Here is a 56,013-nt window from a genome sequence, read left to right on the forward strand (position 1 = left end):
AAGATTTCGGGTGCTCAGTGGAATCAGCAAAATGTTGCTCAAGTTTTGAAACATCGGTGCGCTTATCTCAATGGCTATTTCTATTCCCCTAAGTATTTTTGCTCAGTGCCTAATTGAGATGCTCCCTGTAGCGGGATGAAACATTTTTTATCTGCTAGGGCTTTAGGCTTTGTGATGTCTCTTGAATTTTTGCAGATTTGCACAAGCGATTGTTATATCCTAAAACATCTAACGTTAGTAATTGATGATGACGAAAAACTATAAAATCACCCTCCTGCCTGGTGACGGAATCGGTCCTGAAATCATGAAGGTGGCGGTTGCCGTATTACAAGCGATCGCTCCCAAATATGATATTACCTTTGCTTTCGAGACGGCTCTGGTCGGTGGGGCAGCGATCGATGCGACGGGGCATCCTCTACCCGATGCGACTTTGCAACTTTGCAAAAATAGTGATGCCGTACTGCTAGCCGCAGTCGGTGGCGAGAAATGGGATACGATGCCATCAAATTTACGCCCCGAACAAGCCTTATTAGGTTTGCGGGGAGGCATGGGCTTATTTGCAAATTTACGACCTGCTCAGATATTGCCGCAATTGATTGATGCTTCAACTTTGAAGCGTGAAGTGGTTGAGGGTGTAGATATTTTGGTCGTCCGCGAGCTCACGGGTGGTATTTATTTTGGTAAGCCTAAAGGCATTGTTGCCGATGAAAATGGCGTGCGCCGTGGATTTAATACCATGGTGTATACGGGGCCTGAAATCGATCGCATTGCGCGAGTAGGCTTTGAAGCAGCTCAAAAGCGTCGTGGCTCGGTTTGCTCCGTTGATAAGTCCAATGTATTGGAAGTGTCCCAACTATGGCGCGAACGGGTGACTAGTATTGCTGGCGATTATGCAGATGTGAAACTCTCACATATGTATGTGGATAATGCCGCCATGCAGATCATTCGCAATCCCAAACAGTTTGATGTCATTCTCACCAGCAATCTATTTGGCGATATCCTTTCTGATGCCGCAGCCATGTTGACGGGTAGTATTGGGATGTTACCATCGGCAAGCCTTGGTGAAGCAGGGAAGCCAGGATTATTTGAACCCGTGCATGGTTCGGCTCCTGATATTGCGGGCAAGGATTTGGCGAATCCTTTGGCGCAGGTCTTAAGTGCTGCCATGATGCTGCGCTATGCCTTTAATGAAGGGGAAGCAGCCAATGCGATCGAGTCCGCAGTAAATAAAGTTCTGGATGCAGGCAAGCGGACGGGAGACATCATGGCGGATGGCTGTGAAAGATTGGGATGTATTGCCATGGGAGAAGCTTTGCTAGCCGCAATCTAAAATCAGTAAGTAATACCAAAACTAAAAATGGCGTAGCCATTTTTAGTTTTGGTATTACTTAGCCTTTTGGCGCTAGATTGATCGCGATCGCGTCTTTAATACGCTGGATTACGAATTCCTTATCCAGATAGGAAAGCAAGCTGCCAGCTTTAGGTCCACGCTCCTTATTTAAGAAAGTGTAATAGATAGCAGCAAAAGCACTCTTTTGAGAGACTTCAATCTGTCTAGAGGTGCTGAATAGGAGAGTCTGCAATTCTTCTCCTTCCCAATTAACATCACCTGTCAGATTTACTGCCAGAGTCTCAAGGTACTTTACCTGTTCAGCATTAAGGTGGCTGGCTTTTTCTGGCATGGAGTCAAGATAAAGTACGAGCTTTTCCTCTTCATCGGCATAGTCTTGCAACCATTTCTTGCCAACTCTAATGCGATCGCGGACTACTTCCCAGTCGCGATCGCTGAGGGGATTTGTGCTTCTAGCGGCAATTTCTGCTTCGAGATCAAGGTGGGGAATTTGGAGGAGCGAGATTAAGGTGCTAAAGTCAAAGGCTTGATATCCATCAACCTTTTCTTCCTCATTCAATTGGGAATAGATTAGAGGGACTAGATCCTCTTGAGTCTTTTCATCCTTGACGGTATCGGACTGATATTTATCAATCAAATTGTCGTAGTCGCGGAAGAGTCGCGTCACCGTGTCATAGTTGGGCATGAAGTTAATGACGCTGCGAGGTTGTGTCCGCAACATCAAAAACCTTAGCAATTCTGGTGGTAAAAGATTGGCGATCTCCTTAGCACTGGAACCTACTCCCTTAGAGGAACTCATCTTGGTTCCATTGACTAAAATAAATTCGTAGGGTGCATGGGTGGGCGGATTCTTTTTCAGAACTTTGCGGCAAATTGAATTGGCGACATCGCGAGATCCGCCTTTTTGGGAATGGTCTTTACCTGCGAGTTCGATCGATACGCCAACAACTTCCCATTTTGCGACCCACTCTACTTTCCAAGGCAGCTTCCCATTACCATCAAAGGGAGATACCCAGCCTGTATGACCGCAGCCCTTGACATATTCCATGGCGTTGGGCTGACAGGTATAAAACACCTTGCCATCTTGGTAGTCCGTGACAACTGTGGTGGCAATTTTGCCGCAGTTTTCGCAAATAGTTTGGAAAGGATACCAATTAGAGGGGCGATCGGCTTTACTGACTTCCTTGTAGGCTTCGCGCACGAGATGGGCATTTTGGAGAAACAAGTCGATGTATGGATTCATCCTGCCCGAACGGTAAAGATCGCGCAGGTAATAAATTTCAGGACGCACACCTAGATGCTCAAATACTTCGAGAAATTCGCCCATGAAATATTTAGCATAGTCGGTAGCGCTATCTTCAGGGGAAGGGACATTGCAGAGAGGCTGTCCGAGATAGGGCGCAAACCTATCTTGATCTAAATAATGCGGTACGGTGTCAAGGGCATCGTAGTCGTCAACGCCATAGGTAAAGGTGACGGGTTTACCTGCGTGTTTGAGGGCGCGATAAATGGCATCGTGAATCACAACCCCGCGCAGTGAGCCGACATGCACGCGCCCAGAGGGGGTTTTGGAATCGTTAACTATAATGCGATCGCCGCTTGCATCTGCTGCAAATTTATCCGCCCAAAACATAGTGGTAATTATCCGAAGGTCTTTCAAAAGTTAAGTTTAGCGTGCGAATGTCCTATTTCAAGTAATTTCACGCCTTGTCTAGTTTAACAGGTATAAACTAAACCATCTTTATACCAAAGCTAAAAATGACTACACCATTTTTAGTTTTTCAAACCCTTACTAGGTTTGGTGTTTAATTCACGCAAGTGTTGTCACACTTTTGTGAATTGGTATTAAGTAGCTAAAGCAGAGCATATGGCAAGGCGATCGCCAAAAGTGTCTATTCCCGTATTCATAAAAAAAGACATTCTTTTTGATTGTAACAAAAATTAAAATGTAATCGTTAGCTTGAGTTATGTTGCGATCAAGCGATCAATTGCTGATATCCCTATGGCTGCAAGCAAAAAAGTCGAATTCGCTATCTCACATCTATGCAAAATTGGATCACAGAGTTTTATACTCCCCAAGCAAGTAATGAAAATATGCTGGCGCAGGTTGTCTCAGGAGCGATCAATGAGCTGTTTGTGCATCTTCCCTATAATCTGGTTGCGGCACGTAGGGCGATCGCTAATTTAGAACTTCCACTTACTGCTTAAATCTACTTTCCCAAATATCTTAGAGTCGCTAATTTCGTCGCCATAGTTTTGACCAGATGCGTCTCAACCAAATAAAAATAATCTGAAAGAGATTTTTGCGACGTTTGAGTGGTTCTGGCAATTCAAATCGCTTGGGTTCTTTGGCGACAGTTTCTAGCGGTGCAAAGGATTTACTTGAATTCTTAATCTTATGATAAAGCCCTAATTCTTCATATATTTTTCTTGAATCATTGAGAGCCTCTATGGATTCACCTCTGCGACCTAATGCTTTGAGGGCAAGTCCCAAGTTTTTTAGAGAAGTTGCTTCGCCATGTTGATCGCCAATTTCTTTTCTGATTTCCAAAGACTGTTTCTGAAACTGAATCGCCTGCTGGTACTGTTCTAGTGAATAGTAAATAACGCCTAGATTGCAAAGAGAAATTGCTTCACCATTGCGATCGCCAATTTCTTTGAAAATTTCCAGAGACTGCTGCTGAAACTGAATCGCTTGCTGGTACTGTCCTAGTGAACCATAAGCATTGCCTAGATTGCAAAGAGAAATTGCTTCACCATTGCGATCGCCAATTTCTTTTGTAATTTCTAGCTGTTGCTGAAGAAACTGAATCGCTTGCTGGTACTGTCCTAACGAACGATAAGCACAACCTAGACTGCCAAGAGAATTTGCTTCACCATTGCGAACTCCAATTTCTTTGAAAATTTCCAAAGACAGCTGATAAAAATGAATTGCTTGCTGGTATTGTCCTAGTGCATCGTAAGCATTGCCTAAATTATTGAGAGAAATTGCTTCACCATTGTGATCGCCAATTTCTTTGAAAATTTCCAAAGACAGCTGATAAAACTGAATCGCTTGCTGATACTGTCCTAGTGCATCGTAAGTACTTCCTAGATTGCAAAGAGAACTTGCTTCACCATTGCGATCGCCTAGCTTTCTGGCTACCGACAAGGCTTGATCGTAAAAATTAATTGCTTGATTAAATTCACTCAAACGATGGTAAGTCGATCCCAATTGAATCAAAATATTCATCTGACTGGCTGCATTGCGATTAGATTCTGGATCAGAGCCAGAGGGATTAACTTCCATTAATAACCGATGCAAAAGATCGATGCGTTCTTGCTTTTCGGGCTTGAGATAATTACCAAGAATGCGATTTGAGCCAATTGTTTTTGCTTCAGCAAAATCCCTAGTTTCCTTTGCGGTCTTAAACTTAAACACCCCAGATTTCCAAGCCCAAAAATCAGGTGCAAAATTTGCCACACGGGTAATTGCATAGTCTGGCAACACAAACACCACAGGATGAGGAACCATTTGCGCATAAGCATCGCGCACAAAATTCAAATCCACTAAAAACGGCGGATAGTCTCCCACCACACCGATCGCATTCTCTAAACCACGCAACAACAGCACCAACTTTTTATCATTTTGTCGCGGTAAAGCCGCTAAACGCTTTTCCAACTCTTGCAATAACTGTAACTCAGGCTCATTAAACTGCCATACCTCTAGCTGCATCGGTTCTAGCTCAGGATCATTCGCTAAAATATCCGCAATTGCGGATATTAAACTCTCACCATCCTGCCAAAAATTACATTCTGCAAAAGCAATTGTGAAACCCGATGCCAAATCTAAAAGTGAAGTTATGCTTTGTAACACATCATGATTGAGCGCCATAAATTCACTCGTATCCAGACTATGCTCTGGGCTATAACTTTGGAGATCAGTTGGATTCATAGGGATTTATCTAAACAATTAGGGATTTTGTTGGCGATAATCTTCAAGCGCTCTTTGGAAAATATGACTTCTAATCACCACAGGATTAGGATAATTCCAGCGACTAGAACCGTTATATTCCAATACAGAAATATTACTCAGCATCAATTGCCCAATCTCATTCTTTGGCGCATTCTTATTCAAATACACCTGTACCAAGGTTGGATAATGCTCCGTTGGAATAATTCGCTCAAAATTAAACTGCTCCTGATTAATCGCATAGATCGCATCTTCCGCCGTTACCTTTGCCCTACGACCAGATCGCGCATTTTCGATCGCCTTTCGCACCATTTGCATCATCTGACGTACATGACCACCACTCGCCTTCGCTAACTCGATCAAGCCGTCACGAGACTCAAATACTGCATTCACATCAACCCTTTTTTCTACTAAACTCGCGATCGCATCCAACCCTTTATCATCATAATCAGGTTCCTTACCACTACGATCCCTCACATCATATCGATAGATATTAATCATTGGAATAATATGGTAGTTCTCAAACGTATTATTCACATTTTGAGGAGAATAGACCACCGAAATAGGCACTGTGTAAATAATTGGGCAATGTAGCTCCTTTAGCTGTGAAGCATAGTCAAAGAACAAATGATTAGCAACATCCACAGGGCTACGGTCTAAATTATCAAAAACAAACAAAAATCCTTTGCATTGAGGGAATTTCTTTTTCCATTTACTAAAAGCATCAGCCAACAATAAATTTATATCTGACTGCAACCGCGAAATATCCTTTGATAAGGTTTGCCGAATCGTTGTCTTTTCCTTTGCCGAGCCTTTGATTTGGGCAAGTAGTTTAACAACCAATTTTGCTAAAAATGTTGGTAAGAGTGGTAATCCTTTGTCAGAAATTTCTGCATTGAGTGTTATCTCCCCTTGCAAAGAAACTGACTGCTCCACCGACTCTTCCGTTTCATTGGTCACTTCCTTAAACCAATCCTCCACATTTTTTAACAACCCTGTATCAAACTGTAATCTCTCCTGTCGCAATACATAGCCCACCCACTTAAGCACAATTAAATAGATGTCAGTATATGCAGCATCATTGACATCCGTATCAAGGGTTGCGTCAATATAAATTACCTTATATTCCTGTTCCCACTGTCTTTGGATCTGTACCAGTTCCGTACTCTTGCCACAGCCTCGATGCCCCGTAAATAGAATAGTGCAATGGTCGCCCGATTCCAGATCTTCTAGAATCAAGCTAATACTGCTAATTGCATTAGTTTTCCGTGATGCCGACAAATCCACATAATATTGTCGTAACTCCTCACTCTGCATCACCGACGGTGCAATATTGCATACACGATAGGCATCTTTGAGGTTTGTCGCCAATAGTTTAGATGGTATTGTCATAGGTTTAGTAGTCAGAATTTTAAGCTCAAGATTACCAGCAATCTGTAACATCAATCATAACATTGCGATAAACTACCACCATAATCCAATTAGGGCTAGATTAGCTTCCCTATAGCTTTCAATCTCTGTCGGTTGACCTTGGTACTGACTGGCGAGACGTTCCCTGAGAAATTCCAATTCGATATTATTTTGCGCGATCGCCTTCGCCAGCTTGTCCTTAATTGGTTTGAGAACTAGGCGGATCTGCATCGCCCGAATCGAGTCGGGGGCGCGATCTTCGACAAGGACGTGGCTTTGTAATAGATCGATGGATTTGAGATTTTGTTGAGTGGCGATCGCAATGATTTCTTTACTCACTTCATCGACAAATTGCCGATTGACATATTTGAGAACCACAGGCTCTAGGAGAAACATCACTTCGCCCTGCTCCGAGACCTTTTCGATCAGCGATCGCCAACGCAGGGACTCTAAAGCATCGATCAATTCAGAACCAGAGGCGCGTAAATTCATTTCCGATCGCAACGATGAAAGCGATACTGGACGATGCTTGATGGCTAACCAATACAGCACATCTTTTTCCAACTGAGAGAGCCGTTCAAACTGTTGATAGAGAAGAGTACGCAATACATCCCCAAGGGCTAGCGCCGTTTGTTTGAGAAACTCTGAAACATTCCCATTAAATAATTCTTGAATCGTGCCCGAAACAATCCGTAAGGCAGATGGATTGCCGCGATACTGCTGCACTAGCGCCTCTAGCCCATTTTCCGTCCCCGTAAATCCCCTCGCTCGGAGCAATTCAAAAGCACCTTGCCTCTGCAATCCATTCACCTTGTAATAGCGAATCGGCTGATCTTCCCCTTGATGCATCGAGATTTCCTTAGGCTGTTCGCGTCCGATGAGGATTAAGGAACTTTGATGGCGTTCTGAACCCACCCGCTGTAAGAGCTCCGCATGGTCTTCGCAACCTTGACGATAGGCTCCCACTAGCTCGCCATCCTGTAATGTCGCTTCAAAGTCATCTAACACAACTAAACAACGTTTCTGACGCAAAACCTCTAATAGATCGGAAGTACTACAACCAGTATGCTGAGAATGATTGAGAAATTGCAAGAGATCAGCGATTAATTGTGCCGTAGGCTGGGCGCTCCGTAGCGATCGCCAAATAAAACAATCAAACTGCGATTGAATATTCTCAACTAACTTTACGGCTAGGGCTGTTTTACCAATACCACCCATCCCACAAATGGCAAGCAAGTGGCAGCGATCGCGGACGATCCACTTCTCTAGCTTGGCGAGTTCATCTACTCGTCCGTAAAAGGTCTGAATATTAGGAGCCTCTCCCCAATCGGCTAAATTTGCCGCAGGAATAGTTTGGGTGTTGCTGGGACTATGTAAGCGGCGATCGCTCTGACGCTGCGCAGTTTTATAACCCTTAGCTTCCAACCATTCAGGAACCTTTTCCCACCGCAAAGTATTAACTGGCTGATCGGCGATCGCCTCTAGCGATCGATATAGCCCCTTATTTAATTCCACCCGCAAAGCCCCCGAAGTCCAAGTCAGCTTAAAAGCAAGCTGTCCTGGACGATAACGACAAAGCAACCCCCGTAGACAAGCTTTTTCCACAGGCTTGATCTCTTTGCCACTAGCAGTTTGTAAATCGGCATATAGGCGATTTAAGTCCCAACTTTGTGCCGCTTCTGGGAACAGCCCTTCAATGTGCTCATTGTCAGATAACATGACAGAATATGGCAGCGATCGATCGCATAGATGTGTGTCTTGGCTATCGATTGTTTATCGATTTATCTGAATCGTAACAAAAAAAAGGTAATCCCTAGACATAATGCTTAAAGTGGCGGATAGTTTCCAGCTAAGATCCGTATAAAATCGTAGATATAGCATTTTCAAAAGAGTACCTACTCCCCTAAAAACTAAAAACTTAAAAACAATCCCCGCCAGTCCCAGCTAGTCCCAGCTAGTCCCAGCTAGTTTTCATTTTGTCTACAGTAAAATGAAAACGACCAAGTAGCGAGGCACAATTAAATACAAAAAGCCAAAACCTAAAGTGCAGGCTACGCGCCTATGCTATAGATTTCAACTCTGTTTTTTAATTAGGTCTAGCCACTTATATCAATATACGTAAATGTTATTTACAAGTGTAGTTTTAATATGTTAAGTAAGCTGCAACAACTAGGAACAGTCGTTGATGGACGCTATGCCAGCGATACTGAATTAGAGTTCATGGATTCCTATATTTCTTCTTTCGATACGAGGGTTGAGGCTTATCGTTCGATCAAAGCCGCAGAATTTGAGATTGTCAATTTAGTGTTGGCAAAGCTGCAAACCTCCTATCCTAAATTGCTATTTCCAAAAGGGGAAGATCTTCAAAATAAATGGAAACAGGACACATTACGGGTACTGCGCCATTCCGCAATGACGGTTTTACTGGACGATCCAGAGCTGTTGCGACAACAGTTTTTATACTGGTTTCAAACGATCATGCAGGCTTTCGGCGCACAGGAAGCCTGTAATATCACCTATCTGGTCATGCAGGACGTGGTTAGGGATCTCTTACCCAAAGATGTTGCCGCGCTCCTCTGTCCTATTTTGGAGATAAATCGCAATTTACTGGGATCTCAGTTAAAAACTAATTAAAAAATGTTAATAGCATCATCGATCATGTCTTTGATGTTTTTTTCAGTTGTTATACAATAAGTTTGCAAAAATTGAAGCCTGAATGTGAGGAGTGAGAGCTTAACTAGCTCGTTTGTTATGGGGAAAATTAATTTTGGGTCTTGGCAAATACGCCTTCGCCTCCTCGTCTTAACATTCTTAGGGCTAGCGATCGCATTAACGATTAATTTCCCTTTTTGGGTCGCTGCGCAGACTCCTTCGGGTAATACTGCGAGCAACAGCATCGAGCAATCAACGCAGTCCCCCACGCAAATAAACGTACCGCCACCCATTAGACCTGTTAATGGTAATGAATTACGCGGGATCTGGTTAACTAACGTTGATAGCGATGTTTTGTTGTCCAAGCAAAGTCTTCATAAAGCTATCAAAAGATTAAAGCGGCTCAATTTTAATACTCTCTATCCCACGGTTTGGAACGGTGGATATACCCTTTACCCCAGTCAAGTTGCCAAAAATAGTTTTGGAGTAGAAATAGAGCCTTTACCTGAGTTGCAAAGTCGAGATATGCTCGCCGAGGCGATTGAATTCGGACATGAACAGAATTTTGCTGTAATTCCTTGGTTTGAATATGGCTTAATGACCGAAGAGGGGTCAGAGTTGATGCGCCAACATCCTGAATGGGCAACCCGTCGTCGAGATGGCTCTCAGGTTTTTGTGCATGGCGAAAAAGAGCAGCATCGTTTAGTTTGGCTTAATCCCACCCGACCCGAAGTTCAAAAACTCCTGATTGATTTGATTGTGGAAGTAGTTAGTAAGTACGATATAGATGGCATTCAACTGGACGATCATTTTGGAATGCCTGCGGAACTTGGCTATGATGACTACACGATCGCTTTATATAAAAAAGATCATTTCGGCAGGCTACCGCCAGAGGATTTCAAAGATCCTGAATGGATGAGTTGGCGATCGAGATTTTTAACCACCCTAATGCGGAAGATCTCGAAGGCCGTGAGGGCGATTAAACCCAACTGTCTCATTTCCCTATCCCCCAATCCTAAAGACTTTTCCTATATTAAATATCTCCAAGATTGGTATAGCTGGGTTTATTTAGGATATGTCGATGAGTTGATCGTGCAGGTATATCGCGATGATATTGACAACTTTAAAAGGGAATTAGAACGTCCAGAATTACAAGAGATTCGCCATAAGATCCCTGTAGCAGTGGGTATTTTAACTGGTTTAAGAATCCAAAATGTCGATATGCGCCAAATCAAAGGACAGGTAAAGCTAGCGCGTGAACTAACCCTTGATGGTTTCTCCTTCTTCTTTTACGAAACCCTAGGCAATCGCGATGCCTCCTTTGAGACTCTCTTTTTAACCCCCGCCCCCCGTCCAGACTTAAGAAATATTGCGTCTGTTGGCAGCTAAAGCATAGCTCTCAAATCAACAATTAGTGGTGAGCGGCTAAGCCGCTCATCTTTTGGTCTTTGAGAAAGGGTTTGCTACGCAAACCCTTTCTCAAAGCTCGTTTCAAATTATTCCGAACTCACGTTATTTAAAAAAATTTGTACTTTCTCTGCGAATAACTGCGGAAACTCCCAATGAATATTATGGCCGCAGCTAGCGATAACTTCTAACTGGGCAAGCTTGGTGCTTTGTGTCATTTGTCGAGCAATCTGCACGAACTTAGCATCTAGTTCGCCAACTAGCAGCAGTAACGGGATCTGATTGGTCGGCAGCTTTTCCCACAATGAGGGTTGCATCCCCGTGCTGAGATTGCGTAGAGATTTGGCGAGTTGTGTGGGCGAATTATGCAATCGTTGCTCAAGCATCCGCTCAAAATTGGGATGCGATCGCAGATGCGCAAAAATAGGTTGTTGATACCATTTTTCTAGAAATGCTTTAAAATCATCAGTTTCCAGTTTGGTGGCAAGTTGCCGATCCCTATCTAGGCGATCGCTCCTTTCCGCGATCGCACTCAAGCCAGCGGATGCGGATTCGAGGACAACTCTAGAGAAATACTTTGGAAAATGGAGCGCAAGATATAGAGCTACTCTTCCTCCCATGGAATAACCCACCAAGAAGCAGCGATCTATACGAAGTAAATCCAAAAATTTGATGACAAAATTAGCGGTGGATTGTATTGTGTAGTTGTCATCTCGATCCTTTTGGCGATCGATAACTTCTGTATTACCATGCCCTAACAAATCGATCGCCACACAATAATATCGTTTTGATAAGACTGACATCGTTTGCGTAAATTCAAAGCGATCGCCCATAAATCCATGCAAAAACAAAATTGGTGGATTGTGGGAAGCCCCTTCTGCATAGTAGCTAAAAAAATAATTATCGATTTGTATTTTTAATTCCATCCTTTAAAGCCCAGTACTTGAAACCCGTTACTTAAAGCCCATTACTTAAAGCCCATCACCAAAATATTTAAGCGAGATTATGAAAGATCAGGAAATTTTGAAAGAGATTGAGAATGCCCTAGCTTTTAAAGCCACATCTCTTTATCTTAGCGACCTCCAAATGACCACAGTTCCTGAAGAGATTGGCAAATTGACCAATTTAGTTTGGCTCTACCTCAGCGAGAATGAATTAACATCTCTGCCCGATGCGATCGCCAATTTGCGACAATTAACTTGGCTCTATCTAGAATCTAACCACCTGAGCACAATTCCCAATGCAGTTTTGTATCTCAAAAATCTCACGGTTCTCAACTTAGCCGAAAACCGCATTACGCAACTACCGACGAATCTGGGGAAATTGTCGCAACTCGCCAGATTTAGCCTAAATAACAATTGTTTAAAAAGTCTACCTGCGGAGATTGGCTCGCTCAAGTTTTTAACATGGTTAGATGTTAGCGAAAATGAACTTGAAAGCCTACCTTTAGAAATTGCCTATCTAAACAATTTGCTTGAATTGGATTTACGGAAAAATAATTTAACATCTTTACCAAGTGAAATTGGCTACTTGACGCATCTTACCGATCTTTACCTCGGTCATAATAAATTGACCTCTCTTCCCCCTGCGATCGGTAAGCTCGAAAATATTACCGAATTGGATTTATCCCACAATCAGCTCACATCTTTGCCTCCCGAAATTATGAATCTTAAAAAGCTGGAAAGGCTTGATTTAAGGGGTAATGCGATCGATGTATCTTCCCTGAGCGACTTGAAAAACGGCATGATCTTAATCTAAAACTAAAAATGGCAACGCCATTTATTCACTTATAGCTGTCGCCAAGTGTATTAGGACATAAACCCCAAGAATTGACTGGCGGCGCTTCGCGCCACCAGTCAATTCTTGGGGTTTGATTTGTCCTCATTCAAGTGACTGTAGCTATACTTAATAAAAAGCAGCGTATTACGCTGCTTTTTATGATTAATTATTAACGATCGCTATATCTGAAAAGAACAAAGAAATACTCGTTTATATCAATGTATTGTCAATAGCTTCCATAAGTCTTTCAGATTGCGATCGATGGTTCCCTAGAATTACTTTTCAATGTTTCGGAATAGTGTTTCAGAATATTTTTAGCCAATATCCTTGACTGGGGCGATCGATATCAATCAATGATGGATAGATAAATTAACGGTCAACTTAATGATCAAATTAATGATCAAATTAACGGTCAAGAACAACTTCTAGACATTTGCTAGAAACTTGCTAGACATTTGTTAGGCATTTACAGTTTCACGGACAGGAATTACAGTTACTGACTTAACATCTTTACTCTTATCACGAGTATCGTTAATACTGACAACCGTATAGGTTTTGGTGTTGTCGGCTCGGAATACGTCACCCACAGCAAGGGGCTTGTTGTAGTTCAATGCACCAATAAAGCGTTGGTGAAGATCGGTCATTAAATACTGCATAAACTCCTCGTTCAATATAGAAAGGCTGAGAAACAATTTGCGCCCCATACCCAAAGTGTATGTTGCTACTGCCATCTGTATACCACTGTTTTGCCAATTGGTATATAAAATTTCTTATATTTTTTTGTCACTTAGTCACTTTTTGACAAACACTTAGAGGAGTGCTGCATATTTTGTTGCATATTTTTAAGTAGTGCCCATATCCCAAAATGTAACTTCATCTATGACCTCATCGCCTGCTGAACTTGCGCCTGATTTCGCGTTAAGTGCCTATGATTATGAATTGCCAAGCGATCGCATTGCTCAAGATCCAGTTACACCGAGGGATTCATCGCGACTACTGGTGGTTGAGCGCGATCGCAATTTACGACATCAGCACTTTTACGATCTGCCAGATTTTTTGCAGGCCGGGGATTTGCTAGTTTTTAATAACACCAAGGTTATTCCCGCCCGTATGTATGGACAGAAGCTATCGGGGGTTCCTGTGGAGATTTTGTTAATGGAGCCCTTGGGGCACAATCGTTGGTTGGCGTTGGTCAAACCAGGAAAGCGACTGCCAGTCGGTAGCACGATCGTTTTTGCCGAGCGGGTTAAAGCGACGGTCGAAGGGATCGAGACCACGACAAGGGCAAGGGAATTGCAATTTCACATCCCTGAGGATGCTGACCTCGACAAAATTATCGATCAATTAGGTAAGGTTCCTTTGCCTCCCTATGTCACCGATTCCCATACCGATGCAGAGCGCTATCAAACGATCTATGCTGAGGTGTCTGGAGCGATCGCTGCACCAACGGCGGGGTTGCATTTTACGGAGTCCTTGTTTCAAACACTGTCCGATCGCGGTATTGATAAATCCTTTGTGACTTTGCATGTGGGGATTGGCACTTTTCGCCCCGTGGAGACAGAGGACATCACCCAGCATGTGATGCATAACGAGTGGTGCGAAGTGCCAGAGGAAACGATCGCCAAAATCAAGGAAACCAAGGCAAAAGGCGGGCGCGTAATCGGTGTGGGCAGTACGGTGGCGCGATCGCTGGAAAATGCTAATTATCAAGCTTTTCGGGGTAAAACGAATCTCATGATTTATCCAGGTTATGAATGGAAAGTTTTAGATGGCATGATCACTAATTTTCATTTGCCCAAGTCCACGTTATTAATGATGGTGGCTTCTTTTTTGGGAGAGTCGGGACGGGAATTTTTAATGTCGGTATACCAAGAAGCGATCGCTAAAGACTATCGTTTTTATTCCTTTGGCGATGCCATGTTAATTCTCCGATAAGCTCAAAAGGATTGGCGAAACACTGCGCCAATCCTTTTGACTCTAAAAGATGCGGGGCAATCTTCTCGGTTTGGGTTCTTAGAAACCATTTAAGAATTACTTTCTGCGGTCAAAAGTGCTAAGAGATCCCCCTCAATCCCCCTTAAAAAGGGGGAAGAATTTAATTCTCCCCCCTTTTTAAGGACTTGCGATTTAATGAAGTACCAAATATAAAGCCAGAATCGTTGGCGCGGCGGAGCCGCGCCAACGATTCTGGCAAATCTGGATTGGTATCTTATTCTCTCGCAAGTCCCTTAAGGGGGGCTGGGGGGGATCTATCCAATTCTTAAATGGTTTCTTAATTACATCCATCCGAAAAATAGGACTTTAACTTATTGAGGAGCGCTATCAAAGCGCTATAAATACATTGCGTAATTAATTTCAGGTGGAGCGATCGCGACCAAAAACTTTTGGGTAATTCTCAGTAGTAATGCTCGCCTCTGCAATGCATAGCGATCCACGCCAAAAATTCGACAGCGATCGTAAAACTGTAAAAAAGCTTCGGCTAGCGATCGGGATAATTTCTCTCTATCAAAAGGCAAAATATTTCCATTTTCTAAATAATCGGCGATCGCCATATTTCGCAATAACAAACTAACTTCCTCAGGTTCTATCGGTTCTATTTTGTGGATTTTGTTAATAGTTGCGGCGCGGGCTGAATATTGGGAATCTTGATTGGTTCTATCGATTAATCGGATTAGGGCACAGCAGCGAGCATGGGCATATTGCTGCATTGGTTCGGGCGTTAGTTGAGAAGGATTCAGAGAAGGATTTAGGGAAATATTACGCTTTTGCCACAATAGATGATCGCCACTTATCTCAAAAGATGCTGCGTCAAGTCGCCAACTCATCAAAGTATGGAGGCTGTCCCCTAGATATCGCTCGCTTAGACAAATATTTAACAAACCCTTATGGCAGGATTTGATATTCCATTCTGCAAATAGTTGGGGGTTTTGCGAACGGTTTTCTGCGATCGCCTCAGTAACTTTTTTCGCTATTTTTTCCGCGATCTCGATCGCTTCTATCCCTACTTGATGGGAAATTGCTAAGGCGATCGCCAATGTGTAATGCGCTCCATATTTGGGATAGCAAATCTTCAGGGCAATTTCTCTAGGGGCTAGCAAAATCTGAAATTCGGAATTAATCGCTAAGGCGATCGCCATTTGAATGGGGCGAGATGGCGAAATAAACTTCATGATAATTTAGGTTTAGTTTTTAATTCCCAAAAGTGTGACAACACTAATTGGCATAAACCCAGAAGTAGCGGCGCTTTGCGCCGCTACTTCTGGGTTTTATTATTATTTTATGCGGGGTAATCGTAACAAATTTGTTTTTTTAGAAAGCGGACTCAGGATTTGATTCAGCGCTCGCAATTGTTCGGGGGTTCCCATGGAGATTAAAACATCGCCTTGTAAAATTTCTGTATTGCCGTCGGGACCAGCAATCACATTGCCATCTTCTCTCCGAATCGCTAATACAAGAACTCCCGTCTGCGATCGCAAACTCGCTTGCTTTAGGGAAATGCCGATAAAACTAGGTTCATCAATGCGATATTCCTCGATATAAAAGGAACGATTTTTGCCCGCAATAATGCCATCCACAAAATCCATCACCTGTGGGCGCAGGGCAACTGCTGCCATACGCTTACCACCTGTGATATAGGGTGAAATTACTTCATCGGCTCCACCTCGGCGCAGCTTTTGCATGGCTTCTTCCGTACTCGCCCTAGCGATCGCCCGAATTTCTGTATTTAAGGTTTTGGCGGATAAAACCGTATAGAGATTTTCTGCATCCGAAGGTAAGGCAGCCACGATGCACACCGCTCGTTCGATTCCCGCAAAAAGTAGGGTTTGATCAAGGGCGGCATCGCCTTGCACTGCTAGATATCCCGCCTGTTCGGCCTGTGCGATCATGACAGGATCGCTATCAATGACCACAAAGGAAATACTGCCCTCGGCGGTAAATTCGGCGGTAACTTGCCTGCCTGTGCGCCCAAAGCCGCAAACTATATAGTGTTTATTTAAGGAGTTCATAAATTTTCGCTGTCGCCTCGCCTGAAAAATATCGTAAATATGACCATTAGCGATCGCTGTTGTAAACTGGGCGGCGATGTAGCTGATGCTCACAACTCCCATGACGATCAGAATAATCGTGAAGATCCTTCCTTCAAAATGTAAAGGATTGGTCTCTCCATAGCCAATTGTGGCGAGGGTAATGATCGTCATATAAAGGGAATCAAACCAACTCCATCCTTCGAGTAAGCGGTAGCCTAGGGTTCCAATTACGACTAAACCGACTAAGATCGAGGCATTGGTAAGTAAAGTTCGCTGATATTGCAGCAACTCCCGCTGTAAGAAATCTGGCTGTAGCTGATGGTAATTTAGCGAACTTTTAGAAGGCATACATTTTTTTAATGTTGTGACCTATAAGCAATATAGCTGCCGCCAACTGTATCAGGACATAAAAACCCAAAGAGAGTTGCCGCGCTCTGCGCGGCAACTCTCTTTGGGTTTTTGATTTCGTCCTAACAAAACTGGCGGCAGCTATAGTTTCCCAAGGCTTGAGGCGATCGATCGCCTATGTCAATTACACCCTTCATATATAAACCTAAGGTTTGCTTAGGGCATAAAGCCCAAAGATGAGTGCCACTCATCTTTGGGCTTTTATGTCCTAAGCAAATCATTTAGAATTGCTATATATTTGAGGCGATGGACGAGTAGATATTAAAAAGCGATCGCATTTTTGGCGATCGCTTTAAAAATTAGATAAAAGTTCTAGAGTGGATGTTAAGCTGCTTATAGCAATATCCGTTCAGCTTTTTCGGCATTTTTAGTAAGATTGTTTTTTGCATCAATCTATTTTTCGCAAATACTCGCACATAAATGCTGTCACTTACGAGACAAGTATGCCACCAGAGCCACCTTCAGACGAAACACGAATTAACCGTGCTGTCTCCTCTCCCTATCGTTCGGCAGTTGATATTAATGACGATAACTTAGAGAAGTTTCATGCTTGGACGGGGTATAACACCCATACTGATATGAGTAGTAACACGAAATTCCAAATGCGTGACTTTCATATCGATTTGGGCATGGCAGTTATTGGCTTTGGGGTTCTGTGTGGATGGGAAGTGCGATCGCGCAAAATCGACTTCAAGGGTAAGACGCATATTATCTACGAACTAAGGGGAGAGACCGATCCGCAGGTCGTTCCGATGTTGCGCCAAAACTGTAGCGATGAAATGGCAACTTTTCTCCATAGCCGCTTAATCAGAACTTTAGATTTTCTCCGTTCTTGCTCGAAATTCTCTGGCATTCCTCACGTACATATCATCTCTATTCGCAATCATTATGTAATGAGTGCGGTATGGCGACCTTACCAAAATAAAATTTGGATGGTTCCCATCGATCAGATCGAGGGATTATCTTTTTCCAGCCATTTAATCTAAGTAAGCGGGCTTAATTAAATATAAAACCCTAAAAGCTGCGGCGCATGCGGCGCGTGCGCCGCAGCTTTTAGATCTGGATTTTGATTATGCTAAGGTACTTAGATGTCTATTCGTATTAAAGGCGATCGTTCTATTAAAACCCCTACAGGGCTATCCACAAGACCAACGCCCAGTAAGGTGAGGGCAGCAGTTTTTAATATTTTGCAAAGTCGGATTAAAAACGCTAATTGGTTGGATATCTGTGCGGGGTCAGGGGCGATGGGCGCGGAAGCCCTAACCAGAGGTGCTAGCAAGGTCGTGGGCATCGAGTTATCGGCGATCGCATGTCGGATCGTCCATGAAAATTGGCATAAGTTCGCGCAACCAGAGCAGCAGTTTCAAATCATCAAGGGGGATGCGATCAAGATTTTGCCAAAATTACAACCTCAATTTTTCGATCTCGTCTATTTCGATCCGCCATACCAAAGCGATCTATACGAACCAGTCCTAAAGGCTTTACCGCCCTTGCTTACGGAGAAAGCTTTAGCGATCGCTGAGTGCGATCGCCTCCGCCCTCTCCCCGATGAAATCGGAAATCTGATCTGTTGCGATCGTCGTCAATATGGACAAACTGCCCTAGCCTTTTATCAACTCAAGTCTCCAGTATAAAATCCTATAAATCCTAAAGAGTCATCCTAAAGAGTCACCACCGTGCTAACTACAGAAAATATCGAAACACTTGAGCGCCAGTCATCTTCCTTGCAAACATGGATATGGCGGGGATATCAGATCAAATATGCGGTCGCGGGTACAGGTACACCCCTTGTATTAATTCATGGTTTTGGAGCCTCAATTGGACATTGGAAAAAGAATATGTCCGTATGGGCGGCGGCAGGTTATCAAGTATATGCGATCGACCTATTGGGTTTTGGAGGCTCAGCTAAACCCGAACTCGATTATTCCTTAGAACTATGGGAGGAACTGCTTGGCGATTTTCATCGGGAATGGGTCAAGCAGCCTGCGGTCTGGATTGGCAACTCCATCGGTGCATTATTAGCCTTGATGTTAGTTACTAATTCTCCTGAGATCGCGATCGGGGCAGTCCTGCTCAATGCCGCAGGAGGCTTGAACCATCGTCCTGAAGAGTTAAACCTACCCTTGAGACTGGTGATGGGGGCTTTTGCCAAGTTAGTTAGCTCTGAAACTACTGGTAAATTTGTCTTCGATCTCGTGCGCCGAAAACAGAATATTCGCAACTCCCTTCGTCAGGTCTATCGCAATCATCAGGCGATCGATGATGCATTAGTAGATATGCTCTATCAACCTTCCTGTGACGCAGGAGCCCAAAAGGTATTCGCTTCAATTTTAACTGCCCCTGCGGGACCCCGCACCGCCGATCTCTTGGCTAAGGTGGAGAAACCACTGCTAGTTCTCTGGGGCGATGCTGATCCTTGGACTCCGATTAATGGCGCAAAGATATACGCAGAAGCAAGCCGCACAAAAGATATTCAAGTAATCGCCATTCCCAATACGGGACATTGTCCCCACGACGATCGCCCTGAGATTGTCAATGCATTAGTAACTCATTGGCTTAGTACAAAGATGATTGGCGACGCTTCGCGTCGCTAATCATCTTTGGGGTTGTGATTTTATCGCTAAAAAAACAACGCTCTTAAGAGCGTTGTTTTTTGGTTATTTCTTGCCACCACCTTGATTTTTGAGGCGATAGGTAATACGTCCCTTCGTCAGATCGTAGGGAGTTAGCTCTACCTTAACGCGATCGCCTGGCAAAATCTTGATGTAGTTCCGACGGATCTTGCCCGAAATGTGAGCAAGTACATTAAAGCCATTATCGAGGGCAACTCGAAACATAGCATTAGGAAGTGACTCAGTCACCGTCCCTTCCATTTCAATAGCATCTTCTTTTGACAAACAAACTCTCCGAAATTCAGTATTAAGTTCTCTAGGATCGAGACAATTTCATCGCGCAAAGCGCAATTTCCTTGAGCTTTGCTCGATGAAATTGCCTTTAAATCTATGCCAGAAAAGCTTTGATTGTCTCTGTTACCTCTGGCATAGAGGGAGTACCATCAATCTGCTTCACTTTATTTCCATAAAATTCTAGCAGAGGTCTGGTTTTGGCATTGTATTCTTCCAGCCGATTTTGGATTACCTCTTCAGTGTCATCGGTACGTCCTTGCTCGACCGCCCTTGCTTTGAGGCGATCGATCAAAAAGCGATCGGGCACATCAAGATTAATCACCGAATCATAGGGCTGATTGATCTCAGATAACAAAAGATCCAGTGCTTCCGCCTGAGCCACCGTGCGGGGAAAGCCGTCTAAAATCCAACCCGCTTGAGTATCAGGCTGTCTTAGGCGTGACTCGATCACTTCGATCACTACGGCATCGGGAACGAGTCGCCCCGAATCGCTGAAGGATTTTACCTTCAGTCCTAATTCGCTACCTTGCTTGATCTCCGCCCGAAAGATATCGCCAGGAGCAATTCTCGGTACTTGCCAAGATTCAGCTAAAATCTCGCCTTGAGTACCCTTACCAGCCCCAGGGGGACCCATCAAAATTACTCTAGGCATTACTGTTTCACCATACCTTCATAACGTTGAGAGATCACATAGGTTTGAATTTGCTTTGAAGTTTCGATCGCCACCCCAACCAAAATTAATAGCGAAGTTGCACCAATGCCACTAAATGTCGATACCCCAGTAGCCTTTTCGAGGGCGCTAGGAATAATCGCAATACCGCAGAGAAATACAGAACCAAGCAGCGTCAATCGGTTAAGCACGCCACTGATGTAGTCGGAAGTGGCAGTTCCTGGTCTGACGGTAGGAATACTACTACCCATCTTTTTGAGATTTTGGGATAACTCCACAGGATTCAAAACTAGGGTCGAATAAAAGAAGCTAAACCCTAGAATTAAAAGCATATACACGGGGATATGCCCAGCTCCACTAGGCGAGATCCAAGTAGCGATCGACACGAATACTTCATTATTAATGCTTTGGCTGAGGTAGGCAGGCAAAATCATCACCGACGAGGCAAAGATGATTGGCATTACCCCGCCTTGGTTTAGCCTTAGAGGCAAATAAGAAGCCTGTTCTCGATAGAGCTTCCGTCCTACTTGGCGACGAGCCGAAATAATCGGAATTCTTCGGGTTCCTTCCTGCACGAATACGATGCCGACAATCATGATCAAGAAGATGACCAGCAGCAAAATTACGCCACCTACACGGGAGCTATCTTTCTGAGCGAGGGAAATAGTGTCACCTAAGGATTTTGGCAAGTTTGCAACAATACTGATAAAGATTAGTAATGAAGCCCCGTTACCCACTCCTTTTTCGGTAATTAATTCACCAGCCCACATGACAAACATTGCACCTGCGGCAAGCGCCACAGTTGTCTGGAAAATAAAGCTAGAAAAAATCACGCGACCATCGCCAATGGTAATCCAGTTGGCGCTGGCATCCGATAGTACACCAGAGTTTTGCACCCATACACCCAAGCCCCAGCTTTGAATTACTCCCCAAACAAAAGCTACATAGCGAGTGTATTGAGAGATTTTTCTGCGCCCTGCTTCGCCTTCATTTTTTTGCAGATTTTCTAAACTTGGCAATGCCGAGGTCATCAACTGCATAATGATCGAAGCGTTAATGAATGGCAAAATTCCTAACGCAAATATGCCAAGTAGAGATAGTCCACCACCAGAAAAAATATCTAAGAAATTAACTACAGCATTGTTTTTAACAATTTCTGTAAATCTTAGGCGATCGACTCCTGGTAATGGTAAGTAAATACCAAGTCTAACTAATATTAAAACTCCGACAGTGACTAGTAAACGTCCACGCAAACCTGCGGCTTGAGCCATTTGCATAAAGGTTTCTTGTGCTGTCGGGTTCTTTCCTTTACTGACAACCATGACTAAACTTACCTCAAAGCATTTAGTACTTTAGGAAAGACAGCTTTTAATACCATCTTTCCTAAATTAAGATCTTTAAATATTGTAGTTGCATGAAGAAATGCTTAACATATCTTCCTTCCAAAACAACAAAAGAGAATATGTGGCGAAGCGTTAACCACTTCGCCACATATTCTCTTTTGTTTAGGCCGCAACTTCTACAGTGCCGCCTGCTGCTTCGATTTTAGCTTTTGCAGATGTGGTAATTGAATGGGCGCGAACGGTTAGCGCGACATTAATCTCACCTCTTCCTAAAACACGCAACACACCATCGTTTTGGGTAATAATCCCTGCGTCCATCAAAGACTCAAGAGTTACCACAGTATTACTAGGTAGATCGCTTAATTGATCGAGATTAACAATTGTGAAGTGTTTGGGATTAACAATTGTAAAGTGCTTAAGTTTTGGTACTCGTCTATAAAGGGGGATTTGACCACCTTCAAAACCAGGTCTGGTGGGGCGACCCGAACGAGATTTTTGACCGCGCATACCAAATCCACCGCTAGCACCTTGCCCTGCGGCAATTCCACGTCCAATGCGACGCTTGCGATGCTGAGAGCCTTCTTGAGGCTGAAGATCGTCAATTCTCATAGTTTTTCCTAGCTGATTACTGTTTTTGAAAAATCCCTGCATAGCAAGGATTTTTCAAAGTTATTAGTTGAATAACTGTTCCAATGTAATACCGCGAGTTCTGGCGACTTCGCCAAAGGTACGCAGGGTGGAAAGGGCATTAACTGCGGCGCGAGCGTTATTGAGAGGGCTGCTAGAACCGAGTTGCTTTGCCAAGATGTTTTTGACCCCAGCAAGTTCTAGTACAGTTCTGACGGCTCCACCAGCAATTACCCCAGTACCAGGGGATGCAGGACGGATCATTACCTTAGCGCCGCCACCGATACCATTGGTAGGATGGGGGATGGAATTGCTCTTGGTCAAGGGTACGTCGATCGCATGTTTTCTGGCATCGGCAACGCCTTTTTTAACAGCATTGATTACATCGGCAGCCTTACCAACACCAACGCCAACCTGTCCTTTCTCATTACCGACGACGACGATCGCACGGAAACTGAGTTTTTTACCACCCTTAACAACCTTAGTTACACGGCGGATTTGGACAACGCGTTCTTGCCATTCCGATTCTTTTTCAGTACGAGCGCGATCGCTTTTCTTACTATCGCGCTTGCCTTTGCGCTTTTCATCGCGGTTGTTGTCGCCACTGTCGCCGCTGCCACTGTCGCGACCACCACCTGGTCTTGATTCTCTATTTTTAGCCATAATTCTTAGCCATATTAGTTTCTATCTACTGATTCACTGCTGGATGATTCGATGCGCTAGAAATCTAGACCTGCTTCGCGGGCAGCTTCAGCGAGAGCTTGGACTCTTCCATGATAGAGATTACCACCACGGTCGAACACAACTTTAGTAATTCCTTTGGCGATCGCTCTTTCCGCAATCAAAGCCCCAACTTTAGCTGAAGCTTCGGAATTTGCAGTAGTGCTGAGGCTTTCACGCACATCTGCTTCGCGGGTCGATGCAGCAACGAGAGTATGCTGTGCTACATCATCAATCACTTGCGCCACAATGTGATTATTAGAGCGGTAAATTGCTAAGCGAGGACGTTCGGGCGTGCCTGACATACCTTTGCGAATTCGCTTGTGGCGGCTTACGGTTGCTTGTCTACGACTGACACTCATATTGTTCGTAACCTATCGATTTTTTGTCGATTCTATATAAAATGAAAATCAAATAAAGAGGTAGAAATAAAATAGGTATATTATTCCTAGTTCTATTTCTTACCAGTCTTACCAGCCTTACGTCTGACGAATTCACCGAGATAGCGGATGCCCTTACCTTTGTATACTTCAGGGGGACGTACAGCGCGAATTTTAGCGGCTAAGTTGCCAACGATTTCCTTGTCGATGCCTTCCACAACAATAAATGTGCCTTGAGGAACCTTCTTCCCCGACGCATCTTCCACACCTAAGGAAATACCTTCAGGAGGAACGATATCAACGGTATGGCTATAACCAACTGTAAGGACGATATTGCTGCCGTTTAAGTTGGCACGATAACCAACCCCTTGAATTTCGAGCTTGCGCTTAAAGCCAGTGGATACACCTTCGACCATATTGGCAACGAGGGTGCGAAAAAGACCGTGCTGTTGCCTTGCGGGGCGAGACTCGTTAGCGCGATTGACAATTAAGTTGCTCTCTTCTTGCAGGATTTCTACAGTCGGGGGCAACACACGCTTTAGTTCGCCTTTAGGTCCTTTGACGGTTACCTCTTGCCCTACGATGGAGACCGCAACTTTGGGGGGAAGAGGAATGGGACGTTTTCCAATACGAGACATGTCTGTTTTCCGTTGCTTGTGATTTTATTTGCTGAGTTAACAGCCTGAATTACCAGATCGAGATTAAATAATCTTCAAGATCTGAATTACCAGATATAGCAAAGGACTTCACCGCCGACTCCCTGTTTACGGGCTTCGCGATCGGTCATGATCCCTTTAGAGGTGGAAATGATCGCAATGCCGATCCCACCTAATACACGGGGTAATTCTTTAGAGTTCGAGTAAACCCGTAAACCAGGTTTGCTCACACGCTTAAGGCGTTTGATAATTGATTGACGATTTTTGCCTTCGTACTTGAGGGCGACGACCAAGGCGCGGTCGATACTTTCGCCTGTTTCTTCAAAATCTGCGATAAAACCTTCTTGTTTCATCACTCGGGCAATGCTCAAAGTCATCTTCGTTGCAGGAATTGCAGTGGTCTGATGCTTTGCCAGTGTGGCATTGCGAATGCGGGTAAGCATATCCGAGATGGTGTCGTTGGTAGCCATCCTTATCTCCTAATTCGATCTACTTATGATTCTCTAAAGGGCATACCAACTGCTTTCAGGAGCGCACGTCCTTCTTCGTCCGTGTTGGCAGTGGTAATGATGGAAATATCAAGCCCCCGAATTTGCTCAATACTGTCGTAGCTGATTTCGGGGAAGATAAGTTGCTCGCGGACACCGAGGGTATAGTTACCACGTCCATCAAAGCTCTTGGGGCTAACACCGCGAAAGTCACGAATGCGAGGCAATGAGAAGTTGATCAGACGATCCAAGAAGTTATTCATCTTATCGCGGCGCAAGGTAACCATCATCCCGACGGGCATACCTTGACGCAATTTGAAACCAGCGATCGCTTTTTTCGCTCTGGTGACCACGGGCTTTTGACCTGCGATCGTGGCAATTTCAGTTAAAGATGCTTCTAGGGACTTTGCGTTTTGAGCAGCTTCGCCCAGACCGCGATTGATTACCACCTTCTCAAATTTGGGAACTTGATGAATATTGGTGTACTTGAACTGTTCCATCAATTTGGGAACAGCCTGTTTGGCATAGACTTCGGCGAACGGTGTTAGCATTTTATCTTCCTCGATGATTTTTCCTGGGCTTGGTCAGGTTGTACAGAATTATTTCTTTTCAGTCTTGACGGAATCAACGATTTCGCCAGTCTTTTTCAACATTCTTACTTTCTTGCCATCGTCCGTAAAGGTGTAGCAAGAGCGGCTAGCGGTCTTTTCCTTTTCGGAGTACAACAATACTTTGGAACTGTGGATCGGAAATTCACGGGTAATGGTTTGTCCAGACTCGCCATCAGCTTGAGGCTTGACATGCTTAGTCTTGACATTGACACCTTCCACAAGGATGGTGCTGTCCTTAGGGAAAACCTGTAGCACTTTGGCAACGGTTCCCTTGGAACTTCCTGAAATTACTTGAACTACATCATCTTTTTTGACATGCATCTTAAAAGACTTGCGATTGCCACGATAGGCAGTCTTGGGCTTGAATGACATTACAGTACCTCTGGCGCTAGGGAGATAATTTTGGTGAAGTTTTTATCCCGTAACTCACGCGCAACTGGACCAAATACGCGGGTTCCTTTGGGGTTGCCGTCTTGGTTAATGATCACCGCCGCGTTGTCATCAAAGCGGATTCTCATCCCACTTTCGCGGTTGATGGATGCCTTAGTGCGAACGATCACGGCGCGGACAACATCAGATTTCTTGACTGGCATATTTGGCGCAGCATCCTTGACCGTGGCGATAATGACATCACCAACTCCGCCAAAGGCACGGTTACCGCCAGCCAAAACGCGGATACATAGTAGCTTTTTAGCTCCACTATTATCGGCGACATTTAAATAAGACTCTTGTTGAATCATGGCTTATGCTTCCGAGCTAGATGAGAGAATCTCTACAACTTCCCATCGCTTTGTACGGCTGAGGGGACGGGTTTCCCGAATTTTGACGCGATCGCCTTCACGGGTTTTATCTTCTTCGTCGTGGGCTTTGAACTTAGTCGTTTTGACCACGATTTTTCCATATTTGGGGTGAGAGGAACGGTTTTCTACCGCTACAACCACCGTTTTTTGCATTTTATCGCTGACGACAACGCCAACTTTCTCTTTAACTGCCATTGCTAACTCCTATGTCTTTACTTTTCGGTTCTTTAAAATAAATTTTCTAAATCGACTAAGCTCTGGACTGGCGTTCGCGTTCGACAGTCATCAGTTGCGACAGACGGTGCTTCGCATGTTTGAACTGATGCGGTTGGACGGGCTGTCTAGTTGCCTGCTTGAAGCGCAGATCGAATAGCTCTTTCTTGACAGACAAGACTTGAGCTTGCAACTCTTCATCAGATAGCTCTCTAGTTTCTTGGACTTTGGGGAGTGCCATATCTTTTACTCCTTCTCACGGATAACGAATCTGGTTTTGATTGGCATCTTGGCTGCGGCAAGACGAATTGCCTCTCTTGCGGTCTCTTCACTTACACCAGCCACTTCAAACATGATGCGACCGGGCTTAACTACCGATACCCAAAATTCTGGAGCACCTTTACCTGAACCCATGCGGGTTTCAGCGGGACGCATCGTTACGGGTTTGTCTGGGAAAATACGAATCCAAATCTTGCCACCGCGACGGATGTAGCGGTTCATAGCACGACGGGCAGCTTCGATTTGACGAGATGTAATCCAAGAAGGCTCTAGAGCCTGCATGGCGTAATCTCCAAAGTTGATTTCAGCGCCTCTGGTAGCGGGACCCGCCATCCGACCGCGTTGCTGCTTACGAAATTTTGTACGTTTGGGACTTAACATGGTTCAAAACTCAAGGGTGACAGAATTTATCCTTCAGCGCTGGAACGATCCTCAAATTGAGGGCGACGTTGCTGGCGACGACGGGGTTGAGCGGCAGGAGCGGGGGCTTCTTCGCCTTGAATGATTTCGCCTTTAAAGATCCAGACCTTGATGCCAATCACACCATAAATAGTTCTGGAGGTCTTATAGCTATAGTCAATATCGGCTCGCAATGTATGCAGAGGAACGCGACCTTCACGAACCCACTCAGTTCTCGCAATTTCAGCACCGTTGAGACGACCACTGATTTGCACCTTGATACCTTCGATGCCTGCACGTTGAGCCCTTTGGATGGCTTGACGTACGACGCGGCGGAAGGAAACGCGACGTTCGATTTGTTGGGCGATGTATTCAGCAATGAGAGGGGCTTCAGCATCGACTCTGGTTACTTCGGTAACGTTAATCCGAACTTGGCTAGTACCAGTCTTTTTAAGGGAACCGTCCAGTTCGAGGTGCTTGACTAGTCCGACGCGCAATTGCTCGATCCCAGCGCCACCACGACCGACGACAACTCCAGGTCTGGCGGTACGGATTTCGAGATCGACTTGATCGGCTTTGCGATCGATCAAGATGTCAGCGATACCTGCATTACTGAGGGTTTTTTCAATAAACTTACGGATTTTGCTGTCTTCTTCAGCCAAAATACCGTAGCGATTGACATCAGCGTACCAACGAGAAAGGTGGGACTTGGTGATGCCGAGGCGTAACCCTGTTGGGTGAATCTTCTGACCCATACCTATTCTTCCTCCGATGGTTTGACGGTGATCGTAATGTGGCACGTTGGCTTACGAATTTGGTAAGCGCGACCTTGAGCGCGGGGACGGAAGCGCTTGAGGCTAGGTCCCATATCGGCAAAGGCTTGGTTAACTACTAGGGATGCGGGATCGAGTCCTGCATTATGTTCTGCATTTGCTACTGCCGAACGCAATACTTTTGTGATTGGTTCGCAGGAGCGGTAAGGCATGAACTCAAGAATCATCAATGCTTCGCGGTAGCTACGACCACGGATTTGGTCGAGTACTCGACGCACCTTGTGGGGTGACATGCGAATATATTTGGCTACGGCAGGGATTTCGTTTTGGGCGAGGATCATTTTTAACTACCTGTCTACCTATCTCTTGGCCTTTTTATCGCTCTTGGCATGACCGCGGAAGGTGCGAGTAGGGGCAAACTCTCCGAGTTTGTGTCCTACCATTTGCTCCGTGACATATACAGGAACGTGCTGTTTTCCGTTGTGACAAGCAATTGTATGCCCGATCATTTGAGGAAGAATGGTGGAAGCGCGAGACCATGTTTTGACAACTTGCTTTTCACCCTTGGCGTTAAGCTTTTCAATTTTGGTCAGTAAGTGATCGGCAACAAAGGGACCTTTTTTTAGCGATCGCGTCATAATTTGTACTCTCTGTAAAAACTTTGAATATATATTTTCCCGCGTCGCGGGAAAATATATGATTAGGCGTTACGTCCGCCCTTACCGCGCTTCGAGGACTTGCGGCGGCGACGAACGATCAAGGCATCGCTGAGCTTTTTCTTCTTGCGAGTCTTATAACCCAAGGTTGGTTTACCCCAAGGAGTAACTGGGCCACTGCGTCCAATGGGGGCGCAACCTTCTCCACCACCATGGGGGTGATCGACGGGGTTCATGACCATACCACGAACTTTAGGACGACGGTTCAACCAGCGGCTGCGTCCTGCCTTACCAAGGCTGACGTTGCTGTGATCAAGGTTTCCTACCTGTCCGATGGTGGCAAAGCATTCTTTCCGAATCATGCGAACTTCGCTAGAAGGAAGCTTGAGAGTAACAAAATCACCCTCTTTAGCAGCGATCTGAGCGCCAGCGCCAGCCGAGCGTACGATTTGACCGCCCTTACCAGGAGTCATTTCCACGTTATGCACGATCGTACCTAGAGGAATATTCACCAAGGGCATTGCATTGCCAATTTCAAAAGGCACATTGCTAGTACCAGCTTGAATCTTGTTGCCAACGGCAATGCCTTTAGGGGCGAGGATATAACGCTTTTCGCCATCTTCGTATTGCAAAAGCGCAATCCGAGCGGTGCGGTTGGGATCGTACTCGATCGCAATTACTTCGGCGATGATATCGCGCTTGCTCCGCTTGAAATCAATGATCCGATAGAGACGTTTGTGACCGCCGCCACGTCTACGGCTAGTGATTACACCACGGTTGTTACGTCCTCTTTTACGATGAACGTGGGTGGTTAAAGACTTTTCGGGTTCTGATTTAGTGATTTCCGCAAAGTCCGAGACAACGGTCTGTCTGGTACTAGCGGTATAAGGTTTATATGCACGAACGCCCATAATTGTCTGATGTTGTTAAAGAACAGTTCTCTGGTTTGGTTTTCCGCGATCGCAATTGCCAAGGGCAATTGTGATGGGGAGGTTACACATCTGGGAACAAATTGATTTTGCTGCCTTCCGCGAGAGTAACGATCGCTCTTTTGATTTGAGCGCGTTTGCCTGCGAATTTACCAATACGACGCGCTGATGCGGGTGGGTTATGGGTATTTACTTTCTTGACCGTAACCGAGAAAAGGCTCTCGATCGCCGCTTTAATTTCAGGCTTGGTGGCATCTTGGAAAACATCAAAGGTATATTTGTTGTTTTCTAATTGTCGAGTTGCCTTTTCGTTGAGCAGAGGGCGACGAATGATATCGGGCAAACGACGGGGATCGAATTCGGTAGGGATCTTAGCCATGGTGTTTCTTTCTTCTACTTAGATTCCGTTATTCTGCGTCTTCGACCGTTGTGACGATCTCGGTTGCCAACTTTGCATCGCCACCATACACTTCATGAATCTTGGCGATCGCTGAGCGAGTTGCCACAATCTTTTCAGAGTTAAGAATGTCGAACATATTGAGCTGATCGGCGGCAATAAGCTGCAAGTTTTGAATATTACGCGCAGATAAAATAATATTTTCTTCTTTGCGATCGGTAATGATCAGGGTCTTTTGACCTACATTCACACCCCAACGCTCAAGAGCCTGACACAATTCCTTGGTCTTAGGTTGAGCTAGATTTACGGCAAAATCTTCAACAATGATCAAATCATCAGAACGACCGATGAAAGCAGTACGCAAAGCGAGACGGCGCTCTTTGCGATTCATCTTCGTTTCGTAATCTCTGGGCTTGGGTCCAAAAATAGCACCACCACCACGGGTGAGTGGGGATCTGGTCGAACCAGCACGAGCGCGACCCGTTCCCTTTTGTCTAAAAGGCTTGCGACCACCACCACGGACTTCAGCGCGAGTCTTGCTGCTGGCTGTGCCTTGACGGGCATTTGCTAACTGTCTGACGAGGGCGCGGTGAACTAAACCCTTTGCACTTGCTTCTTTAGCAACACGCAAATCAAGGCTTATTTCGCCAACTTCATTCCCTGTCCAATCTATTACTGTAGGCATAACTTAAATTCTCTCGATCTCACGAACAAACTACTTAGCCTTGCCGATAATTACGGTAGGAATAACGTTAAGCAACGCTCCAGCTTTACCAGGAACTGCTCCTTTAATTAGCAGCACATTGTTCGCTGCATCGACTTTGACTATAGTTAGCTTCTTCACGGTGATTTGCTTACCGCCAAGACGACCAGCCATGCGCTTTCCAGGATATACACGTCCTGGGGTGGTACCAGCTCCAGTCGAACCAGGCTGTCTGTGGTTTTTAGAACCGTGAGCCATCGGACCGCGACCAAAGTTGTGGCGCTTTTGATAACCAGCGAAACCTTTACCAATGCTAGTTCCAATCACATCAACGATGTCGCCATCCTTGAATTGACTTACATCTAGAGTCTGACCGATTGTGAAATCGCTAACGTTTTCGAGGCGATATTCACGCAGATGCTTTACAGGTTCTGCACCTGATGTTTTCAAATGTCCTAGTTCTGGCTTACTGAGAAGCTTTTCACGAGTTTTGCCGTATCCAACTTGAATGGCTTTGTAGCCTTCTTTGGTTTCGGTCTTTACCTGTGTGATAGTCACAGGACCTGCATGAACAACGGTCACGGGAACAGCGTTGCCATCCGAATCGAATACTTGGGTCATCCCAAGTTTTGTGCCGAGAATACCGACAGTCATTAAAATTAGCTCCGCTTGCTTGACTTTCAAATTTTCGCGCAGATATTTCTGCCGATTTTTGACAGGCTCAAAAGAGATCGGTTTCGATCTTAGTAAGAAGTATTGGTTTTGAAGGCTGTTTAACGGACTTCGAGACGACTTACAGAAGATGTCTAGACAAACTACTAGACGTGAGAAACACAATCTCTTGGGTTGGTTGTTATCTTGAGTGAAAACCTTTAAACGTAATCTCTAAATGTATCTCATCTCGCCATACCAATGCATGACTCAGACTTAAGTAAACCAAAGCCTGCTTGTTTGGCTTGCTTGTTTCACTCAGTTTCTGTTTTTAGTCACGATTAACAATCATAACTTGACATTAGATGTTTTGTCTAGGGGCTTTGCAAAAAAGTCCCAAAATTTGTTTTATAACTATTTCAAAGCTCCACATAGAGTTCGGCACTTAGCGCCGAACTCTATGTGGAGCTTTGAAATTTGAGCAGCAGTCGCCATACGGTAATCCCACCCAGCCAAGATAGGGCGATCGCTAAGGGGAGATATAGAATTCCGCCTACTATTTCCAGAGGGGCAATTGTCCGTAGTACCCAGACATGAATTAGATAGGTCGTAAAACTCGCCTTAGAAAATATTTGAATCTGGGCTTTTATCTTCTGGGCTTTTATCTGTGCTTGGAGCGATCGCCATAGTTGAGGAATAGGATTAAAAATAGGCTTGAAAATAGGCGAAATTGCGAACGCAGGGGATTTGATTTCCCAATTTCGCCATGAGATCGACCAAAGTAAAAAGGTCAAAGTCAAAAACACCACAGTTGGACGGGTGTAATGCCCAACTGCCTCGGCGGAATTCTTGAGTATGGCGCTACCATAAAATTCGCTTAACTCAATAACGGTAGCGATCACGAATAGATATCCCCATCTGGGCGATCGCCATGCGGATACGATTTCATTTGTCCAGCCTCGATCCTTTGCCAACCAAATTCCCAATTGAAAATAGGGTAGCCAGTAGATGACATGGTTGCCATCGGGGAGGAGGTTGGTGAGAGATGGTAGCCATCCAAAGGTTGCCGATAGCCATCGCAAACTAAATAGAGCGAAAGTAATGAATAACAGGGCGACGAGTTTATGAGGAGAAAAGCTAAGGCGGCGCAGGAATGGATAGGCTACATAGCATTGAAAAATAATTCCTAAAAAATAGAGATGATAATCGCCCATTCCTGAGGCAAGAGCCTGCCCAATCTGCTGCCCGCGATCTAGCCAATTGCCTGCAAGAAACTGCGATCGACCAACAGTATTTAACAGAGTAAATAAAACGTAAGGGGGCACGATCCGCCAGAGTCGGCGTTGGATAAAAATCGATAACTCAAAAGGGCGCTTCTCTTCCGATTTGGCTAGGGCGAAGCCCGACAAAATTACAAATATTGGTACGGTAAAGCGTCCGACTTGGTTGACGGCAGTATCAATGAAGATTTCGGGATCGAGGTGGTTTGTGCCATGTACGCCAAACCACCAAGGATGGGAGGCATGAATGCCAATGACAATAGTTGTGGCGATCGCTCTAAGCAGATCGGAGAGTTCCCAAGTCATGCAATATTCCGATTAGCTTCACTCTAAAGTAGCTGGGCATAAATAAACCCCCAAAAAACTGTAGCGCACGCTGCGCGTGCGCTACAGTTTTTTGGGGTTTATTTGGGTTTTTATATTTAATTGCGCCTAGCTACTTATACCAATTCACGAAAGTGTGACAACACTTTTGTGAATTAAAAACCAAACCCCGTAAGGGTTTACAAAGCTCAAAATGGCTACGCCATTTTGAGCTTTGGCATTAGGGATTGCAATAGGAGCAGTACATAGGATCGGCTAGTTGAATTCCATGGGGAAATAATACTTCGTTCTCAAACTGACAGCGATCGCATTGATATCGATGCGATCGTATCGATGGAGTGGGCAATCCACAAAGCTCACAGGGTAGACCTTTGATACTTTCCACGATATCAAAATTCACGAAATGACAATTGGGGCAAAGCTGCTGCAACTTACGGACGAGACTCTCGGTTGCATGGGCAATATTACTCATACGTGTGGGATTGTAAAGCGCACGCATATCTGTTTCTATATGGATTTGGGTCGATCGCTTGAGGAGTTCGCGCGTTGCCTCCATCAGCGCATTCTCGGAATTAATTCCTTTATAGATAGATTCCTTGGGGGAAGTCTGAGCGTCTGGCATCAGGACGACCGCATGATCGGGAAAGCCAATTTGGATGGCAAATTGATGGGCTTGCGCGTAACTTGAGACGACTTGATGGCGGAAGTTGGTATTCGTGGAGAGATGTTCTCCATAAGCAGTGAAGTTGTATTGACGATCCAGCATTAAGACGATTTCCCGATTGTAGGGCACTCCTAAAATTGGATGCGGGAAAAAGCTCCCTTCACTGGCGATCGCGAGATCGGTTTCAACTAAATCTAAGGCTCTCTGGGCCTTAAGTTTAGCGGTTTCGATCTGATTGGCAGGACGATCAATATCACGGGTAAATGTACCGAATAAATCGCTATTAAATTCTGGAGGAATGATCGAGTTAATTCCTAAGGCTGTTTGTAAGATGGGAGCGATCGCCATTTCCTTTCGATGCATCGTGGCAATCACCGCTAGACGTTCGCGAAATTCTATTTGGTTATTTTCATTCCCCCTCTCCATTGGAGAGGGGGAATAGTTAGAGAAATTACTCATCGTGGGCAAAGCGGTTATACAGGAAGTCAAGGGCGGTATTTCTGAGGTCGTAGTATAGAGGATCTTCCATAATTTGGGCGCGATCGCGGGGACGAGGGAAAGGAATTCTCATGATTTCACCAATATTAGCTGCGGGTCCATTGGTCATCATTACTAGGCGATCGGCAAGGAATAGCGCCTCATCAATATCGTGGGTAATCATCAATACTGTACAGCGATGTTCTGTCCAGATTTGGAGAAGTTCTTCCTGTAGTTCCTCTTTGGTGATAGCATCCAAGGCTCCAAAGGGTTCGTCAAGAATTAGAACTTCGGGACGGATGGCTAGGGCGCGGGCGATCGATACCCGTTGTTTCATCCCTCCTGAAATCTGGGTTGGCTTCTTGTCTGCGGCTTCGCTCAAACCTACCATTGCGAGGTGGTGACGCACGATATCGTTTTTTTCACTTTTAGACAAGCTGGGATAAACTGAGTCAACGGCTAGATGAACGTTTTCGTAGACTGTCAGCCAAGGTAAGAGAGCATAACCTTGAAATACCACCATGCGATCGGGGCCCGGTTTCGTAATCAGTTTCCCGTTGACCTTAACTTCGCCAATGGAGGGCTTAGAGAAGCCACCAACCATATTTAAAAGGGTGGACTTACCGCAACCAGAGTGACCAATTAAGCAAATAAATTCTCCTTCAGCGATCGCCAGATTTACATCTTTGAGGACGACATATTCCCCTTGCGGTGTGGGATAAATTTTCGAGACTTTCTCGATCCGCAGGAAAGCTTCTTGAGGTGGTAAGGTCTCGATCGGGCTATTGTATGCAACGGTTGTTTGGGTCATTTTCTTGAGTGAATTTCTGGAATGATTTTCTGGAATGATTTTCTGGAATATATGGAGATGATGGGATAAAAAGCTAAGCAATCAATCGCGCTGACTCCATGGCAATTTCCGCCATGGTGATATTGCGCTTAATCTCAAGATGATTGAGATAGGCGATCGGATCTTCGGCATTAAAGGGAACCTCATCGAATAGCTGAATGGCATTGCGACTATAGGTAATATCGCTCAGTCCGAGCTCGCGAGCTGCGGTGCTAAATACTCCGACTCGACAGGTTTTTTCTAAAACTTCGACCCAGTTACGGGGAAAGGGAACATCGCCCCAACGCGCCATTTGGGTAATATGCCAGAGATGCTCAGAACGGCTGGGACGATTGACTCCAGCACCATAGAATTGATGGTGAGCGGGTTCGCGCATGGGCGAATCGATCGCACAGGTGACATCATGGGGATTTCCCAAATGGATATAATTAACATTAGTGCTGACGTAGTCGCGACGAGCCAAAATCAGACGAATCTCTTCAGCATTATCGGGATTAGCACAGTACATACAAGCTTCTAAAAGAGCTTTTACTAGAGCAATGTGGGTGTTTGGATAGGCATTTGCCCAATCTTCGCGCACGCCTAAAACCTTGCCAGGATGCCCGTTCCAGATTTCTAGATCGGTGGCAACGGTAAAGCCAATATTCTCCATTGCTGCTCGGAAATTCCAAGGTTCACCCACACAAAATCCGTCAATGCTGCCTGCTTTGAGGTCAACGACCATTTGGGCGGGGGGAATGGTTTTGAGTTGGACATCGACATCGGGATCGATTCCACCTGAAGCGAGCCAATATCGTAGTAGGAGATTATGCATTGAAGAAGGATGTACTACCCCCATCCGATGCTGACTATCGCGAGTATTCTGAAGTAGGTTTTTGAAATCAGCGAGGGTATAGATGCCGCGATCATAAAAACGGCGATCAAGGGTAATGGCGTTACCATTGCGGGTCATCGTGAGTGCGGTCACAATTGGCTTACAATTCCCATTACCACCTAAGGTCATCCACATCGGTAAACCTGAGGGCATTTGAGCCGCATCGAGATAACCACCTGCAATACCATCGACAATGCCGCGCCAACTGGTCTCCCTGACGAGGGAAACTTCATCTAATCCATGTTTTTGAAAAAATCCTTTCTCCTTCGCTACGGCGATCGGCGCACAGGCGGTTAAAGGGACAAAGCCGATTTCTAGATTAACTTTTTCGAGTCCATGCCTTGCGACAGTTGCCACTTTGCGGGCATTCAGTTTTTTAACGCGCTTTTGCTGGTTTAAGAAGTAGATGATTTCACTCCGCAGGCTATAGTAGCTGGGATGATTTACCGCTTCCATCCGTTGACGGGGACGGGGAATATCTACTTCCAAAATGCCGCCGATTTTCGAGGCAGGTCCATTGGTGAGCATGACAATGCGATCGCTTAGTAATACCGCCTCATCGACATCATGGGTAACCATTACCGCCGTAATTCGATCTTCGTTACAGATCTGCATTAGTTTCTCTTGCAAATTGCCCCTTGTCAGCGCATCCAAGGCTCCGAAAGGTTCGTCAAGCAATAGTAGCTTCGGGCGAACGGCAAGGGCGCGGGCGATCGCTACACGCTGGCGCATTCCTCCTGATAGTTGGGTAGGAGGCTTATCGATCGCATGGGACAGTCCCACCATCTTGACATAATGTTCGATCAGATCATGGCGATCGCTCTTGGACAAGTGGGAGAGCACCTCATCTACTGCCAAGGCTACATTTTCACGTACCGAGAGCCAAGGCAGGAGCGAATAGTTTTGAAATACCACCATGCGATCGGGACCTGGACGCGATACCCGTTCATCTTCGAGCATCACAATTCCACCCGTAGGTAAATCCAGCCCTGCGATCATATTTAGCAATGTGGATTTACCGCAACCAGAGTGACCGATGAGAGAAATAAATTCTCCCTTTTCTATATTCAAATCTATTCCCTTGAGGGCAATATATTCTTTACCACCACCTAGAGGGAAAACTTTCTCAACCCGATCAACCGCTACAAAATTACTCATTTTAAAATCTCCTTTCAATTATTAATCAATCCTTGTCCCAATTTACTGAAGTGAGTCAATACTTCAATGAATTAAAAAACAAACCCAGTAAGGTTTTGAGATTCCAAAAATGGCAACGCCATTTTTGGAATTGGTATTATTTGGTATTGTGTTGGTATTGCGGTTTTCAAATGAGTGCGTACTCATTTGAAAACAAAAAACAATTCTAGTAAGGGTTTTGAGTTTTCATTTTGCCTACGGCAAAATGAAAACTGCAATAATTCTATTTCTGTTCTTCAGGGAGGATCAAGGTCTGGATCCAAGCTACCGCCCGATCGAGAATTAGTCCTACAGCACCGATATAGACTAGAGCGAGAATAACTTCACCGACTTTGTCATTGGTGTAAGCATTCCAGATAAAGAATCCAATCCCGACGATACCTGACATGATGATTTCCGCAGCGATAATGGCGAGCCATGCCAAACCAATGGAAATTCGTAAACCTGTAAAGATGTAAGGGAGCGCAGAAGGAAGCAGGATCTTAAAGAAGTACTTTTGGCGAGAGAGTTGCAATACTCGCGAGACGTTGCGATAGTCTTGGGGGATTTGTTTGACACCCACTGCCGTATTCAAAAGAATCGGCCATACTGATGTGATAAAAATTACAAACAAGGCTGCGGGTTCATTTTGGCGCAAAGCGGCTAAGGCGATCGGTACCCATGCTAGAGGTGGTACTGTTCTTAAGAACTGGAAAAGAGGATCGAGAGCCTTATCAATGACGGGGGTCGTTCCGACTAAAATCCCCATGCCAATACCGACGATCGCCGCGAGGGAATAGCCTTTAGCAACACGCTCAAAACTAGCGAGAGTCTGCCAAAACAACCCCTTATCAGTGCCACCGCGATCAAAGAATGGATATAAAAGGAGATCGCGAGTTGATTTCTCCGACATGATATTAATGGGGCTGGGCAATTTAACTAATCCAATGCTAGAAAATAGTTGCCATATCATCAGAAATCCCAAAATCCCAATAATTGGCAATGTCCAATTCTGAGCATTTTTTTGCCAAAATTTATTTAGAGATCTAGATAAACTGCCATTGCTATTACCAATGCTTACAGCCATAAACTTTATCGTCCTATTAATTAATTGTGGAAAATAATTGTGGAAAAGTTGAAGATTGGATAATCCTGCGATCGCATATCCGAGCCAGCGATCGAGCCAATAATCAAGTCCATAATCGAGCGATGTATCTCAATTGCAGTATCTACAGAGCGGTGGGTTTAGGCTCCTGCGATGTCGAATCTCCTAAACCCACTGATTTTTTACCAATCTAGAAAGTGCTAGAAAGTAAAGGTAGTCCGAACCACCCCAACCGTTGCGGTTGGCGCATTATTTAACCCTTCAGGATTAAATACAAAAAACACTCCAGGAGTAACACTGATATTTTTAGACAACTTAAAGTTGAAATATCCTTCCAATTGGTAAGGGGTAGCAGTTGCTCCTGTGGGAATTGTGGCAAGCCCACCGACGGAATTACGCGCCAGTGGTTGACCAAAAATGATGCCCGCTGTATTTCCCTCTTTGAATACATCGCTAAAGTGGAAACCAGTCATCCAACTAGTAAAGGTTGTGGAAGCATTAACATTAACTAGATTGGCAAAGATCCAAGCGCCCGATAAATTGAAAGCCACTTTAGGGGCAAGTCGCCATGTCAGGTTGGCTCCCACAGAATTTAGCTTAATGGGTTCTGTAATCGCACCGCCATTAACTGCCCCAATGTCCGCGGCTCCCAAGCCAGTCCCTAAAATGTTGATTTGGTGATAGCTATTGGCATAGTTAATCCCAATATCAAGGTTTGAAGATGGCTTGAGGGTGAGTTGGGCTGCAATTACAGAACTACCACCAAAGAAACCTGAACCTAGGGGTGTAGTAGCGAGATTGGTGGGTATAGCAGCGGTAATATTGCCATATAAGGCGCGAAAGTCTACCGTATCCGAGGGTGTCCAGATGAAACCAAAGGCTGAGGCTAGCCCAGTACCAGATGTTCCTGCCGATACGCGAGATGCTGCATTTAATCCCTGCCCAAAGCGAGAGATTGCACCCTGTCCTTCGCTAGCAAAGGGACTAATCGCAGGAAATGCATCGGAAGCTTCCGCACTGGGACCGACGAAGAAGGTGAGTTTATCGGCTACGGGGAAAATGTACAGCAGTTTGTAAAGATTTACAGAGTTGGCGGCGACAGTGCTGCTATTAGTTGGATTTACGCCGGGAAACTGCGGTTCATAGCCTAAACGCACATTACTAGAACTCAATCCTGCGCCATCGGCATATCCTAACGTACCTTGAAGACTGGAGGAGCCACCACCAATGTTATAGGCTTGCAAACCTGTGATCAATAAATCTTTACCAGTAAAGCTGGTCAATAGATTAAGCCGAACTCGATTATTGAAGACGATATTGGTATTAGAACCACCGCTCGGGTTTGCGCCTGTTGCGCCAGCGATCCCAAAAATAGCTTCGCCGCTAAGTTTAGTTGTGGTGGAAAATTGTTGAGCTTCAAGCTTGGCAGTTTTAGCATCAAGGGCATCGACGCGCCCCCGTAAAGTTGCCAGCTCTGCGGCAAATTCCTCTTGGAGCTTTTGCAGTGTCGCGAGATCTGCCTTGCTCACTTTGTCAGCCAATCCCGCTGAGATAATTTCGTTGATTTTGTCGAGACAGGCGTTTAATCCTGCCGCGAATTCATAGCGAGAAGTAGCTTGCCGACCGCGAAAACTGCGATCGGGGTATCCAGCGATACAGCCATAGCGCTCTACTAGAGATTGCAAGGCTGTAAAAGCCCAATCGGTTGGACGTACGTCAGATAGTTGGGATACGGATGTGACATTTTGAGATACGACTTCGGGAGCGATCGCATTCTGTTGAATTTCCGCAGACAACTGAGAAATAGACTGAGAAGTAGACGGGGAAGTAGACTGAGAAGTAGACAGCTTTGCATCGGGACTGTTTGCCGAAGGAACCGATGTTAATTCCGAGGGTGCTGTACTTTTGCCCCAAGCTACAGGCTCTACAACTGGTTCTACAATTGGCTTTGCTTCAGCAAATGGAGAAAGCACCGCAATTGACAGGGGCAAGCTCAACAGAATAGTCCCAATCCCTTCGACAGTATACATTTTCATTGTTTAATGATCCTCACAAATTACTTGATTTATTTAGTTTTTGAGATTTCGTATTTTAAGTTTTTTTCTAAGATTTTTACAAGGCTTTTTCTAGCTTTTTTCCGAAACCTTTTCTAAGCCTTATTCCCAATCTTGTTCTAAACCTTTTTAATTTTCAATCCATCGAGATAGGCTTGGGGATTTTCGGGATCGAACTTTGTGCCATCGAAGAATTCTTCAACTCCGCGAGAGGTGCTAGTCGGAATATCAGCGACGGGAATACCAGCCTCTTTGGCAGCTTCACGCCATAGGTCTTCGCGATTTACCTTTTTAACCCAATCCTTGGCGGTAGCTAAAGCCTCTTTTGGTAAAAATCCCCAACGGACGCTTTCAGTAATAAACCAAAGATCATGGCTTTGATAGGGGTAGGAAACACTGCCTTTAGCATCTTTCCAATAGAGAACAGACATGCTCTTGTCATCGATCATGCGCCCGTCACCCATGTCATACTTGCCTGCCATCGGACCTTCGAGTACATCAACAGGAACACCAAAATAGTTTTTAGTGGAAACAATTTGGACAAGTTCCTTACGATTATCGAAGTTGTCGCACCATTGCTGAGCTTCCATAATTGCTTTGAGCAAAGCTTTGGTAGCCTTGGGATATTTATCTACCCAGTCTGCACGCATTGCTAAATATTCTTCTGGATGTCCTTTCCAAATTTCAGCGGTGAGTGCGGGGATGAAACCAATTTTCTCTTTAACGATGCGATAGGGCCATGGATCGCCCGTACTAAAAGCATCCATAGTGCCAGTTTTCATATTGGCTACGGTTTGAGCGGCAGGAACGGTGAGTAGCTCCAGATCGGCATCGGGGTCGATCCCATTCGCCGCAAGCCAGTAACGAATCCAAAACTCTTGATTGGCTTTGGGGAAGGTGTAAGCAGCTTTAAATTTGGTTCCTTCTGACTTCATTTTGTCAAATAAAGTCTTTACCTTTTCTGATTTCAGGGCTAATCCTTGATCTTTATGCTTGCCTGCAATGGCAATTCCATTTCCCTGTGTATTCAATTGAAGTAGAACATACATGGGGATTTTTTGCTTGTCGGTAATGATTCCTTCTGAAATCAAATAGGGCATAGGCATCTGCCATTGACCGCCATCAATACCGCCTGCGGAGGAACCAATTTTAATGTTATCTCTGGCTGCGCCCCAATTGGCTTGTTTTGAGATATCGACATCGTTCATACCATATTTGCTAAAGAAGCCTTTTTCTTTAGCGATTATCAACGGAGCCGCTTCCACAATTGGTAAATAGCCAAGCTTGACCTTGGTGACTTCGGGAACTTGCTCGGTCGGAATATTAATTTTGGCAACGTTGGATGAAGATGTCGTGGGCGTGCTGTCGGGAGGATTCCCAAGACATCCTTTCAATAAGACTGAGCCTAGTGCTGTGGTTCCTGCGGTAGCAAGAAAGCGTCGCCGTGAAAAATTTGGATGGGTATCAGCCATAATTTCATTCCGTGGAAATAAATTTGATTTTGAAGAGAATTTGCTGCTGGAATTGCTTTAAATTCTGGGCTTTTATTAAGTCAGCGCAAAGCTAAGCTGCGATCGCGCTTTTGGCATTCGGTAATAAATTTGCGAATGGAATTAAGTTTGAAGTTGAAAAAATCAAATTAAGAAGAATTCTTCTCAAACTTGAAATCTAAATTTCAATCTATTGATTTGTTGCTATTGGTATCTTAGAGTTAAGTCTTGATAGAGTAAAGTCTATTATTTTTATAATACTCATAATATTTACTCTATGATTTTGTTGATCTTGGAGACTCTAATTTGGTAAATGCCCTGTAAGAGACGGCGAGGACAAGTCAAACCTCCAAAGATGAGTGGCGGCGCTTTGCGCCGCCACTCATCTTTGGAGGTTCTCTTGTTCATTTCTAGATGCCTGCTTGTTTGAGAGATGAGAGGGTTGTGTGTCAACCTTCTCATCTTAGGGGTAATATAATTCTTATCCCGTATGTGCTTTGCGATCGCAGGCAGGGTATTTTAGAGTTTAGGCTAATTTTTTACCAAGATTTTTTATCAAGACTTTTATCAAAATTTTTTATCAAGACTTTTATTAAGACTTTTATCAAAATTACTATGAATGCTTTAGAGTTTTTTCAAAAAAGTGCAGGCAAATGGCGATCGCAACGGACTACCCATCACCTAGCCTTTCGTCGCGCCGAAAAGGGTGGCTCAGAAATTTATGTAAATCCGCTTAATGCTGACGATCCGAAGGTAATCGAAATTTGTCAAATGCATGAAGTCGAGCCCACAGGAGCGATCGGTGGAGCCTATGTCAAATGGGATGGCACAATGGCATGGGACAAGGATGATGATGAAAATCATTCAGGAGAAACGGTATTTGCCCTCGTACCCGATGACGAAACGGGGCGTAAGGGTAAACTTTTGCGCGAGCGCGGCTATGCCGAGGTAATGCCAGTCATCGGTCGTTATGAAATTGATGCCGAAGATGCCCTCGTTTTGATTACGGATTATCCTTCCATGAGTTCCTACGAGCGATTTTGGTTTCCCGCTCCGAATGTACGCATGAGAGCTAGCACTGTGCAGCGTTTCGGAGGATTTAGTCAAGCTACTTTTTGTACTGAAGAACTCATTGAAGGTGTAGATCAGGCTGAAAATTCTGAAGATACGGTTTCTAGTACTAATTTGCCAGCGATCGCCTCAATATTTGGCTGGTAAATTCCCTTCAAAACCCTAAAGATGAGTGGCGGCGCATTGCGCCGCCACTCATCTTTAGGGTTTTATGTCCTAAGCAAACCCCGCAAGGTTTTGAGATTCCCAAAATCAAGAGATAGGGGTGCGGGGCAAAGCCCCGCACCCCTATCTCTTGACTGGGAAAGGCGTAAGCATTAGCGGAAGGGTGGCGCATACATTAAGCCGCCATTTTTCCATAGTTCATTCTGACCGCGTGGCAATTTGAAAGGACTATCTTTACCGAGATTGCGATCGTAGATTTCGGCGTAGTTGCCAACATGCTTAACTACCCGCACGGTGAAATCATTGGCAACTCCCATATCTTTACCTAAACTGCCATCTAGTCCTAAAAATCTGCGAATTTCGGCATTTTTACTCTGTAGTTGCGTTGTCAGATTTGCCGAAGAAATATCTAAATCCTCGGCTTCGATCGCCGCAAAAATAATCCACTTCACAATATCCGACCATTTCGGATCGCCATCGATGACCGCAGGGGCTAAGGGTTCTTTAGAAATTACAAAGTCTAAAACTACGTGATTGTCAGGATCGGCAAGGCTAGTCCGCCGTACGACTAGGGCAGAGCGATCGGCGGTAATCGCGGTACAACGCCCAGATTGATAAGCATTAAATGTGGCGTTGACATCCTCATAGACCACGGGTTTATAGGCAAGGTTGCGCTTCCGCATTTGGTCGGCAAGATTTTGCTCAGTGGTTGTTCCCGTTTGGGCGCAAATATCAGCATCCTTAAGATCGGTGATCGCCTTAATATTGCTGTCTTTTCGTACCATTACGCCCTGCCCGTCATAAAAAACAATCGGCATGAAGGCAAGACGGGAGGCGGTATCGCGACTTAGCGTCCATGTCGTATTACGACTTAGAATATCGATTTCCCCCGACTGGAGAGCGGTAAACCGCTCCTTGGCATTGAGGTTGCGAAATTGTACCGCTTCGGGGTTGTTAAATAAAGCGGCGGCGATCGCTCGACAAATATCGACATCTAGCCCCGAATATTTGCCTTCTTTATTTACAAAGCTAAATCCTGGTAATTCACCACTGACTCCACAAATCAATTTGCCGCGACTGAGTACTCTTTTCAGGCGGTCAGCGCTCCCAACGCTGGATTGATTTGGTTCTGGAATTGGTTCGCAGGCTGCTAAGGCGAACAAACATAAACCCATAAATAGACCCATAAATAGCCATGCGATCGCCCGTTGCCAGACTTGCCGATTTGATCTGTGAAAAAAAGGGCTATTAAACAATTTTTTCCCAAAAAGCCAGAAACCTTGACGGTGCGATCGATTCTGATAGTGCATGAATATTTTTAGCTGCTTTTTTGAATGCATTATAGTAGCTTGGCTATATTCCTAATGCATAATTTGCGAAAATTTCACTGCAAAATTTTTGCTATAGCGATCGCCAAATGTAATAGGACATAAACCCCAAGAATTGACTGGCGGCGCTTCGCGCCGCCAGTCAATTCTTGGGGTTTGATTTGTCCTAATTCAAGTGACTGTAGCTATATGTATCTAGGCGCAATTAAATAACGTCATTTTGGATTAAGCTGGCAAATTGTAAAAGCCCAAAAAGCTGTAGCGCACGCGCAGCGTGCGCTACAGCTTTTGATTCTGGATTTGAGGCGCAGCCACTTAAGTAGCTGTGCCTCAAATCGCTGGGCATAATTAATCACAAACCAAAACCCGTGAAGTTGTGCCCTACGGGGCGCAACTTCACGGGTTTTGGTAATTGTTTTTTAATTAAGAACTATGACCAAAGCGGATGGCGTATACATCCTGTTCCTTATCAGTGTAAATTTCGACATCGGATTTAGGATGAGATACGCATAGGAGAATATAGCCTTTGCTGTCCAGTTCGTCGCCCATCCCGCCGATACCCATGCCTTGGCTTTGATCGACTTCACCCTTGACAATTTGGGCGGCGCAAGTCGTACATACACCTGCATAGCAAGAACAGGGTAAATCTAATCCATGGGCGATCGCGGCATCGAGGATCGATTCATTTTCGGGGACGGGCACGGTAAAGGTCTGTCCTTGATGATGAAGAGTAGCGGTAAAGGTCTGAGTCATCTTTCTTTAAAATTTAACTAATAACTAATAATTAATAACTAATAGGCAATAAGTAAATGGGCTTAATTAAATATAAAATTCTAAAACCTACGGCGCAGCGTGCGCCGCAGGTTTTAGATCTAGATTTTAATTATGCTGAGGTACTTATTGATGGGTTTTGATGGGGAGTTAGGCAAAGCCAAATCCCTAAAAAATAAACATGCTAGAGAATGATACGATGTTCAATTGGCTTAATTTTATCTCCTCATATGCAACCCCGCCACATCGCCCGCGAACTCGCACTTTTTAGCATCAACCAATTACCTAGCCAATCCCAAAAGCTAGAAACTAAGACCCTTGATGACATTGTTACTGCGGTCGTCCGATCGCTGCAAGATGAAACTAAAGAATTATTACAAACCGCTAGCGCTGAGTTACAACGTAGTCAAGAGCGGATTACTTCTAGTGAAAACCGTACTAGTGATATCCGCCAAGATATCCAAGCCGTTGAAGGGATGGTACGAGAAGCGATCGAACTAACCAAAAATGCAATTAATAATATTGGGGCAGCTCTGGAATTTCCCGTCACCTTGGTATTGGCGCAACGGACTGAAGTACGCAATTATACGATCGATATTCTCAAGACGGTCAATGGCAAGCGATCGCAAATTGATGAAATTATTAGTAGTGCTTTAGTAAACTGGCAGATCGAGCGGCTAGCACAGGTAGACAAAGATATTTTGCGGATTGCCACGGCGGAAATGATGTTTATGAGCGTGGCAAGTAAAATTGCGATCGATGAGGCGGTAGAGCTAGCTAAACGCTATAGCAGTGAGGATGGTTATCGGTTTATTAATGGCGTTTTGCGCCGCATTGACGATCAAATTAAAGAATTACGCAATTCTAAATAACTAAAGCTAGAATTAAAACCTGTAGCGCACGCTGCGCGTGCGCTACAGGTTTTAATTCTAGCTTTTAATCTTGACTTAGGACAAATCAAACCCCAAGAATTGATTGGCGGCGCGAAGCGCCGCCAATCAATTCTTGGGAGACAGCTATATAAGATCCTCAAGAGCTTCCTCAAGTCCCCCCGCAATAAATATGGTAGGAAATTGGATGACTTATCATCAGCTAGCTAGATTGGCGATCGCGATCGCCGTATTGATCAATATTCCTAAGGCAGTCAATGCCGAAAACTATATTAATAATCGGACTTGCCCTGCGGATTTTCCGAGCTTGAGCCAGTCCCTAGCCAAGGATTTGCCCGATTATCTCAATCGCGTTTATAGTCGGTTGCGGATTAATCGGGAGGTAATGACCGTAAGTCAACCAGAACTAGAGCCTTTGCCCCTAGCACCCGATCAAGATCGCGATCGCCTGCCCCAACAGGTATTTATCTCGATGCTGGAACGACAAACGGGAAGGTCAGAAACAACGCAGCGTGCTTACTGGTTATTTGTTGTGCCGACTGCCCATGGTTGGCGGTTGGCGATGGCATTTATGCGAGTCGGTCAAACTCCCCCCGTGGACGTGAGTGAAGCGGCGATCGCCGATGCTGCCAATAAATGGTTTCGTGACTATTGCGATCCTCGCTATAAGCTCTAGGATGGCGTTAGGATAATAAATATCGTCTTAGCCGCTTCTTAGTCGATATTTACTATTTTTAAAACTATGTCATTGTTTCAAACCCTGCGATCGCAAATGCCTGCGGAAACTCCAGCGCAATTAGAAAGCATGGATGCTTTTTGGACGAGTTATCGGCAAAGAAATCAGACGATTCCGCCAGTAGTGCAAACGGTGCAGGGGAAAATAGGTGAGCAAAAGGGCGAACAAAATTTTGATGCGATCGTTTGCGGCGGCACTTTGGGGATATTCATCGCCTGTGCGTTGCAATGTCAAGGCTGGCGCGTTGCGATTATCGAGCGGGGGCTCTTGCGCGGAAGAGAGCAAGAATGGAATATTTCCCGACAGGAATTAAATGCTTTTTTAGAATTAGGTTTATTAACTGAACCCGAGCTCGAAACTGCTATTGCCACTGTATACAATCCTGCGCGAGTTGGTTTTAATGGCGGCAAAGAGCTATGGGTGCGCGATATTCTTAATATTGGGATCGATCCTGTTTATCTACTCGAAGTTCTCAAACAAAAGTTTTTGGGTGCGGGTGGAACGCTATGGGAGCAAGCCACATTTACGCAGGCGATCGTCTATACCGATGGTGTATCCGTAGAATTTGCGCGACAGTACGATCGCGTAGATGATCGCATTGATCGGATAGATCGTGAGAAAATCGCTATTAAAGGAAGACTGTTACTGGATGTCATGGGGCATTTCTCCCCGATCGCCAAGCAAGCGCGATCGCAAGTACAGGGCAATATTAAGCCCGATGGAATTTGTATGGTGGTCGGTAGTTGTGCAAAGGGAATGCCAGAAAGAAATTACGGCGACCTGATCTATAGCTTTACCCCCATCCAAAATCAATGCCAGTATTTTTGGGAAGCATTCCCTGCGCGGGATGGGAGAACCACTTATATGTTTACCTATGTGGATGCCGATCCGCAACGTCCGAGTTTCGCGCAATTGATGGAAGATTATCTTTTCTGGCTCCCTCAATATCAGGACATCGAACTTTCCCAACTGGAATTCAAACGAGTTCTCTTTGGCTTTTTTCCTTCCTACCAAAATAATCCTTTACAGACCCCTTGGAATCGGATTTTACAAGTAGGGGATAGTTCGGGAATGCAGTCTCCCCTTAGTTTTGGTGGATTTGGGGCAATGGTACGCCATCTGCCGCGCTTAAGTAAGGGGATTAACAGCACTTTGCAAGCTGATTTATTAACCAAGGAAAGTTTGCGATCGCTTCAACCCTATCAACCCAATCTATCGGTAACTTGGCTATTTCAAAAGTCCATGAGTGTTGGTGTCAATCAGAAAATCGAAAGCGATCGCATTAATTATTTACTTAATGTCACCTTTACAGCCATGGAGAAACTAGGCGATCGGGTACTCTATCCTTTTTTGCAAGATGTCGTGCAGTTTATCCCCCTCGCTCAAACGATGCTAGCGATGTCCATTGCCGATCCCATCCTAATTCTCAAAATCATGCAACAGGTAGGGATGCCAACCTTGTTCGATTGGCTTAAGCATTATCTTGGCTTGGGGGCATATAGTTTTTGCGATCTAATTAGCCCACCGCTAGAATCAGCGATCGGCAACCTCCTCCCCGAACAACAATATCGGTTGCAAAGTCGGATCGATGCATGGCACTACGGTTCGGGCAGTGATTATAGCTGTCGCTAATTGTAGGACATAAACCTCAAGAATTGACTGGCGACGCTTCGCGCCGCCAGTCAATTCTTGGGGTTTGATTTGTCCTAAGTCAAGTGACTGTAGCTATATAGCTATCCTAAATCATTTGTAGATTTTGGGGTTTGTGGAAGCGCACCCCTTTGGGGTGCGCTTCCACAAACCATTTAGGATTGCTATATCAAAGAAATGACAGCCCACCAAGCTAAGGAACATATTCACTATTCTAAAGGTCATACCTAATTGGGTATAAATGTAATTACAGCAATTATTGAGCAGATGAACCGCAAGGAAATTTTTGAAAGCCTTGCTTTGCAAGGCTTTCAAAAATTTCCTTGGTTTGAGCGCAAAGCGCGGTAAAACACTTAAAGCCTTAGAGTCGATTCTTGTTCACAGCCAATAGTAAAGATTTGTTTTTGCACCTAGTAATACCAATTCACGAAAGTGTGATAACACTTTTGTGAATTGAAAAACAAACCCAGTAAGGTTTTGAGATTCCCAAAATGGCAACGCCATTTTGGGAATTGATATAACTTGATGAGAGGACAAAGCACTGTAATCTAGCCTGTGACGGGATGGAAACTCTATACTAAAGAGCAGCTATAAGGAGCAAGACTCATGTTGCAAATTCGATTGGGCTTAATGGCTGCATTGGCAAGCCTTACAATGCTTGGATGCTCTAATCAGGATGCATCAAATTCTTCGCCTTCCCCAAGTAATGCCCAGACCTCCACTAGTCCTAAGCCCGTAGCGGCATCTCCGACTAAATCTCCAGAAACACAAAAGCCGATCGCTGAGGCCCCCAATAATACACCACCAAAAGCGATCGCCATTGGTGATATCAAAGATCTTGAAGACAATAGCGTTTGCGGGAAATCGAAAGTTACCTATGCTTACGGCGAGACTTCTAATTATCGAATATATATTTGTGCCGATGCCAAAGAACCCGATCGCCCACGTTATTATGTCAGCCGTAACAAAGATGGGAGTGGTGGTTTAAATCTAGAAGCGACAAATTATAACCCTCAAAAAGAGGGGGCAATTGAGTTTAATAATGATGGTTACATATATACACTCGAAGCCCCAACCACCCAAAATCCTGAGCCTGTGATGCGAGTAACTTTCCCCAGTCGCAAACTAACAGAAGAGCAATTACTCAGATATCTTGCGCGAAATAATACGAAGCCAACTGGCTCGAATGCTAGTTCTGAACCATTGCAATATGTATTACAAAATCGCGAACGCCTTGGAATTTGTAAAGATAGTTTTCAAGATGGGGATACGCAGAAAGGGATGGGTTCTAAAGCTTTCCCTATCTCAGACAAAAAATATTTAGTGCAAATTCAATGCTCGCTCGCCGCCTATCAAGGGGTTTTTGAATATGTCCTATGGAGTGATGAATCGCCAAAACCAAGGGTTGTTTCCCTTGACTTTGATATTTTTCAAGAGCCTAAAAATGGCGAAAAGCCTAAACGAGTTACCGAACGGGCGATTGTGGGAATGCCTCGACTTAATCTACGATCGCAGACCATGACCAATTTCACTAAGTTTCGTGGGGTCGGCGATTGTGGCTCATCAGCGATTTATAAACTAGAAGGCGATCGCATGGTTTTACAGGAATATCGAGCCAAATATGCCTGTGATGGCAAATATGTCCCCGATTTCCCAATTATCTATCCTTAACCTCATCTAAAACCTGCGGCGCACGCGCAGCGTGCGCCGCAGGTTTTAGGGTTTTATATTTAATTACAGCGCTTTGCGCTCAAACCCAAACCAAGGAAATTTTTGAAAGCGTTGCTTTGCAACGCTTTCAAAAATTTCCTTGTAGTTCGTTTGATCGGTAATTGCTTTAACTTCAGTTCTGGTTAAGCTGGCAAATTTCAAAAGCCCAAAAGCAAAAGCCTTGCTACGCAAAGCTTTTGCTTTTGGGCTTTAAGAAAGGGTTTGCGTAGCAAACCCTTTCTTAAAGCTCGTTGCCTAAGCGATATTAGGGGAATTCATACTTAGCCGTAACGAGTCGGAACTTGCCACTTTGCGGATCTTCAAGGGGTTTAAATTTATATTCCTTAGCCGTCTCCTTGGCAATATCATCTAACTCTTTAAATCCACTGGACTTTAAATAGAGTTTCTTAACCTTACCGCTAGGATCAACCAGCCACATAAATATGACCGAGCCACTCTTTCCCGCCACACTAGACACCTTGGGGGCGATCCATTCCACTCCTTTTTCTCTTTCGGGGCCAGTTGCTGATATTAATTTCCCCTCAGGAACAATCCTTGTATTGATAACCGCTTGTTTTGATAATAAATCGATAAATTGTTGGTCATTGGTGGGATAAGGCGATGAAATGTTGACGATCTCCGCTTCATTGCGATCGCCATTATTAGAATTCGAGGCAACTAATCCTTGTGATCCTTGTGAGTTAATGGGAGTTTTAGTTGGCTTCGTATTGGGATTGTTTTGCGGAGGTGACGTAGGCGAAGTTGGTTGATTTTTGATGCCCCCATTTTGAAATTCAGGCTTCAAATTACTATTATTGGTCGTTTTAGGTGGGGGATTGCTGTTATCGATCTGTCCCGATGCGGTAAAGCGAGAGGGAGGATTGGTGGGGGGAGTCGATACGCGAGGTTGGGTTTTTACCGATTGTTCGGGCTCTCTGGTGTATTTGGAGAGGGGCGAAGTTGACATGCCCGAAAAATCGGAGGATAACGGGGGCAAATCTTCTAAATTATCTGGGGAATTTAGATCCAACGAGGTTAAAGGTGAATTAAGTGATGTATTGGGAAATGAATTGAGGGGCGTGCCAATTTTATTGGGAATAGGCTTGACAAATAGGTTGCTGAAGAGAGATTTGTTTGGTGAGGTAATAGGTGATTTGGGTGGTAATTTGACAACGGGAAGCGTTGAGACGACTACTGGTTCTGGGGTGGTCTCGGTCTTTTTAAGTGGATTTGGTGTAATAAATGCAAAAGCAGCATGAATTCCAAGAGAGCCAGCTACAAGTACCCAAAAGGGATATTTGACAGCGAGTTTACCTGCCTTATGGGTAAATTTAAGGATGGAACTATGCAGTGTAGATATCTGCGTGCGCTTCATCTCAGGTTGATTGGTTTGACTTACAGTTAGGTCGCTTAGGTCACTCTTCGGTTCGGTTGGCAACATGGATTTTTGTAAGTAGTTAAAATTTCTTGAATAGCGATAGCCACTTAAAGTTAATACATAAAAACCAAGCATAGCGTTGCGGTGCAAAGCACCATACATGCATTTTGGAATTGTCTTAACATCACTGACTACCGCTATACTTATTTGCTTTTTTGGTGGAAACCGAGCTGGAAATGACGAAAATGACTAAGATCGCAATAACTAAGATCGTGATGTGGCGATCGCCACCCGATTTCCCGCAATTGCTCTTAATTCTGATAGACGACTAATCACAATTTGATAGGAGACATTGGAGTCATCGGCACTAAGTACAACCATTCCCTTGCTAGAGATTGCTAAGAATCTACTAATATCTTGGGCTAATTGGGAGGAAGAGATAAATTTCCCATCCTTTAGCATTTGTCCCGAAGGATCGAGGGTGATTACAAAAACATCTTCTGGCTTTAGCCCTTCTGAGTTTGATTCGCCCTTAGTATTGCGATCGCTAATGGGTAAATCGACCCCAATGCGACTGGGCACGGTAAGGGCGGCGGATAACAGAATGAAAAACGCCAGAATTGAAAATACTACATCTAGCAATGCAGTCAGATTAATTTCAGCGTTGGCAGATGTTGGGTATTTTTTGCGAAGTTTCATAAATCAACGATGCTCATATCCATGGGACGTATTTATGGCTAGATTGTTTCTTGAGGTTTGGTGTAATTTACTTCGACAAGGGTGTGAACATTGCCACGAGGACTGAAATCGCCTTTGACATTAATTCTAAGAGGATCGCTAGCTTTTACAAAATCATCCAAAATCTGATTTACGGCTTCTTCGTGGGAGATGAAGCGATCGCGATAGCTATTGATATACAGCTTAATCGCTTTTAGCTCGACCAATAACAGGTTTGGGGTATAGGTAATGTGAATGGTGGCAAAGTCGGGATAGCCTGAAAATGGGCACTTACAAGTATATTCGGGAAGAGTAAGTTGGATGTTATAGTCTCTGCCAATTCTAGGATTTGGGAAAGTAGTGAGCGTTGCTTCTGCGATCGCTTGTTCGCCGTACTTAACAGTCATATCTGCTCTGAAATAAAAATAAAATTGTGGAGGATGAAATAGCGAAAGATTCGCTTTCTTCTTCTAGCGTAGCAAATTTAATCAGCAAAAAAGAGTGGCGCAACGCGCCACTCTTTTTTTTGAGGGATTTTTACTTTCACTCAAATAAAATGAAGCAATAATTAGTTCGGCATAATTAAAAACCAGAGAGCATACCTCCCCGCGTAGCGGGGAGGTATGCTCTTCTAGGTTTTTAATTCACCGCAATGTTGACACATTTCAATAAGTTGCGATACCGCGTCGCAAGTATCTGGGCAGCTTCATTGTTTATTTTTAATGTTTTTTGACATCATGGGGTTGAATTACCCCATAACCACCATGATTTCGTTCATAGACAACGTTGATTTCCCCTGTATCAGCATTGCGGAAAACATAGAAATCATGGTCGATTAACTCTAGACGCTCTAGAGCCTCATCAACGGATAGGGCGGGCATGGCAAAATACTTATTTCGCACAACTTGAGAAGGTAATTCAACCACCCGATTGTCGTTTGGCAATGGTAAAGGAGGTTGTTCTAGTACTGCAACACTAGTTTTTGCCGCCGTTCGCTCGGTCTTGCGCTCCTTAAATTTACGCAACTTACGTGAGATTTTGTCAGCTACTAAATCGATGCTGGCATACAAATTCTCACTCTTCTCCTCAGCGCGGATCACCGATCCATTGGCGTACACTGTTACTTCTGCCGATTGACTAGAAGCAATGCGAGGGTTACGAGCCACTGAGAGATGGACATCCACCTCGGTCGTTAATGCTTGGAAATGGCTCACCGCTTTGTCGATCTTTTGCTCGACATATTCGCGGATGGCTTCCGTGACTTCAATATTCTTGCCTTGAATTACAAGTTTCATCTTTATAACCTCGCTTCTGAGTTCCAAATCAGCCAAAATAAAGTTGTGGCGCGTAATCTTGTTTTAATTACCCCATTACGCCGAATAGCTGATTTGGCTATGTGATCACCATAACACTTTGCTAGGGTCAGTAAGCCAACTTTGATGTACTTCTTAACGTAGATTTAATAACCAAATTCGATGTTTTTCAAGCTACAGCCGCGAAAACCGCTAAATCTAAAAATCAGAGATCAACTTGACCAGCCAAATCTGTACAAATAACTTCAAACAAGGTTGCTACTTATCACTTACGATTGGCATTGTGTATCGCCTGTTTTAAGCTATTCACATCTAAGCTATTTAGAAAAAGCAAAGTGAGGTTCGTATGAGTTCGGCTGTGGAACTGTGGCAACGTTATCAAGACTGGCTGTACTACCACGTAGATTTGGGTATCTATGTGGATATCAGTCGGATTGGATTTACGCCAGACTTTATAACACAGATACAACCTAAGTTTGTCAAGGCTTTTGCAGATATGAAAGCCCTAGAGTCGGGCGCGATCGCTAATCCTGATGAGCAACGTATGGTTGGACATTACTGGTTGCGATCGCCTGAACTCGCCCCTACAGAAGAATTACGTCGAGATATTACGGAAACCATCGATCGCATTGAAGATTTCACCCAAAAAGTCCATGCTGGGGACATTCATCCACCGACCGCCGATCGCTTTACCGACATTCTGTCCATTGGCATTGGTGGATCGGCTCTAGGACCCCAATTTGTTGCCCAATGCTTTGCTAAGGCGGATGTGCCCCTCAAAATTAGCTTTTTGGATAACTCCGATCCCGATGGGATCGATTTAGTGCTCGATCTATTAGGCGATCGCCTTAGCACCACCTTAGTTTTAGTTATCTCTAAGTCTGGGGGCACGCCTGAAGCCGCTAATGCGATGAAAGAAGTTGAATTTGCTTTTCAAAAAGCAGGGTTAGACTTTGCCAAGCAAGCCATTGCGATCACAGGGGTTGGTAGTGCTTTGGAGAAATATGCGATCGGTCATAATTGGCTCGATCAATTTCCCATGTACGACTGGATTGGTGGTAGAACCTCAGAACTATCGGCTGTTGGTTTGCTACCTGCTGCTTTGCAAGGTATTAATATTCGCGAAATGTTGCGTGGCGCAAATTTAATGGATGCGGCTACCCGCAACGAAGATATGCGCCACAATCCCGCTGCCTTGCTTGCTATGGCATGGTACTTTGCGGGCAATGGTAAAGGCGAAAAAGACATGGTAGTCCTCCCCTATAAGGATCGACTTCTACTTTTTAGCCGTTATCTGCAACAACTAGTAATGGAATCTCTTGGTAAAGAAAAAGATCTCGATGGCAATACCGTATATCAGGGGATTGCCGTCTATGGAAATAAGGGTTCTACCGACCAACATGCCTACGTACAACAGTTGCGTGAAGGCGTTCCTAACTTTTTTGCAACTTTCATCGAAGTTCTGCAAGATTCCGCCAAGACTCATCCTGAAGTTGAAGAAGGTGTGGTTACAGGTGATTACTTGTTAGGGTTTCTCCAAGGAACTCGCAGTGCCCTCTATGACAATGGTAGAGACTCAATTACAGTGACGATCCCCGTGGTATCCGAACTGACGGTCGGTGCATTAATTGCCCTATACGAGCGGGCGGTGAGCTTCTATGCTTCCCTAGTCAATATCAATGCTTACCATCAGCCTGGAGTCGAGGCGGGTAAGAAAGCTGGCGCAAAAGTCCTTGCTTTGCAAAAGAAACTCGTTGACACCTTGCGATCGTCAACCGTATCTCTTTCATTACAAGAGATTGCTGTCAAAATAGACGCTCTAGAGGAAATTGAATCTCTTTATCACATTGCTCGGCATCTTCATGCCAATTGCAAAATTCTATTTGAAGGCGACTTATCTAAGCCCATGACTCTAAAATTGATGTTGATCCCTCAATAGGTTGGGTTTTAGCCCTATCAAGCCCTGTAGCGCACGCTGCGCGTGCGCTACAGGGCTTGGGATTTTATATTTAATTGCGCCTAGCTACTTAATACCAATTCGCGAAAATATGACAACACTTTTGTGAATTAAAAACTAAATCTAGTAAGGGTTTTCAAGTTAAGAAATGGCTACGCCATTTCTTAACTTGGTATTAGAACAAAATTAAAAACCAGAGTAGTGTTGCCGCGCGGAGCGCGGCAACACTATTCTGGTTTTTATGTCTTGATAAAGTTGGCGGCAGCTATAAAGGCTGCGAGATTACCATTTCTTAAGTTTTTCAAGCAGCATTGTCACTTCTACGAAAGAATCTGTAAGAATATGACTTCTTACGTTTTATTCAGCTACAGAGGTTAAATGTGAAGAAAATTTTGCTTTTCTTTAGCGAACTTAATAATAGCGATCTTGACTGGTTTGTCCAGAAAGGAAAGAGAGAGACGATTCCGCCCGATCGCCTATTGATTCGAGAAGGTCAAATCAGCGAAGCTCTGTATATTGTGGTGAATGGCTCGTTTAGTGTTGCCATTGAATCACAGGATAAAAAAGAGCTCGCCAGAATTTCTGAAGGTGAAATCGTTGGTGAAGTATCTTTTATCGATACGAGACCACCGCTTGCTAGCGTGAGATCGTTAGAGGAGAGCGTAGTGCTATCGATTCCCAGAGTGCAGCTTTTATCGAAACTACAGCAGGATACAAATTTTTCGTCAAGATTTTATCGCGCGATTTGCCTTTGTGTTTCCGATCGCCTCCGTGGCACTGTCAGTAGACTCGGCTATGGCTACGATCTCGATGGGTTAGAGGCTCATCTTGGCGGATTCAGTCAG

60 protein-coding genes (1 of these 60 only partly in view) are annotated in these 56,013 nt (G+C 44.6%); 17 read left to right on the top strand and 43 right to left on the bottom strand.

Translation table 11 applies throughout. The annotated features are described in order from the left end of the window. Positions 1–247: 247 nt before the first annotated feature. A complete protein-coding gene (gene leuB / locus PseudUWO310_RS07430; protein ID WP_142600133.1) occupies positions 248–1,330 on the top strand; it encodes a 3-isopropylmalate dehydrogenase in 1,083 nt (360 codons plus the stop codon). Between the two features lie 58 nt (positions 1,331–1,388). On the opposite strand, the gene lysS is transcribed toward leuB, so the two are convergent. After that, complete coding sequence (gene lysS, locus PseudUWO310_RS07435) at positions 1,389–2,984, bottom strand: lysine--tRNA ligase (RefSeq protein ID WP_142600085.1); 1,596 nt, start codon at positions 2,982–2,984, stop codon at positions 1,389–1,391. Between the two features lie 410 nt (positions 2,985–3,394). On the opposite strand from lysS, the gene PseudUWO310_RS22810 reads away from it, so the two are divergent. Further along, the gene (locus PseudUWO310_RS22810) at positions 3,395–3,559 is read left to right on the top strand and encodes a hypothetical protein (RefSeq protein ID WP_190315941.1); all 165 of its coding nucleotides are present in this window, start codon (positions 3,395–3,397) and stop codon (positions 3,557–3,559) included. A 28-nt stretch (positions 3,560–3,587) separates the two neighbouring features. Here PseudUWO310_RS22810 and PseudUWO310_RS07440 read toward each other — a convergent pair whose 3' ends face one another. The 3 genes from PseudUWO310_RS07440 to PseudUWO310_RS07450 all read right to left on the bottom strand — a co-directional run bounded on the left by PseudUWO310_RS07440 (position 3,588) and on the right by PseudUWO310_RS07450 (position 8,432). Then, on the bottom strand, positions 3,588–5,285 hold the full coding sequence (locus tag PseudUWO310_RS07440) for a tetratricopeptide repeat protein (RefSeq protein WP_142600086.1): 1,698 nt from the start codon (positions 5,283–5,285) through the stop codon (positions 3,588–3,590). A gap of 18 nt (positions 5,286–5,303) precedes the next feature. Then, positions 5,304–6,695: an AAA family ATPase gene (locus tag PseudUWO310_RS07445; RefSeq protein WP_142600087.1), complete on the bottom strand. Its 1,392-nt coding sequence runs from the start codon at positions 6,693–6,695 to the stop codon at positions 5,304–5,306. 72 nt (positions 6,696–6,767) lie between these two features. Next, positions 6,768–8,432 (bottom strand): NB-ARC domain-containing protein, encoded by a 1,665-nt coding sequence (locus PseudUWO310_RS07450; RefSeq protein WP_142600088.1) that lies wholly within the window; start codon positions 8,430–8,432, stop codon positions 6,768–6,770. Positions 8,433–8,861: 429 nt separating this feature from the next. Here PseudUWO310_RS07450 and PseudUWO310_RS07455 point away from each other — a divergent pair, with 429 nt between their 5' ends. Further along, on the top strand, positions 8,862–9,347 hold the full coding sequence (locus tag PseudUWO310_RS07455; RefSeq protein ID WP_009629305.1) for a hypothetical protein: 486 nt from the start codon (positions 8,862–8,864) through the stop codon (positions 9,345–9,347). Positions 9,348–9,464: 117 nt separating this feature from the next. Beyond that, on the top strand, positions 9,465–10,754 hold the full coding sequence (locus tag PseudUWO310_RS07460; RefSeq protein WP_142600089.1) for a glycoside hydrolase family 10 protein: 1,290 nt from the start codon (positions 9,465–9,467) through the stop codon (positions 10,752–10,754). A gap of 107 nt (positions 10,755–10,861) precedes the next feature. Here the strand turns inward: PseudUWO310_RS07460 and menH are convergent, their stop codons facing one another. Further along, positions 10,862–11,698: a 2-succinyl-6-hydroxy-2,4-cyclohexadiene-1-carboxylate synthase gene (gene menH, locus PseudUWO310_RS07465; RefSeq protein WP_142600090.1), complete on the bottom strand. Its 837-nt coding sequence runs from the start codon at positions 11,696–11,698 to the stop codon at positions 10,862–10,864. 79 nt (positions 11,699–11,777) lie between these two features. Here menH and PseudUWO310_RS07470 point away from each other — a divergent pair, with 79 nt between their 5' ends. Next, on the top strand, positions 11,778–12,530 hold the full coding sequence (locus PseudUWO310_RS07470; protein WP_142600091.1) for a leucine-rich repeat domain-containing protein: 753 nt from the start codon (positions 11,778–11,780) through the stop codon (positions 12,528–12,530). Positions 12,531–13,009: 479 nt separating this feature from the next. Here PseudUWO310_RS07470 and PseudUWO310_RS07475 read toward each other — a convergent pair whose 3' ends face one another. After that, a complete protein-coding gene (locus tag PseudUWO310_RS07475) occupies positions 13,010–13,282 on the bottom strand; it encodes a hypothetical protein (RefSeq protein WP_009625463.1) in 273 nt (90 codons plus the stop codon). A 148-nt stretch (positions 13,283–13,430) separates the two neighbouring features. Here PseudUWO310_RS07475 and queA point away from each other — a divergent pair, with 148 nt between their 5' ends. Then, complete coding sequence (gene queA / locus PseudUWO310_RS07480) at positions 13,431–14,486, top strand: tRNA preQ1(34) S-adenosylmethionine ribosyltransferase-isomerase QueA (RefSeq protein ID WP_142600092.1); 1,056 nt, start codon at positions 13,431–13,433, stop codon at positions 14,484–14,486. A 395-nt stretch (positions 14,487–14,881) separates the two neighbouring features. On the opposite strand, the gene PseudUWO310_RS07485 is transcribed toward queA, so the two are convergent. The 3 genes from PseudUWO310_RS07485 to PseudUWO310_RS23580 all read right to left on the bottom strand — a co-directional run bounded on the left by PseudUWO310_RS07485 (position 14,882) and on the right by PseudUWO310_RS23580 (position 17,178). After that, positions 14,882–15,721, bottom strand: a complete 840-nt coding sequence (locus PseudUWO310_RS07485) for a DALR anticodon-binding domain-containing protein (RefSeq protein WP_142600093.1) — start codon at positions 15,719–15,721, stop codon at positions 14,882–14,884. 102 nt (positions 15,722–15,823) lie between these two features. Beyond that, the gene (locus PseudUWO310_RS07490) at positions 15,824–16,927 is read right to left on the bottom strand and encodes a potassium channel family protein (protein ID WP_190315942.1); all 1,104 of its coding nucleotides are present in this window, start codon (positions 16,925–16,927) and stop codon (positions 15,824–15,826) included. A gap of 122 nt (positions 16,928–17,049) precedes the next feature. Beyond that, a complete protein-coding gene (locus PseudUWO310_RS23580) occupies positions 17,050–17,178 on the bottom strand; it encodes a hypothetical protein (RefSeq protein WP_263363402.1) in 129 nt (42 codons plus the stop codon). Positions 17,179–17,430: 252 nt separating this feature from the next. Between PseudUWO310_RS23580 and PseudUWO310_RS07495 the strand changes: the two genes are divergently transcribed. The 3 genes from PseudUWO310_RS07495 (at position 17,431) to PseudUWO310_RS07505 (ending at position 19,581) form a co-directional block, all read left to right on the top strand. Further along, positions 17,431–17,973 carry a hypothetical protein gene (locus PseudUWO310_RS07495; protein WP_009625467.1) on the top strand — a complete coding sequence of 181 codons (543 nt, stop codon included), beginning with the start codon at positions 17,431–17,433 and terminating at the stop codon, positions 17,971–17,973. Between the two features lie 102 nt (positions 17,974–18,075). Continuing rightward, positions 18,076–18,621 (top strand): 16S rRNA (guanine(966)-N(2))-methyltransferase RsmD, encoded by a 546-nt coding sequence (gene rsmD, locus PseudUWO310_RS07500; RefSeq protein WP_142600094.1) that lies wholly within the window; start codon positions 18,076–18,078, stop codon positions 18,619–18,621. Between the two features lie 42 nt (positions 18,622–18,663). After that, on the top strand, positions 18,664–19,581 hold the full coding sequence (locus tag PseudUWO310_RS07505) for an alpha/beta fold hydrolase (protein WP_142600095.1): 918 nt from the start codon (positions 18,664–18,666) through the stop codon (positions 19,579–19,581). 63 nt (positions 19,582–19,644) lie between these two features. On the opposite strand, the gene infA is transcribed toward PseudUWO310_RS07505, so the two are convergent. The 26 genes from infA to ntrB form a co-directional block, all read right to left on the bottom strand. After that, on the bottom strand, positions 19,645–19,884 hold the full coding sequence (infA, locus tag PseudUWO310_RS07510) for a translation initiation factor IF-1 (protein ID WP_009625470.1): 240 nt from the start codon (positions 19,882–19,884) through the stop codon (positions 19,645–19,647). A gap of 103 nt (positions 19,885–19,987) precedes the next feature. Continuing rightward, entirely contained in the window at positions 19,988–20,545 is a 558-nt protein-coding gene (locus tag PseudUWO310_RS07515; protein ID WP_009625471.1) for an adenylate kinase, read from the bottom strand. Continuing rightward, positions 20,545–21,885, bottom strand: a complete 1,341-nt coding sequence (gene secY, locus PseudUWO310_RS07520; protein ID WP_142600096.1) for a preprotein translocase subunit SecY — start codon at positions 21,883–21,885, stop codon at positions 20,545–20,547. Before secY ends, PseudUWO310_RS07515 begins: the two co-directional genes overlap by 1 nt. A 183-nt stretch (positions 21,886–22,068) precedes the next feature. After that, on the bottom strand, positions 22,069–22,515 hold the full coding sequence (gene rplO, locus PseudUWO310_RS07525; RefSeq protein ID WP_009625473.1) for a 50S ribosomal protein L15: 447 nt from the start codon (positions 22,513–22,515) through the stop codon (positions 22,069–22,071). A 63-nt stretch (positions 22,516–22,578) separates the two neighbouring features. Next, positions 22,579–23,196: a 30S ribosomal protein S5 gene (rpsE, locus tag PseudUWO310_RS07530; RefSeq protein ID WP_055073978.1), complete on the bottom strand. Its 618-nt coding sequence runs from the start codon at positions 23,194–23,196 to the stop codon at positions 22,579–22,581. Positions 23,197–23,252: 56 nt separating this feature from the next. Next, positions 23,253–23,615 (bottom strand): 50S ribosomal protein L18, encoded by a 363-nt coding sequence (gene rplR, locus PseudUWO310_RS07535; RefSeq protein WP_009625475.1) that lies wholly within the window; start codon positions 23,613–23,615, stop codon positions 23,253–23,255. A 92-nt stretch (positions 23,616–23,707) separates the two neighbouring features. Further along, a complete protein-coding gene (rplF, locus tag PseudUWO310_RS07540; protein WP_009625476.1) occupies positions 23,708–24,271 on the bottom strand; it encodes a 50S ribosomal protein L6 in 564 nt (187 codons plus the stop codon). Positions 24,272–24,357: 86 nt separating this feature from the next. Continuing rightward, the gene (gene rpsH / locus PseudUWO310_RS07545; protein WP_009625477.1) at positions 24,358–24,759 is read right to left on the bottom strand and encodes a 30S ribosomal protein S8; all 402 of its coding nucleotides are present in this window, start codon (positions 24,757–24,759) and stop codon (positions 24,358–24,360) included. Positions 24,760–24,782: 23 nt separating this feature from the next. Then, entirely contained in the window at positions 24,783–25,328 is a 546-nt protein-coding gene (rplE, locus tag PseudUWO310_RS07550) for a 50S ribosomal protein L5 (protein WP_055073977.1), read from the bottom strand. Between the two features lie 48 nt (positions 25,329–25,376). Then, the gene (rplX, locus tag PseudUWO310_RS07555; RefSeq protein WP_009625479.1) at positions 25,377–25,760 is read right to left on the bottom strand and encodes a 50S ribosomal protein L24; all 384 of its coding nucleotides are present in this window, start codon (positions 25,758–25,760) and stop codon (positions 25,377–25,379) included. Beyond that, complete coding sequence (gene rplN / locus PseudUWO310_RS07560) at positions 25,760–26,128, bottom strand: 50S ribosomal protein L14 (RefSeq protein WP_009625480.1); 369 nt, start codon at positions 26,126–26,128, stop codon at positions 25,760–25,762. The genes rplX and rplN overlap by 1 nt, the downstream gene beginning before the upstream one ends. Positions 26,129–26,131: 3 nt before the next feature. Next, positions 26,132–26,383 (bottom strand): 30S ribosomal protein S17, encoded by a 252-nt coding sequence (gene rpsQ, locus PseudUWO310_RS07565; RefSeq protein WP_009625481.1) that lies wholly within the window; start codon positions 26,381–26,383, stop codon positions 26,132–26,134. 55 nt (positions 26,384–26,438) lie between these two features. Next, positions 26,439–26,642, bottom strand: a complete 204-nt coding sequence (gene rpmC / locus PseudUWO310_RS07570) for a 50S ribosomal protein L29 (protein ID WP_009625482.1) — start codon at positions 26,640–26,642, stop codon at positions 26,439–26,441. A 5-nt stretch (positions 26,643–26,647) separates the two neighbouring features. Further along, a complete protein-coding gene (gene rplP / locus PseudUWO310_RS07575) occupies positions 26,648–27,061 on the bottom strand; it encodes a 50S ribosomal protein L16 (protein WP_009625483.1) in 414 nt (137 codons plus the stop codon). 26 nt (positions 27,062–27,087) lie between these two features. Continuing rightward, on the bottom strand, positions 27,088–27,834 hold the full coding sequence (gene rpsC / locus PseudUWO310_RS07580) for a 30S ribosomal protein S3 (protein WP_009625484.1): 747 nt from the start codon (positions 27,832–27,834) through the stop codon (positions 27,088–27,090). Positions 27,835–27,836: 2 nt separating this feature from the next. After that, the gene (rplV, locus tag PseudUWO310_RS07585) at positions 27,837–28,193 is read right to left on the bottom strand and encodes a 50S ribosomal protein L22 (RefSeq protein WP_009625485.1); all 357 of its coding nucleotides are present in this window, start codon (positions 28,191–28,193) and stop codon (positions 27,837–27,839) included. Positions 28,194–28,211: 18 nt separating this feature from the next. Further along, the gene (gene rpsS / locus PseudUWO310_RS07590) at positions 28,212–28,490 is read right to left on the bottom strand and encodes a 30S ribosomal protein S19 (protein WP_009625486.1); all 279 of its coding nucleotides are present in this window, start codon (positions 28,488–28,490) and stop codon (positions 28,212–28,214) included. A 62-nt stretch (positions 28,491–28,552) separates the two neighbouring features. After that, on the bottom strand, positions 28,553–29,419 hold the full coding sequence (gene rplB, locus PseudUWO310_RS07595) for a 50S ribosomal protein L2 (RefSeq protein WP_009625487.1): 867 nt from the start codon (positions 29,417–29,419) through the stop codon (positions 28,553–28,555). Between the two features lie 82 nt (positions 29,420–29,501). Then, positions 29,502–29,816 (bottom strand): 50S ribosomal protein L23, encoded by a 315-nt coding sequence (locus PseudUWO310_RS07600; protein WP_055073975.1) that lies wholly within the window; start codon positions 29,814–29,816, stop codon positions 29,502–29,504. A gap of 28 nt (positions 29,817–29,844) precedes the next feature. Continuing rightward, positions 29,845–30,519 (bottom strand): 50S ribosomal protein L4, encoded by a 675-nt coding sequence (gene rplD / locus PseudUWO310_RS07605; protein ID WP_142600097.1) that lies wholly within the window; start codon positions 30,517–30,519, stop codon positions 29,845–29,847. A gap of 30 nt (positions 30,520–30,549) precedes the next feature. Further along, positions 30,550–31,191, bottom strand: a complete 642-nt coding sequence (gene rplC / locus PseudUWO310_RS07610; protein WP_055073973.1) for a 50S ribosomal protein L3 — start codon at positions 31,189–31,191, stop codon at positions 30,550–30,552. A gap of 455 nt (positions 31,192–31,646) precedes the next feature. Continuing rightward, a complete protein-coding gene (locus PseudUWO310_RS07615) occupies positions 31,647–32,774 on the bottom strand; it encodes an acyltransferase (protein ID WP_142600098.1) in 1,128 nt (375 codons plus the stop codon). Positions 32,775–33,012: 238 nt separating this feature from the next. Next, entirely contained in the window at positions 33,013–33,882 is an 870-nt protein-coding gene (locus tag PseudUWO310_RS07620) for a DUF6671 family protein (RefSeq protein ID WP_142600135.1), read from the bottom strand. A 25-nt stretch (positions 33,883–33,907) separates the two neighbouring features. Beyond that, positions 33,908–34,744, bottom strand: a complete 837-nt coding sequence (locus PseudUWO310_RS07625) for a nitrate ABC transporter ATP-binding protein (protein ID WP_142600099.1) — start codon at positions 34,742–34,744, stop codon at positions 33,908–33,910. A gap of 73 nt (positions 34,745–34,817) precedes the next feature. Further along, entirely contained in the window at positions 34,818–36,815 is a 1,998-nt protein-coding gene (locus PseudUWO310_RS07630; RefSeq protein ID WP_009628542.1) for a nitrate ABC transporter ATP-binding protein, read from the bottom strand. A 262-nt stretch (positions 36,816–37,077) separates the two neighbouring features. Next, entirely contained in the window at positions 37,078–37,920 is an 843-nt protein-coding gene (ntrB, locus tag PseudUWO310_RS07635; RefSeq protein ID WP_142600100.1) for a nitrate ABC transporter permease, read from the bottom strand. A 26-nt stretch (positions 37,921–37,946) separates the two neighbouring features. On the opposite strand from ntrB, the gene PseudUWO310_RS07640 reads away from it, so the two are divergent. Further along, positions 37,947–38,132 carry a hypothetical protein gene (locus PseudUWO310_RS07640; protein WP_142600101.1) on the top strand — a complete coding sequence of 62 codons (186 nt, stop codon included), beginning with the start codon at positions 37,947–37,949 and terminating at the stop codon, positions 38,130–38,132. 6 nt (positions 38,133–38,138) lie between these two features. On the opposite strand, the gene PseudUWO310_RS07645 is transcribed toward PseudUWO310_RS07640, so the two are convergent. After that, positions 38,139–39,974 carry an iron uptake porin gene (locus PseudUWO310_RS07645; RefSeq protein WP_142600102.1) on the bottom strand — a complete coding sequence of 612 codons (1,836 nt, stop codon included), beginning with the start codon at positions 39,972–39,974 and terminating at the stop codon, positions 38,139–38,141. Between the two features lie 137 nt (positions 39,975–40,111). Next, complete coding sequence (locus PseudUWO310_RS07650; protein ID WP_142600103.1) at positions 40,112–41,464, bottom strand: CmpA/NrtA family ABC transporter substrate-binding protein; 1,353 nt, start codon at positions 41,462–41,464, stop codon at positions 40,112–40,114. A gap of 633 nt (positions 41,465–42,097) precedes the next feature. Between PseudUWO310_RS07650 and PseudUWO310_RS07655 the strand changes: the two genes are divergently transcribed. Continuing rightward, positions 42,098–42,700: a phycobiliprotein lyase gene (locus tag PseudUWO310_RS07655; RefSeq protein WP_142600104.1), complete on the top strand. Its 603-nt coding sequence runs from the start codon at positions 42,098–42,100 to the stop codon at positions 42,698–42,700. Positions 42,701–42,870: 170 nt separating this feature from the next. Here the strand turns inward: PseudUWO310_RS07655 and PseudUWO310_RS07660 are convergent, their stop codons facing one another. Further along, positions 42,871–44,028 (bottom strand): amino acid ABC transporter substrate-binding protein, encoded by a 1,158-nt coding sequence (locus PseudUWO310_RS07660; RefSeq protein WP_142600105.1) that lies wholly within the window; start codon positions 44,026–44,028, stop codon positions 42,871–42,873. 441 nt (positions 44,029–44,469) lie between these two features. Further along, the gene (locus PseudUWO310_RS07665; RefSeq protein WP_009628536.1) at positions 44,470–44,799 is read right to left on the bottom strand and encodes a 2Fe-2S iron-sulfur cluster-binding protein; all 330 of its coding nucleotides are present in this window, start codon (positions 44,797–44,799) and stop codon (positions 44,470–44,472) included. A gap of 248 nt (positions 44,800–45,047) precedes the next feature. On the opposite strand from PseudUWO310_RS07665, the gene nusB reads away from it, so the two are divergent. The 4 genes from nusB (at position 45,048) to PseudUWO310_RS07685 (ending at position 49,764) form a co-directional block, all read left to right on the top strand. Continuing rightward, the gene (gene nusB / locus PseudUWO310_RS07670) at positions 45,048–45,689 is read left to right on the top strand and encodes a transcription antitermination factor NusB (protein WP_009629442.1); all 642 of its coding nucleotides are present in this window, start codon (positions 45,048–45,050) and stop codon (positions 45,687–45,689) included. Positions 45,690–45,894: 205 nt separating this feature from the next. Continuing rightward, on the top strand, positions 45,895–46,383 hold the full coding sequence (locus PseudUWO310_RS07675; RefSeq protein WP_142600106.1) for a hypothetical protein: 489 nt from the start codon (positions 45,895–45,897) through the stop codon (positions 46,381–46,383). A gap of 66 nt (positions 46,384–46,449) precedes the next feature. Beyond that, complete coding sequence (locus PseudUWO310_RS07680) at positions 46,450–48,075, top strand: FAD-binding oxidoreductase (RefSeq protein ID WP_142600107.1); 1,626 nt, start codon at positions 46,450–46,452, stop codon at positions 48,073–48,075. 624 nt (positions 48,076–48,699) lie between these two features. Then, positions 48,700–49,764, top strand: coding sequence for a DUF1176 domain-containing protein (locus tag PseudUWO310_RS07685; protein ID WP_142600108.1), 1,065 nt, complete (start codon positions 48,700–48,702; stop codon positions 49,762–49,764). A gap of 304 nt (positions 49,765–50,068) precedes the next feature. On the opposite strand, the gene PseudUWO310_RS07690 is transcribed toward PseudUWO310_RS07685, so the two are convergent. The 4 genes from PseudUWO310_RS07690 to hpf form a co-directional block, all read right to left on the bottom strand. Beyond that, positions 50,069–51,244, bottom strand: a complete 1,176-nt coding sequence (locus PseudUWO310_RS07690; protein WP_190315943.1) for an energy transducer TonB — start codon at positions 51,242–51,244, stop codon at positions 50,069–50,071. 201 nt (positions 51,245–51,445) lie between these two features. After that, positions 51,446–51,880: an ExbD/TolR family protein gene (locus PseudUWO310_RS07695; RefSeq protein WP_142600110.1), complete on the bottom strand. Its 435-nt coding sequence runs from the start codon at positions 51,878–51,880 to the stop codon at positions 51,446–51,448. A gap of 38 nt (positions 51,881–51,918) precedes the next feature. Then, the gene (gene queF / locus PseudUWO310_RS07700; RefSeq protein WP_009625631.1) at positions 51,919–52,305 is read right to left on the bottom strand and encodes a preQ(1) synthase; all 387 of its coding nucleotides are present in this window, start codon (positions 52,303–52,305) and stop codon (positions 51,919–51,921) included. 312 nt (positions 52,306–52,617) lie between these two features. Beyond that, positions 52,618–53,193, bottom strand: a complete 576-nt coding sequence (hpf, locus tag PseudUWO310_RS07705; RefSeq protein WP_142600111.1) for a ribosome hibernation-promoting factor, HPF/YfiA family — start codon at positions 53,191–53,193, stop codon at positions 52,618–52,620. 364 nt (positions 53,194–53,557) lie between these two features. Here hpf and PseudUWO310_RS07710 point away from each other — a divergent pair, with 364 nt between their 5' ends. Together PseudUWO310_RS07710 and PseudUWO310_RS07715 are read left to right on the top strand one after the other, a co-directional pair. After that, complete coding sequence (locus PseudUWO310_RS07710; protein ID WP_142600112.1) at positions 53,558–55,150, top strand: glucose-6-phosphate isomerase; 1,593 nt, start codon at positions 53,558–53,560, stop codon at positions 55,148–55,150. 398 nt (positions 55,151–55,548) lie between these two features. Next, positions 55,549–56,013, top strand: the 5' portion of a protein-coding gene (locus PseudUWO310_RS07715) for a cyclic nucleotide-binding domain-containing protein (RefSeq protein ID WP_142600113.1). Its footprint extends 72 nt past the window's final position; 465 of the gene's 537 nt are visible here — the first part of the coding sequence; the start codon lies at positions 55,549–55,551; its stop codon lies off the right edge, out of view.

It is taken from the genome of Pseudanabaena sp. UWO310, from assembly GCF_006861605.1.
Lineage (GTDB): Bacteria > Cyanobacteriota > Cyanobacteriia > Pseudanabaenales > Pseudanabaenaceae > Pseudanabaena.

Bases quoted from the DNA above. Each gene is read 5' to 3' on its own strand.
- hpf (WP_142600111.1), bottom strand. From the start codon at position 53,193: ATGAAACTTGTAATTCAAGGCAAGAATATTGAAGTCACGGAAGCCATC.
- PseudUWO310_RS07440 (WP_142600086.1), bottom strand. From the start codon at position 5,285: ATGAATCCAACTGATCTCCAAAGTTATAGCCCAGAGCATAGTCTGGAT.
- PseudUWO310_RS07455 (WP_009629305.1), top strand. From the start codon at position 8,862: ATGTTAAGTAAGCTGCAACAACTAGGAACAGTCGTTGATGGACGCTAT.
- queF (WP_009625631.1), bottom strand. From the start codon at position 52,305: ATGACTGTTAAGTACGGCGAACAAGCGATCGCAGAAGCAACGCTCACT.
- PseudUWO310_RS23580 (WP_263363402.1), bottom strand. From the start codon at position 17,178: ATGAGTGGCACTCATCTTTGGGCTTTATGCCCTAAGCAAACCTTAGGT.
- nusB (WP_009629442.1), top strand. From the start codon at position 45,048: ATGCAACCCCGCCACATCGCCCGCGAACTCGCACTTTTTAGCATCAAC.
- PseudUWO310_RS07475 (WP_009625463.1), bottom strand. From the start codon at position 13,282: ATGGCAGTAGCAACATACACTTTGGGTATGGGGCGCAAATTGTTTCTC.
- rpsC (WP_009625484.1), bottom strand. From the start codon at position 27,834: ATGGGTCAGAAGATTCACCCAACAGGGTTACGCCTCGGCATCACCAAG.
- PseudUWO310_RS07620 (WP_142600135.1), bottom strand. From the start codon at position 33,882: ATGGAGAGGGGGAATGAAAATAACCAAATAGAATTTCGCGAACGTCTA.
- PseudUWO310_RS07630 (WP_009628542.1), bottom strand. From the start codon at position 36,815: ATGAGTAATTTTGTAGCGGTTGATCGGGTTGAGAAAGTTTTCCCTCTA.
- PseudUWO310_RS07625 (WP_142600099.1), bottom strand. From the start codon at position 34,744: ATGACCCAAACAACCGTTGCATACAATAGCCCGATCGAGACCTTACCA.
- rplC (WP_055073973.1), bottom strand. From the start codon at position 31,191: ATGACTGTCGGTATTCTCGGCACAAAACTTGGGATGACCCAAGTATTC.
- rplB (WP_009625487.1), bottom strand. From the start codon at position 29,419: ATGGGCGTTCGTGCATATAAACCTTATACCGCTAGTACCAGACAGACC.
- rpsS (WP_009625486.1), bottom strand. From the start codon at position 28,490: ATGACGCGATCGCTAAAAAAAGGTCCCTTTGTTGCCGATCACTTACTG.
- queA (WP_142600092.1), top strand. From the start codon at position 13,431: ATGACCTCATCGCCTGCTGAACTTGCGCCTGATTTCGCGTTAAGTGCC.
- rpsH (WP_009625477.1), bottom strand. From the start codon at position 24,759: ATGGCTACCAACGACACCATCTCGGATATGCTTACCCGCATTCGCAAT.
- rpsQ (WP_009625481.1), bottom strand. From the start codon at position 26,383: ATGGCAGTTAAAGAGAAAGTTGGCGTTGTCGTCAGCGATAAAATGCAA.
- rplV (WP_009625485.1), bottom strand. From the start codon at position 28,193: ATGATCCTCGCCCAAAACGAAATCCCTGCCGTAGCCAAATATATTCGC.
- PseudUWO310_RS07685 (WP_142600108.1), top strand. From the start codon at position 48,700: ATGTTGCAAATTCGATTGGGCTTAATGGCTGCATTGGCAAGCCTTACA.
- PseudUWO310_RS07495 (WP_009625467.1), top strand. From the start codon at position 17,431: ATGCCACCAGAGCCACCTTCAGACGAAACACGAATTAACCGTGCTGTC.
- rplO (WP_009625473.1), bottom strand. From the start codon at position 22,515: ATGAGAATTGACGATCTTCAGCCTCAAGAAGGCTCTCAGCATCGCAAG.
- PseudUWO310_RS07460 (WP_142600089.1), top strand. From the start codon at position 9,465: ATGGGGAAAATTAATTTTGGGTCTTGGCAAATACGCCTTCGCCTCCTC.
- rpmC (WP_009625482.1), bottom strand. From the start codon at position 26,642: ATGGCACTCCCCAAAGTCCAAGAAACTAGAGAGCTATCTGATGAAGAG.
- rplX (WP_009625479.1), bottom strand. From the start codon at position 25,760: ATGTCATTCAAGCCCAAGACTGCCTATCGTGGCAATCGCAAGTCTTTT.
- PseudUWO310_RS07695 (WP_142600110.1), bottom strand. From the start codon at position 51,880: ATGAAACTTCGCAAAAAATACCCAACATCTGCCAACGCTGAAATTAAT.
- menH (WP_142600090.1), bottom strand. From the start codon at position 11,698: ATGGAATTAAAAATACAAATCGATAATTATTTTTTTAGCTACTATGCA.
- rplD (WP_142600097.1), bottom strand. From the start codon at position 30,519: ATGCCTACAGTAATAGATTGGACAGGGAATGAAGTTGGCGAAATAAGC.
- PseudUWO310_RS07490 (WP_190315942.1), bottom strand. From the start codon at position 16,927: ATGCCTTCTAAAAGTTCGCTAAATTACCATCAGCTACAGCCAGATTTC.
- PseudUWO310_RS07655 (WP_142600104.1), top strand. From the start codon at position 42,098: ATGAATGCTTTAGAGTTTTTTCAAAAAAGTGCAGGCAAATGGCGATCG.
- rplR (WP_009625475.1), bottom strand. From the start codon at position 23,615: ATGAGTGTCAGTCGTAGACAAGCAACCGTAAGCCGCCACAAGCGAATT.
- rplE (WP_055073977.1), bottom strand. From the start codon at position 25,328: ATGCTAACACCGTTCGCCGAAGTCTATGCCAAACAGGCTGTTCCCAAA.
- leuB (WP_142600133.1), top strand. From the start codon at position 248: ATGACGAAAAACTATAAAATCACCCTCCTGCCTGGTGACGGAATCGGT.
- PseudUWO310_RS07645 (WP_142600102.1), bottom strand. From the start codon at position 39,974: ATGAAAATGTATACTGTCGAAGGGATTGGGACTATTCTGTTGAGCTTG.
- rplP (WP_009625483.1), bottom strand. From the start codon at position 27,061: ATGTTAAGTCCCAAACGTACAAAATTTCGTAAGCAGCAACGCGGTCGG.
- PseudUWO310_RS07615 (WP_142600098.1), bottom strand. From the start codon at position 32,774: ATGACTTGGGAACTCTCCGATCTGCTTAGAGCGATCGCCACAACTATT.
- PseudUWO310_RS07445 (WP_142600087.1), bottom strand. From the start codon at position 6,695: ATGACAATACCATCTAAACTATTGGCGACAAACCTCAAAGATGCCTAT.
- PseudUWO310_RS07600 (WP_055073975.1), bottom strand. From the start codon at position 29,816: ATGGCTAAGATCCCTACCGAATTCGATCCCCGTCGTTTGCCCGATATC.
- PseudUWO310_RS22810 (WP_190315941.1), top strand. From the start codon at position 3,395: ATGCAAAATTGGATCACAGAGTTTTATACTCCCCAAGCAAGTAATGAA.
- ntrB (WP_142600100.1), bottom strand. From the start codon at position 37,920: ATGGCTGTAAGCATTGGTAATAGCAATGGCAGTTTATCTAGATCTCTA.
- rpsE (WP_055073978.1), bottom strand. From the start codon at position 23,196: ATGGCTAAAAATAGAGAATCAAGACCAGGTGGTGGTCGCGACAGTGGC.
- lysS (WP_142600085.1), bottom strand. From the start codon at position 2,984: ATGTTTTGGGCGGATAAATTTGCAGCAGATGCAAGCGGCGATCGCATT.
- PseudUWO310_RS07485 (WP_142600093.1), bottom strand. From the start codon at position 15,721: ATGAAGTTTATTTCGCCATCTCGCCCCATTCAAATGGCGATCGCCTTA.
- rsmD (WP_142600094.1), top strand. From the start codon at position 18,076: ATGTCTATTCGTATTAAAGGCGATCGTTCTATTAAAACCCCTACAGGG.
- rplN (WP_009625480.1), bottom strand. From the start codon at position 26,128: ATGATTCAACAAGAGTCTTATTTAAATGTCGCCGATAATAGTGGAGCT.
- PseudUWO310_RS07690 (WP_190315943.1), bottom strand. From the start codon at position 51,244: ATGTTGCCAACCGAACCGAAGAGTGACCTAAGCGACCTAACTGTAAGT.
- PseudUWO310_RS07710 (WP_142600112.1), top strand. From the start codon at position 53,558: ATGAGTTCGGCTGTGGAACTGTGGCAACGTTATCAAGACTGGCTGTAC.
- PseudUWO310_RS07665 (WP_009628536.1), bottom strand. From the start codon at position 44,799: ATGACTCAGACCTTTACCGCTACTCTTCATCATCAAGGACAGACCTTT.
- PseudUWO310_RS07470 (WP_142600091.1), top strand. From the start codon at position 11,778: ATGAAAGATCAGGAAATTTTGAAAGAGATTGAGAATGCCCTAGCTTTT.
- rplF (WP_009625476.1), bottom strand. From the start codon at position 24,271: ATGTCTCGTATTGGAAAACGTCCCATTCCTCTTCCCCCCAAAGTTGCG.
- PseudUWO310_RS07675 (WP_142600106.1), top strand. From the start codon at position 45,895: ATGACTTATCATCAGCTAGCTAGATTGGCGATCGCGATCGCCGTATTG.
- PseudUWO310_RS07450 (WP_142600088.1), bottom strand. From the start codon at position 8,432: ATGTTATCTGACAATGAGCACATTGAAGGGCTGTTCCCAGAAGCGGCA.
- PseudUWO310_RS07650 (WP_142600103.1), bottom strand. From the start codon at position 41,464: ATGGCTGATACCCATCCAAATTTTTCACGGCGACGCTTTCTTGCTACC.
- PseudUWO310_RS07515 (WP_009625471.1), bottom strand. From the start codon at position 20,545: ATGCCTAGAGTAATTTTGATGGGTCCCCCTGGGGCTGGTAAGGGTACT.
- PseudUWO310_RS07660 (WP_142600105.1), bottom strand. From the start codon at position 44,028: ATGCACTATCAGAATCGATCGCACCGTCAAGGTTTCTGGCTTTTTGGG.
- secY (WP_142600096.1), bottom strand. From the start codon at position 21,885: ATGGTTGTCAGTAAAGGAAAGAACCCGACAGCACAAGAAACCTTTATG.
- PseudUWO310_RS07680 (WP_142600107.1), top strand. From the start codon at position 46,450: ATGTCATTGTTTCAAACCCTGCGATCGCAAATGCCTGCGGAAACTCCA.